The 41,660-nt window shown below is 58.1% G+C and carries 27 protein-coding genes and 1 pseudogene; 2 read left to right on the top strand and 26 right to left on the bottom strand.

Annotation, left to right across the window (positions count from 1 at the left end; translation table 11 throughout):
- Nucleotides 1-799 precede the first annotated feature (799 nt).
- The 6 genes from AC1D2P_RS21150 to AC1D2P_RS21125 all read right to left on the bottom strand — a co-directional run bounded on the left by AC1D2P_RS21150 (nucleotide 800) and on the right by AC1D2P_RS21125 (nucleotide 10,630).
- A complete protein-coding gene (locus tag AC1D2P_RS21150) occupies nucleotides 800-2,590 on the bottom strand; it encodes a hypothetical protein (protein WP_477758306.1) in 1,791 nt (596 codons plus the stop codon).
- A 149-nt stretch (nucleotides 2,591-2,739) separates the two neighbouring features.
- On the bottom strand, nucleotides 2,740-4,236 hold the full coding sequence (locus tag AC1D2P_RS21145) for a peptidoglycan-binding domain-containing protein (RefSeq protein ID WP_477758337.1): 1,497 nt from the start codon (nucleotides 4,234-4,236) through the stop codon (nucleotides 2,740-2,742).
- 73 nt (nucleotides 4,237-4,309) lie between these two features.
- Nucleotides 4,310-5,740, bottom strand: a complete 1,431-nt coding sequence (locus AC1D2P_RS21140) for an ATP-binding protein (protein WP_477758307.1) — start codon at nucleotides 5,738-5,740, stop codon at nucleotides 4,310-4,312.
- 3 nt (nucleotides 5,741-5,743) lie between these two features.
- Nucleotides 5,744-8,236 carry an Hsp70 family protein gene (locus tag AC1D2P_RS21135; RefSeq protein WP_477758308.1) on the bottom strand — a complete coding sequence of 831 codons (2,493 nt, stop codon included), beginning with the start codon at nucleotides 8,234-8,236 and terminating at the stop codon, nucleotides 5,744-5,746.
- Nucleotides 8,233-8,607 carry a hypothetical protein gene (locus tag AC1D2P_RS21130; protein ID WP_477758309.1) on the bottom strand — a complete coding sequence of 125 codons (375 nt, stop codon included), beginning with the start codon at nucleotides 8,605-8,607 and terminating at the stop codon, nucleotides 8,233-8,235. Before AC1D2P_RS21130 ends, AC1D2P_RS21135 begins: the two co-directional genes overlap by 4 nt.
- Nucleotides 8,608-9,487: 880 nt before the next feature.
- The gene (locus AC1D2P_RS21125; RefSeq protein WP_477758310.1) at nucleotides 9,488-10,630 is read right to left on the bottom strand and encodes a hypothetical protein; all 1,143 of its coding nucleotides are present in this window, start codon (nucleotides 10,628-10,630) and stop codon (nucleotides 9,488-9,490) included.
- 618 nt (nucleotides 10,631-11,248) lie between these two features.
- Here AC1D2P_RS21125 and AC1D2P_RS21120 point away from each other — a divergent pair.
- Nucleotides 11,249-12,331, top strand: coding sequence for a hypothetical protein (locus tag AC1D2P_RS21120; protein WP_477758311.1), 1,083 nt, complete (start codon nucleotides 11,249-11,251; stop codon nucleotides 12,329-12,331).
- A gap of 3 nt (nucleotides 12,332-12,334) precedes the next feature.
- Nucleotides 12,335-14,449: a hypothetical protein gene (locus AC1D2P_RS21115; RefSeq protein WP_477811576.1), complete on the top strand. Its 2,115-nt coding sequence runs from the start codon at nucleotides 12,335-12,337 to the stop codon at nucleotides 14,447-14,449.
- A 419-nt stretch (nucleotides 14,450-14,868) separates the two neighbouring features.
- On the opposite strand, the pseudogene AC1D2P_RS21110 reads toward AC1D2P_RS21115, so the two are convergent.
- The 20 genes and pseudogenes from AC1D2P_RS21110 to AC1D2P_RS21015 all read right to left on the bottom strand — a co-directional run.
- Nucleotides 14,869-14,955: pseudogene (locus tag AC1D2P_RS21110) on the bottom strand (IS5/IS1182 family transposase); the annotation flags it as partial.
- 285 nt (nucleotides 14,956-15,240) lie between these two features.
- Nucleotides 15,241-15,906: a dTMP kinase gene (locus AC1D2P_RS21105; RefSeq protein WP_077430168.1), complete on the bottom strand. Its 666-nt coding sequence runs from the start codon at nucleotides 15,904-15,906 to the stop codon at nucleotides 15,241-15,243.
- Nucleotides 15,907-16,235: 329 nt separating this feature from the next.
- The gene (locus AC1D2P_RS21100) at nucleotides 16,236-19,319 is read right to left on the bottom strand and encodes a DUF6519 domain-containing protein (protein ID WP_477811575.1); all 3,084 of its coding nucleotides are present in this window, start codon (nucleotides 19,317-19,319) and stop codon (nucleotides 16,236-16,238) included.
- A gap of 32 nt (nucleotides 19,320-19,351) precedes the next feature.
- Entirely contained in the window at nucleotides 19,352-21,493 is a 2,142-nt protein-coding gene (locus AC1D2P_RS21095) for a hypothetical protein (RefSeq protein ID WP_477758314.1), read from the bottom strand.
- Nucleotides 21,490-24,612, bottom strand: coding sequence for a putative baseplate assembly protein (locus AC1D2P_RS21090; protein ID WP_477811574.1), 3,123 nt, complete (start codon nucleotides 24,610-24,612; stop codon nucleotides 21,490-21,492). The genes AC1D2P_RS21095 and AC1D2P_RS21090 overlap by 4 nt, the downstream gene beginning before the upstream one ends.
- Nucleotides 24,609-27,026, bottom strand: a complete 2,418-nt coding sequence (locus AC1D2P_RS21085) for a baseplate J/gp47 family protein (protein WP_477758316.1) — start codon at nucleotides 27,024-27,026, stop codon at nucleotides 24,609-24,611. The genes AC1D2P_RS21090 and AC1D2P_RS21085 overlap by 4 nt, the downstream gene beginning before the upstream one ends.
- Nucleotides 27,023-27,385 carry a GPW/gp25 family protein gene (locus tag AC1D2P_RS21080; protein WP_046027217.1) on the bottom strand — a complete coding sequence of 121 codons (363 nt, stop codon included), beginning with the start codon at nucleotides 27,383-27,385 and terminating at the stop codon, nucleotides 27,023-27,025. Before AC1D2P_RS21080 ends, AC1D2P_RS21085 begins: the two co-directional genes overlap by 4 nt.
- Before the next feature lies 1 nt (nucleotide 27,386).
- A complete protein-coding gene (locus tag AC1D2P_RS21075; RefSeq protein ID WP_046027216.1) occupies nucleotides 27,387-27,710 on the bottom strand; it encodes a hypothetical protein in 324 nt (107 codons plus the stop codon).
- Nucleotides 27,711-27,767: 57 nt separating this feature from the next.
- Nucleotides 27,768-28,286, bottom strand: a complete 519-nt coding sequence (locus tag AC1D2P_RS21070; RefSeq protein ID WP_046027215.1) for a phage baseplate assembly protein V — start codon at nucleotides 28,284-28,286, stop codon at nucleotides 27,768-27,770.
- Nucleotides 28,283-29,407 (bottom strand): hypothetical protein, encoded by a 1,125-nt coding sequence (locus AC1D2P_RS21065; RefSeq protein ID WP_109787197.1) that lies wholly within the window; start codon nucleotides 29,405-29,407, stop codon nucleotides 28,283-28,285. Before AC1D2P_RS21065 ends, AC1D2P_RS21070 begins: the two co-directional genes overlap by 4 nt.
- Nucleotides 29,400-29,717, bottom strand: coding sequence for a hypothetical protein (locus AC1D2P_RS21060; RefSeq protein WP_046027213.1), 318 nt, complete (start codon nucleotides 29,715-29,717; stop codon nucleotides 29,400-29,402). Before AC1D2P_RS21060 ends, AC1D2P_RS21065 begins: the two co-directional genes overlap by 8 nt.
- A 36-nt stretch (nucleotides 29,718-29,753) precedes the next feature.
- The gene (locus AC1D2P_RS21055) at nucleotides 29,754-30,410 is read right to left on the bottom strand and encodes a hypothetical protein (RefSeq protein ID WP_046027212.1); all 657 of its coding nucleotides are present in this window, start codon (nucleotides 30,408-30,410) and stop codon (nucleotides 29,754-29,756) included.
- Nucleotides 30,407-33,721: an eCIS core domain-containing protein gene (locus AC1D2P_RS21050; protein ID WP_477758317.1), complete on the bottom strand. Its 3,315-nt coding sequence runs from the start codon at nucleotides 33,719-33,721 to the stop codon at nucleotides 30,407-30,409. Before AC1D2P_RS21050 ends, AC1D2P_RS21055 begins: the two co-directional genes overlap by 4 nt.
- Nucleotides 33,718-33,996, bottom strand: coding sequence for a hypothetical protein (locus tag AC1D2P_RS21045; RefSeq protein ID WP_109787195.1), 279 nt, complete (start codon nucleotides 33,994-33,996; stop codon nucleotides 33,718-33,720). Before AC1D2P_RS21045 ends, AC1D2P_RS21050 begins: the two co-directional genes overlap by 4 nt.
- A complete protein-coding gene (locus tag AC1D2P_RS21040) occupies nucleotides 33,993-35,906 on the bottom strand; it encodes an ATP-binding protein (protein WP_477758318.1) in 1,914 nt (637 codons plus the stop codon). Before AC1D2P_RS21040 ends, AC1D2P_RS21045 begins: the two co-directional genes overlap by 4 nt.
- Nucleotides 35,903-37,231 carry a Pvc16 family protein gene (locus tag AC1D2P_RS21035; RefSeq protein WP_477758319.1) on the bottom strand — a complete coding sequence of 443 codons (1,329 nt, stop codon included), beginning with the start codon at nucleotides 37,229-37,231 and terminating at the stop codon, nucleotides 35,903-35,905. The genes AC1D2P_RS21040 and AC1D2P_RS21035 overlap by 4 nt, the downstream gene beginning before the upstream one ends.
- Nucleotides 37,228-37,989: a hypothetical protein gene (locus AC1D2P_RS21030; protein ID WP_109787192.1), complete on the bottom strand. Its 762-nt coding sequence runs from the start codon at nucleotides 37,987-37,989 to the stop codon at nucleotides 37,228-37,230. The genes AC1D2P_RS21035 and AC1D2P_RS21030 overlap by 4 nt, the downstream gene beginning before the upstream one ends.
- A complete protein-coding gene (locus AC1D2P_RS21025) occupies nucleotides 37,986-38,717 on the bottom strand; it encodes a T4 family baseplate hub assembly chaperone (RefSeq protein ID WP_477758320.1) in 732 nt (243 codons plus the stop codon). Before AC1D2P_RS21025 ends, AC1D2P_RS21030 begins: the two co-directional genes overlap by 4 nt.
- 46 nt (nucleotides 38,718-38,763) lie before the next feature.
- The gene (locus tag AC1D2P_RS21020) at nucleotides 38,764-39,288 is read right to left on the bottom strand and encodes a phage tail protein (RefSeq protein WP_077430158.1); all 525 of its coding nucleotides are present in this window, start codon (nucleotides 39,286-39,288) and stop codon (nucleotides 38,764-38,766) included.
- Between the two features lie 59 nt (nucleotides 39,289-39,347).
- Nucleotides 39,348-41,660: phage tail sheath family protein (locus AC1D2P_RS21015; protein WP_477811573.1), on the bottom strand; the 2,313-nt coding region annotated here is incomplete at its 5' end.

Here is a 41,660-nt window from a genome sequence, read left to right as displayed (position 1 = left end):
GAAGGTGATTGGCTGGGATGTGATCTTCAAGGTTGAACGAGTAAAACAGTCGCTCCTGCCCACTCGATAACTGTCCCATCATGCTGTGTGATCCCCCGCCGGCCAATGCAGCAATTTTGCCGCAGCCCAGACATGGGAGCTACTTTTTCAACAGAATCGGCCAATTGCTGCCTTTCACGACCGTCCGCTTTGGGGATAGAGGGTGTCAAAGCCGATTAGCCGCTTCTACGCCGGAACGTTTTGGCCAGCACGCCTGGGGAGGTAACCGGTGAGCAAGGAATATTGACCTGGTCGACCAAGGGCAACTGCCTACCGTTTTCTGGAACAGGTTTTGGGCCGGGCGATTTTCGCCTGACCGCCACGTGCAGGTATGCTCAGGACGAGCTAGAGCAGGCATATAGCAATTGGCTGGGCCAGCTTGAACGGGCACTGTCTGATCCTCTCGGAGGGCTCATTGATGTGTACGGCAGGAAGCGCGTGGTCGGCTGGAGCAGGGCCCGTCACCCTATTGTCTGCTTCGCCGTTGTTGGCGTAGCGCTGAATCTCGAAAAGGCGATATCCGTCATTCAATGTCGGTGCTAACAGTAGCATCACGAGGCGCAGGCAATTTTCGGTTAGCAACAATAGCAACACCTCAAAAACGCTTTCGGCACACGTATTGAAGTAAAAGAAACTTTCGCACATAGGTATCTATGTGATTTTTACAGCTACTTCTAAATATTAACCAGCTGCAGCCTTCCTTGAAGCTACAGAAATTCTCACCTGTCGAGACCTGAAACTCTCAATGCTTAATAAGACCTCATTGAAGCACTTCGCTTAGTCGTTGCATACCTGGCTTCTTAAAAGCCATACGAATCGCCTGCTCTAGGATGTGAGTGTTCGTCGCACGGATGTACGAAAGGCCAATGTAGGACTTTTTGTCATCCTTCGCTCCAATGTAAAACGCACCATCAGCAGTCCAGATATGCACTTGCTGCCAGGAGCAACGAACCTGCTCGTTTGCTCCCAAAAATTTGTGTTTAATTAACGTAATACCATCATCCCGAAGAATCGCCTCACCGAAACGGACTTGGTTGCCCGCCTTCAATGTCTCAAGTAGCTCAGTCAGTAATCGAATGACGACTGCCCGCCACAGCTTCTCAAGAAAAGTGGAATATGTAGACTCTTTCTTTAGCTCAATAACGGCTTCTGAATGATCGTCTCCAAATGCAATGGTATAGGTGGTGCCCATCGGAATGCCGTTTACAGAGCGACGTACAGAGCCCCACCGCAAACGCGTAACGGCGTCTAGGGGAAAACGTTGATTTTTCCAGGCAAGGCCATCCGGCGATATACTTAATATGTCTTTGAACATCATTCCGACTTCAGCTTTATAAGTGATCTCGAGAGCCCACTCATTTTTCTGCGTTTCAGTCTTCGTTCGATTCTGAAAGATATCTGCAAGTACCTCCACGTCTTGCTCGACCCGCTCAGAGACCTCTGGTAATTTGCCAAAGAGTTCTTGTATCAGCCCGGTAAGCCTCTGCGAATGGATAAGCATGTCGTGCTCGTTAAACAGATCGATCGCAAGGCTCCGAATAGAGTATGCGAGCTCGTAGCTCGGTTCGTGATCTATACCCCTCGCCCTAGCATTCAACTGAATTGGTTGTGCGACCTTATTCCAATTGCGCGCAACCGCCTCGAGATTGTCCACTATCGGTTTTACAACACTCTCACCTGAGTTTGCTAGCTCTCGGGCCGCCTTAATGAGCTTTTGGGCGTTCTCTGCCTCTTTCTGTAGAAACCCCTGCGTTTCGACGGAATAGCTGTCCACAAGGTCGTCTATCAACTCTGGTGCATGAGTCTCTCCGCCGCACGTAGCGTCGTCGATGGCTGCCGTCATTGCCTCAACAAGTGAGAATGACGAAAGTCTATTCAGGGCATCCTTGATGGCATTACGGTAGTAACGCTTTCGTTCTGAAATTTCGGTCTCGACTTGATCGACGCCTTTGACTTCAGGAAAACCCGACACGGATCGGTCTTCGTTGATATCGCGTAACACCTCATCCGCCAACAGATCGTCAACTAGGTATGCCATCTCCGTGATGAATTCCGCGACATACATTGCAGAGTCATAGCCATCCACCGCCTCGAATACCGCAGCAATCAGATTTAGCTGCGCTAAGGTCGGCAGCCCCGAATCCTGGCGAATTGACATCGGATCCGTTTGCAAAGCTGACAAAAGCTGCGACGCCTTCCTAGGAGAAACGCCCGGCAGCCAAGCCATTTCGGCACTTAACCTTGTCCTCGGGCTGGTCAAGTCTGATCGCGCTTTTTGGCAGGCGTCATGGTCAAGCTCTAGCGACTTCTCCTCCGCAAGCTCAACGATGCGCCTTCGGTCATCCCTGATGGTAACCCCGAGTAGCGCAAATGGATTCTGCTGAAGTTGTGAGTTGTTAAGACTACGCTGACGCTGAGCACCTAGCATCGCCATAAGCTGCGGGTCCTTCAGCCCTTCTCGGGCTTGAGCGAGAACACTTTCAGGAACTGTCAACGTTAGACGGTTTCGAATTTCATGTCCGTAAATTACAATCTCTTCTTTGGAAGACAAGTGGTCACACAGTGCCAATGACAATATGAGATCGCTGTTAGTTTGTGGGACTGAATCACAGCCCTCGCAAGCCAAAAAAACACCGGCTTTATCGGACCCGCACTTGAAGCAAATCGATAACATCATGCATCCGATCTCATAATATTCGCTTACCTATACCCAGCTTCATTAAGCTCTCGACGCAAGCAACTGTAGTAGGCACCCGGACCGCTGTACTGACGGGAGCTGTTGCATTTTCGCTCAATCGCCGACTGCATCGATTCAGCTAAATTGGAAAAGGAAGGCCGCCCTCCCGATGAACGAAGAGTCACCATTTCTCGATTCAAACAGCTGTAATACCCACCCGGCCCACTGTACTGACGAGCACTATCACATGCACGCTCAATAGCAGCCTGCTCCTGCCGTGACGCACTCGATATATCAGGCCTTCCCCCAGTCGAAAGAAGGTTCGACAGCTCTCGACTTAAGCAATTGTAGTAAGCGCCAGGTCCACTGTACTGACGAGCGCTTTCACATGCGCGCTCAATAGCAATTCGCTCTGAAGATGTCGCCGAAGAAAGATCTGGACGTCCCCCAGACGACTGGAGACTTGCTAACTCTCGACTGAGACAGCTCTGATATGCACTCTGCCCACTGTATCGCCGAGTGCTATCGCAGGCCCTCTCAATGGAGGCCTTCTCCACCTGCGATATCCCAGAAATGCTCTGAGGCGCAGTAGAAGGTCGAGCGGGGCTTAAGGTAGGACCTGGCGTCAAGACCGGGGCAGTATTTTCCCTCCTTCCCTTTCGCCCAGGAACCTCTAGCTGACGGAGTAAAGCAGCATTCGCCACACCATCTACCGCAATACCGTTATCCCTTTGAAAGGCTTGTATTGCCGCTCGAGTTTTGTCCCCAAATAACCCATCAGCAGTTCCAGCATCATAACCGAGCTCATTCAACCGACGCTGAGTCGTTTGAAGCGCCAGATCGGGAGCGGCAGGAGTGAGCTGAGGGGATAGCTCTGACGGAGTTTTCGTTCCTATAGCTGAACGAGCGATGCTACTGCGTCCTTCAGCCTGTAGCTGAGCACGGTATGGCTCAACATCTTTTCGTGCGCTTTCGAGCGCACCTTGTTGGTAGCGGAACTCACCGCAACGGCTGTTGTAGTCAGCGACAAATCCGTTGAACCGATCAACGTCAGAGTTGATATGCTTGTCGATCACAATCTCTGCAGCATCAAGTCGGATTTTCTCTGCTAAACAGTAACGAATCTGTGTATTTGTAAGTACATTGTTACGGCCAACAAGAGGCTTTTCCTCTGCTTGCCGACTAGGCACTTTAGGCGGCGCGACCGGAAGGGCCCGAGCCGGCACAACTGACGTCGAGGAAGCCCCAGAGGAATACGTCGGAGCAGAGGATTTCTTGCTGTCCGGTTGGGATACTAACCAGATAGCTCCGATGACTATAGCGATAACGAACAACCACTTGATAGTTGAGGTGTCGCTCGATGGTTCAACGGGCGGTTGGTCAGTGTTTTGCGTGGGTAGGTTCGGCTTTTGGAGAGCGGCAAGACTTTCCTGCGCGGATTGTTGAGAGGATGATCTTGAAGGCCTCCTTTTCGCCTGCTGCGAGATACTGGCTAATGTGGCATCAACATCCGATATCATTCCAGAGATGCCAGCAAAGCCCTGTCCATCTCCCTGTTGTTTTCGTTCGTCTTCCGTTGCCACTTCCTTGCCCTCAAACAAAACCGATACGACGTTGCGAACCGCCTTCACGCTCCCTGGCGGGAACCGCACGCATTGCAGTAAGTAGACTGCCCTGATCTAACCTGTCTTTTCCTGAGCGCGCAGCAAGCCTCGCACCCTCCCGCACAATAAACGCCACATCTGATAAGGGCCGTCCGGCAAGCAACCGAGCGAAGAACACCGGCTCTACGTCTTCCTCCTTCGGCAAGGTATAGAGCAGACTCTCCAACAACGACAAAACTTCCACCTCGCTGGCAAAGTCTACTTTGACGATGTGATCAAAGCGGCCTCTGCGCAAAATGGCGGGATCAATCATGTCCACCCGGTTTGTCATCGCGACAATGAGTACTTCATTTTTTGATGCCTCAGGTATGCGCCGCAGAAATTCGGCAACCTCCTCAACACGATGGTGTCCAGATCCCATATCGCGATCCGTCAGAAATGCTTCCATCTCGTCGATCACGAGAATTGATGGCGCGTTCTGAATCGCTTTGTCGAAGACCTCCGCCACCTTCTTACTGGTTTCATGGATGTAGGGGCTCGCGATACTTGACGCATCAATCTGAAAGCTCGGCCAACCAAGAAAGTCGATCAGTCGATCAACTGCGAAGGTCTTGCCGCACCCTGGCGGTCCGTGCAAAACAAGGGAGGACGGGAATTGGATTCCAAGAGCTTTGTAGCGGTCGCGATTCTGGATGATGTCGACGATATGCTCATTGATGAAAGCAGCAAGATCGGGCCGTCCAGCCAGTTCAAAGACTGCGCAAGAAGGTGCCTCATTGGCCTGGGACCCCTTACGTTCCGCTGACTCAGTGTCTGGCAGAGAGTGCGAAACCTGAGGTACACCAACCGGGACAACCTCGTCAATTTCAAATCCTGCAGCTTGGATCACGTCCTTAAGGTGAGCTGCTCCAAGCCAACTCATTGTCTGACGAAGCCTGCGAAAAGATTTTGCAGAGATGCGGGCTCCACCTGTTAGCCAATAACCGAGTACAACATCATCATCGGTTCTGGAACTGATACTGTAGGTCGGTAGCAGGCGGCTGATTTTCTCGACGTACAAGGCGTCTTGCAATGGGGATTCTGAATCTATATCACGCGTTGCCTTTAGCGACCCTGCAAACGATAGCGCCTCTACTTTAGTACCTGGAGATACCCCCTCGGTGAGCGGGCAAAGAATATGGTTTGAGTCGCAAGAAATCGCCCAAATACGCTGATCCCCAAAGTTGAATACTCTGAAGAGACTTGACTCAATCAATCCCGCGTCAATCCAACGATGGACGAGTTCGTCATGGGCAATCAGAGCTCGCCCACTGTTCTGAGTCTCCAAAATCTGCCAGTTAGTGCTCTCAAAAAGTACAACACGCGCCTTGGCACCATCCGGCAATTTGTATCCAACAGGAAGCCAAGCATCAAGGGCCATAGATTAACTCCGCACAATATTAGCGCCAGCCAACATTTTATCTTCACCGGCTGAACAAATACGCACCGAGTCGAGATGAAAGACTATCGTACGCAGCTTATCGATATCATTCGCTTTTAGCGCTTCGGTGCCGACGTCGACTAACTGCGCATGCTCTCTCGCATCCGGGAACAGGTAGACGTCCTGTGCAAGCCATTTGAATCGATCTATTACAAACCAATCCTGACGCCAAAGAATACCGAAGTTTTTCCCGCGCAAATCGTCCAGATGAGACTCGAAATCACGATTATTATTTTCTATCGCTCGCAAGGCTGTCTTGGCAAGATTATCGAAGGTGTTAGCTTCAGTCGGACGAGCGTGCTCACGCACTACTTGGTCGAAAAACTCGACTGTTTTATCAAGTTCTAGCTGACGAATATCCTTCAAATTCTCCTTGCGCGCGCGCGCCATTAACCGCTTGGCCTCTTGGACGTTATCCATCGCCTGCTTCGCCGTTTCGGGGTCGGATTCACCGGCCTTCATAGACTCCGCTTGTTGTAGTTTCTCTCGTGCTTGATCCAGTCGCGGATCGTCAATTTTTGATGCCATCTCTTCGAGACGTTGGAGAGTTTGTACCGATTGCTCCTCGATTAGCTTTGATGCCTTTGAATAGTCAATTTCGCCGTCTTGCCGTGAGTAGAAATTACGACCGCTGTGAAACAACCCCCCAATTGARGGTACCGAAACCTCCATCATGATATTTCCGGAGTCGTGTACTTCGTAATCACAGATCATTTCAGCGCCAGCCGAGATGACGCCATCCTCAAAGTCAGATCCCTTAATCTCAAACATTCCGATAAATCGATTGTCGGTTACTGGGTCAGAGATCTCACCTTCCCATAACTTGAACTTGATTGACCCTGTACTTCCTGCCTTAAGTGACTCCTCGGTTCTGAAAATCTTCTTGCCCTTCTTTGGCAACTGATCTCCTTCGCGAACAAAAAAATCGAGGATAACTCGCCCGCCAAGCTTATCGCGCGCTTCAACGCCAATCGAATGCGATGCTGGAATCGCATCGATACTGGCTGCTGTTCGCGAGATAATGATCTTGTCATCTTGAAGTGTTACTGGACCGCCCTTCGAGTCAAATACGAAAACCTTGAACGTATTCTCTCCCGGTTTGGCAAGGTTAAGCTCGATAGCGAAGCCATCCTTAAGAGCCACCCGGCCAGAAGACCAGCCGGTGTCGAGGCTATCAATCTGGAACTCAACGCCCGCGGCGGTACTCCCTGCAACCTTAGCTACGACTTTTGCTTTCGAATCCGGTGTCCGTGCTATGTAGTTGAAAGAGAGGTCTAGCGCACCTCCCGTGGTGAGTGTTCCTCTTCCACTCTTCCGACCACGGCTTTGCGATCCCCAATCAATCGATTCCGCAAAAACAGCCGCACCCTCTGCCACCGCAGTCATGGGGTTTACGTCCGTGGATGCCGCTATACCCAGCTCAAACGCGACCCGGTCACGTAGGGGTTTGTATTGTGTAGGCCCACCAACAAACACGATTCGTTCAACATCGTGAGAACTCAGACCTGCCTTATCAAGTGTTTCGCGCGCGGACTGGATTGACTCATCCACCTTGCTCGAAATCAACTCATCAAGACGCAATCTAGTAAAAATAATGTCTACATATATTTCCGAACCGGATTCATCACTAATACCAAGGTCAGACTCTGTGAGACTGATTACCGAGTCTTCCTTCGCGGAAAGCTCAATTTTCGCTTTCTCAGAGGCCCAAAGACACATTCTCAGCAGTGATTTGTACTTTTGGTTAGCAGTAAAATCTTCGGGGAGGTGAAAGTTCGATATTAGCCACGGTTTGACTACATTATCGAGAATGGAACGATCGAAATCTGTGCCGCCACACATTGCAACACCACCGTGAGCCAACAGGCTGACCCGACCACTGATACTTTCTGCGATGGCAATATCCAACGTCCCACCACCGAGATCGAAGACCAGAAAAACGCCATCACCTCTTCGTTGCTTCATGACGCACATAACAGCCGCAACTGGCTCTTGCATCAACGCAACGCTGCCCAGGCCAGCCATTTCTGCTGCTGCCAACGTTGCGTCTTTTTGCATCTGATTGAACGCCGCAGGTACTGTAATAACCGTTCCCGTCGCTCCGCTGTTCCTGATGTCTTCTGGGAGATACCCGAAACACAGTTTAAGAACCTCAGCCGAACACTCCTCTGGAGTCATGATAACGTTCACGGCAGCAAGCTTTACTGGGGTGTTTGTCCCCATCATTCGCTTGAATTTCGTAGCTGCGTTATCAGGGTTCTTGGCAGCACTATCGTACGCACGCTTACCCAAATACTTGTTGCCGCGCCTATCGATGAAAATGGCAGATGGGGTGACATCGTTTTGATCGGGGCTTTTGTAAAGACGCACCGACTCGCCGTCGTAAGAGCAAATTGCACTGTTCGTTGTGCCCAAGTCGATTCCAACGTACTTCATGCATGCACCTTCCTTAGCATCACCGTGCCCTGTTTTCTTAAGCCTTCAGGCCCCATGATGATGGGTTCTACCATTTGATAAATTAGCAACAGGTCATCAGGACCGAAATCACCAATATTGATAGCGGAGACTGCCATTCCTGGGTCGAATGACTGGCCCTCGACGTTCACTAGCTTCAATCCGCTTGCATCTAGGCTCTCTTCGATTTTCTTTTGAAAGTAGCGGACCTGGTTTACATATCGACCAGCTTCTCCGGCATCCATTTTGTTTACGACGCGGGAAAATAGGCGGGAAAAACGCCAGCTTTCAACAGCCATTTCGATCAGGGACTGCTCTAGTTGGTCCGTGGTAAAGCTCTGCTCGCCAGTCATTTTTTCCCCTTATTGACAACATCAAAATTTAAAGTCTTGAGCTAAAGCTGCCGGTATGACCGATGGACGATCTCCGCTTATTTATGCATAGGTATACCCGCCCACGCATCAGATCCAGTCACGCCAAAGCTCGAAATCTTGCGGGCACTCTAGGCGAAGGAAGTATCAAACGCCATTTGCCATCAATCCAGAACGCCAGCATGCAAAGTAGGGTAGTCCATTTCGATGCGAGATTTTTTTTGCAAGGTCATCCTTTAAGGTGCCAGTCGTTATATCTTCGCGACAGATGCGGGAGAAATTCACCGAATCAGGCTGCGTAAGGTCTCGCAGGAGCAATGCGTTGCCGAAGCACAGTTAGCCGAGCGTGTCTGTCCCGTGAGCGCGAACGCCACCGGGTGGGTCAGACGTCTTCACTGGTCCTTGAAGGACTGAATGTCATGTGGCCGGGCATTGCGCCGTCGCGCTCAGACCGTAAGTAAAAGTTTATAGGATGGGGGGCTGTCAGCCTTTCATTTGGCGACAGCGCTTTATCATTTCATGACAATCCACGACCTTTGATCCGGGACAGTATATGGCGTTGCTTGAGTCTGTTTTTGAGTGGTAGGCATCCCCAATCCGGGCGTACCGATATGTCGTTATGTGTGAATGACGCGGCTAACAGCCAACAACATGGCTTGGAAGGCCAAGATAAAAAACAAACAGCTTTTGTTTGGATGAGTACTGAAGTGGCCCTAACCAGTAGTTCTACGAGCTCGGCTGGCCGTGCAAGGCGTCAGCGGACGCCCCTGCTCCTATTCTTGCCTTGGCGAACTGGATTTCGCTTTGAAGGTCGGGCAGCGGTCTCCATGTAAGGAATTATCTCCTGTACAACAGGGCCGCCTCACTCACATGCCTCCTGCAATTGCTGTGCAAAAAGGGGCGAGAAGAGCTCTGTCTCTGCTTTTTGCCACCAAACCGTATCATCTCCGTTGTCGGTAAGCGCAAGCAGGTCATGCGCCAAGAACACTTCAAAGCCCGCGCGCGCCACCTTGTCCTCGGCGTTGAGCTCGTACAAGCCCTCCTGAGCGAGCATCTTCTTCACGATCAAGGGCATTAGCCAGGTAGAGAAGATCAGGTGGTTGTGACGGGGCCACAGGCTTCCCTGTTGACCCTTCGCGGGGCCATGAGCCGCGGCGTTCCGAGCTGCGCTGAAATCGTGAACCCACGCGTCTAGAGGACGCTCAACATTGCTGTCCCAGTGCTTGCGCCACGTCGATTCGTCCTGACTGCCTTTGTGCCAGATGGGCGGATTTGGTAGCTCGGCAAAATGCTCGTTGATGGCCTTACGAAAGGCTGGCTTGTCATGCGAAGCCCCGAGCAGTGTGTCGATGGCCACCCTCATCAGGATCAGTTCAGATCTCTCATCCAGGGATGAAGCATCGGTGTTGGCTCTCAGGAAGGCTACGATCGCCTCATCAATGCGTTGCTTTAGCTCACCATCTGGTATTCGGATCAATGCTTCCATCAGAGGAAAGTCCAGCGAAACGCGAGCACTGTTGTCGACGTGATAAGGCCGTATGAACTTTAGCCCCCTATTCCCCGCCAACATGTTTTGTGTCCCGCCGTCACGTCGTCGGGTTGTGATGCACGAATGAGAGGGCGAGCCAACATCGAATCGCTGCGCCACGATTTGAAGCGTATCAGCATTGTAATACCCAAATGTGGAGCACAGTCTTCGGCCCGCTAATGCCGAGAATGCGAGGTAGGAGCCTTGAACCAAGCGGTGTTGGATCTGTGCATCGGATACATCGAGGCCTGGTGCGTCATCGTCCCAAATGATCAGTACCGCCTGGTGGATCGGACGAGGGGATTGAGCTCCATAACCACGATCCCCGTAATTCCCGAGAACGCCATCTAGAGCTTCCTGCGAGATGCCCAGCAGTTCACCGGGAAGTCGTCTCCTCTCGTACGGGATCAAGCGCATGCCTGCAATCCTCCGTTCCTCGCTCACCGACGTCCAAGGTAAGAAAAACAGAACCGCCATAATGCTCCCCCGTGTTGCTCAGACATTGAGCTCGAACCCTCAGTCACAAGCCAAAGCAGTCGTTAGATGCGGCCACGCCAACATCAGGATCTAACAAATGCTTCGCGCCGCAAGCTTTCAATATACGCCCAAGTAGACCAAGCGCTTCTCCTTCCCAAGCAACAAACACGAATGTGGAGCACTTGGAGTAGCAGGCGAACGCTTTTGCCTCATTGCCCCTGGGCCACCCCACGGCAGCCGGGGGGCACTACCCACCGGCAGGCCGGCCGCGAATGCTGGGTAGGCACACATCATTGTGCAATGGCTGTGCATCAAGGCCGCCTATCAGCCCTTCGGTAAATCCGTCGCTGTAATAAAACTTGAAACATTTCACAGTCTTGTATTGATCAGACCTGTTTGATTCCCGGCTAAGAGTGATCATTCAGCGCATGAAGCTTTCTAAAGAATCGCCGGATCACATGAAAAAGTAATGGAAATTAACAATGGTTAGCAAGGGCGAGTCTTGGAGAAGAATTTTATTACCTATAAATAATTAAAAATTATTCGCGCAAACATTAACTTTCATGCTCTTGCATGCTATACTAATTCAGTATTTTATGCTGATGAGGTCTTGGCATTATGAATGAAGTTATTATTTCTTCCGGGTGCTCCATAAGCTACTTAATCGATAGTATCAAGTTTACCGAAAAAACAAGTTTTGTATTTGAAAAAAACGCAAGTTTTTCCATAGGGGCTGAGGGCTATTTCATATCCTGCATTATCGGCCTGGCGAGAGCTGGGAATTTAGAGAAAGTCAAGATTCATCTGTCCAAGGCTGAACTGGAAGAGTACGGCATTAAGGAAGAGTCTTACCTCGTTTCCGCTTGCTTCATAAATATTTGTATTCAAGATTTGGTGATCGAGGATCGATTCGGACAGGACGTTACCCAGTACCTCGTCGAAAAAATTAGCAGTTCCGTAGATATGGATTATGGCGCATTTCAAGGTAGTCAATCATATTCGCTCTATGCACTGGATCCTTATTACGTACATCCACCGGCGCTCAACCTAGGCTCTGCGGAGCCTTCTGAGGAGGATTTTCGAACCCTTCTGAGCCCGAAAATCGAACAGTGCATGGTGGGAAGCACGGCAGAGTCTAAAGAGGCCCTTGAAAAAATAGTGAGCTCCATGAGCCTCTACGTTTTCTTGAAGGAAATTTGGGAAAACACCATTCACCACGCACGGCAGTCAACGACCTCTTTAAGATATATGAAGGTTTCAAGGGTTATCTACAATAGTCCGACAGAGATTAGAAATGCTGCCTTGCCGAAAGCTGTCACAGCTTACCTCAATGCGCGTTCTCAGAAGGAAGGCGCAAAAAAATACCTCATCATTGACATCGTTGACTCCGGTTATGGTATTTATCACACGTTGAAAGACGCGTTTCCAGGTCTGAGTAAAAAGGAAGTCGTTGAGACAGCGTTTCACCAATACAGTACTTCAAAAATCCAGCGCAACCCTATTCGGCGCGGACTGGGGTTATTCGCAGCTATGGAATGTGCCCTCAGGTTGAAAGGGCTGGTTGTGATTACCACCGCTGGCGTTCTGTGTACCAATTATGACCATCTAAAAGATCACTTTTTGGATGAAATCCAAGTGCTTCATTCAAATTTGAATTCCGACACGCTCTCAACATCAATGTCGCTAATCATGCCGGTTTGATCCATGAATCCAATAATCGTAAACTGCATTGACATAGCGGGCCCGGCGGATGTTGAACCGTTGCTAGCCATGGCGGCTCATTCATCGAGTGATCCTTTTGATAAATGCTACATTCTGGCAATGAGCCCTGATCTAGTTATAGAGATGGGTGAGGAAGACAATGCACCTATCCGAACCAAGCTCATCAATCGCTTAAATCTTGACTTCATTGGAATTGTTACATATTGCAATCAGTTTAAGCGTTATCAGGTCTACCAAGTGTCGACGGAGGCCGTGAATCTTTGCGAAGTGGATTTTGATMCAAAAGAAATTGCAGCTATTGATTTACAGCGTCTGCTGAACAAATATTCCAGCGAGAGTTTTCTGCGTGGCGGTAAGCTATATCACTTCGTAACGCCGTCGCACAATCACACAGACGCGTTTTTCCGGTTGGGTGATTCAATAAAGAACAAAGACGATTTGGACAGAGTGGCGTTCTGGTTACTGAAATCCATCGACCATTCGGATTACATATTTATTGATTCCTGGTCGATTGCGGCACTCCCCTTGCGTGCGATGCAGATGCTTTCCAAGACAACCGTTTTTGATGCTCTCCCTGCCCACCCAGCTAAGAAATATGTGGACTGCAGGTCTGTCATCTGTGCAACAACGCCGGCCTTGAAGGCGGCGACAAACCCACTGCTCATTGTTAGTGTAGACAGCAGTGGCAGTCTGATTAATGCATTCAAAGACATCTTCAGTAGTGTTTACCAGTCAAAAAAAATCTCTGTAGTGGCCGTATACTCTTTCAATGGCGGCGACCACAGCATGTGCAAAATTGACAGCAAGGTTCAACGCTTTAATTTTGATGCATGCAAGCTATGTGAAGAAGGAAGCAGAGCTGTTGAAATCCACCCGAGCGCTTACTATGTAAAGGATCTTACCGATTCTGGCGTCACGCTGTCTCAAAATATTGCCCAGATGGGAGAGGATTTCTTCAAGCGTTATAAAGATCATTTAAGCGATATGATCCTGTTCCACAAAGGTGATCACTTCAAAGGCAATACGCATTACGCTTACTATATCGATTACAACAAAATTTCTGAAACTAATATTTTTTCTCAGGAACTTATTGGGAAATTCACATCTATTCTTACACCCAACTCCCTTGTTCTGTCACTTTGCGATGATGTAAAGCTCAATGCGATCGTTGAATCTATAGGCGCGACGTATCATCATCTGCTTGCCGTCGAAAACGTACGCGATGGCGAAATTGTTAATGCTTTTGCAAAAGCTGACAAGGTCGTCATCTATGACTCAGTGGTAATCAGCGGAAAATCATTTGAGAGATTGAATAATCTCATACGGGAGACGCCCGCCATCAATAAAGAGGTGCGCGACATCACCTTTATCTGTGGTTTATATCGCCCGATATCTGAAAAATCAGAAAATAAGCTCAGAAACTGCGTAGCGTACAAAGAGCCGCCAGTAAATCGGAGCCTTCAATATGTTGAGAAGATAGTCATTCCAGACTATAACCAATTTGATTGCCCTTGGTGCCTTGAATTCAATTCGATAAACGGATCAATCAAGGCGGGCTTTAAGAATTCTGGGCGCTTTTATGACCGACTTTCCAAGCTTTCAAATGTAAAGGATGGGCTGTCCGGTAGTGATGCTTTGTTTCACATCGACTCCAGCACCGAAGGTCTTGTGCTAGGCGGGGGGTCGTACCTTGCACCGGCACAGACCAGTATCTCTGGAGTAGTGCTCGCTGTTGCTTCGTCGTTACAGCAGATGAGAACAGCGGAGGATGAGAAGCTCCGCCTTTCGCCAGGCTTCCCCTACACCCAGGTGTTGGGATCAAACAATTTTAGAAACTATTCAGAGGGGCTACTACGATCTGCCCTTATCAGGAATGCGTCCGCGATCGAGTTTGGAGTCCTGGAAAAGGAGCAAACACTCATGATTTTGCTGCCTGCGCTCGACGACCCTCAGCAAGGGAGCCTCTTGTCCGAATATCTTATTGCTGTTATATGCGGAAAACTACCACCCTTCACGTCACTGAGTGCTGCTATCAACGCTCGCCTTGATATACTTAGGGCTCAAAGCCCAAAGCTCATGGCGTTGACATTTGTCTAAATTCAGAATCGGAGGCTGTCGTTGCTTAAGATGGCATGTCTGATTCAAAAAAAACCATCAAAGCTGAAGAACAGAAGGGGCTGGCACGATGTGAGCCTTTTCTTTCAGGCCAACTCAATCTCTAGATCAGGTCGAGAAGTTTGATGAAGTCGATGCATGCATCCAGTCAATGAACTAACCGTACTTGAATCACAACTGGAGGTGGGAACGCAGATGCTAGGCGTACAAGTTCATACCTACGATGACGCCACGCCCTCGCCCCAAGCTGTCGCAACATGCCTGGACGATCAGCATCTGTGCCAGCCACCAGACGACCTAAATCCTCGGCTAGGAGGATTGCCCAGAGCCAAAGAAATTGCTAAATCGAATTAGGGACTTGCGCATGGAATTAGCGCGATTAACAGAGTCGCCTGAAAAAATGCGCGCACTGCGGTGGAGTCAATCATCCAGGTTTCCAAGTCCATCAGCCCTAGCTCGTTGAGCTTGATGTGCGTCCGCTTGAGCATCAGGGATTCCCTTAGAGGTAGGTCGGAGGCCCCCTCATGAACATAATTCTGTGAACATTCGGCACCAGCCCTCCCTCGAGAACCAACCAGCAATGTAGTACTCGATCGCTCATGAACATTAAACATCGCCCATAAGTTAAATCGTAGATTATGTCCGTATCCCTAGCGTCCGCTTTCCTCTTGGTATTCATCTCCAGCAATCGACGCTCGAACCGTCTGATCATGTATGACCCGCCTCGGGAAGCTTCGGCTCAGCGTTCGATGGCAGGCACCCAGTTCAAAGCATCAGCCGGCTACCGCTGCGGCGACAAGACCGGCGCAGCGAACTTCGCCTATGGGACATTGAAGGACTCTATAAATCTCAAAAACCACCTGCATCGTTGCGTCTTCGATCGTTCCTTCATTGCGGCATAAAACCCAGCCGTTATCTGCAATCGCTTGCTCGAACGCCTGGGTACAAGCGACATGTTCTTCCAGCTTATGGATCACCGTACTACTCAGTCCACGACGTCGTGCCGCTGCCCTTGCCCATGAAATTTCAGGGTTGGTGACAACCCCGACATGCAGATCTGGCACTTGCACGTTTCGATCAATGTTCAACTGTAGAATTTCTGCAAACGGGACTAGCCGGCGAAACGCGGCATCAGACGGGTACCAGCGATCGATCAAGATGATGCTGTCTTGTGGCTGTTTAGCCAGAACGTGCTGGGAAATCCAGGTACGGCTATCTGCAAAGCGCTCACAAACCTCCAACTCCAAATCTCGGGTGGGATTTCTGACGAGCTTGTTAACGAGGGTCATTGTTTCACGCCGATAGGGATCGCTTTTTTTCTCGCAAAGTCGGATCACCTTTTTGTTGTCCGCCCTCAGTACTTTCGTAACGGCCTCCAAAAGTGTGGTTTTTCCGGCTCCCTTGGGCCCATCTAGAGAAACAAACAGCGGACGATTCATTCTTCAAATATCGATTGATACACGGTTTTTTTTGCCCGGCTCTTGCGCTGGAACCGCTTGGCGCGGCTACCCGAATCGGGTGGAAGGCCCTATGAACAGGCATTGCTGAGCACTCTAACCCAGTTTCTGACCCAAGGGTCTCAAAACCAAGAGTCACAGTTGCTTATGAACACCGGTCATCGCCCATAAGTTAAATCATGTATCTGGTGGAGCTTCTCTCGCATCCATCCACTTCCCGGCACCCGGAAGCAATTCTTCGACGTTCACGGATCTGTCGTTGCAGTGTGCCAATTCAATCGACGCAAATCCCCTTCTGAATCTGCGCCCCGCTACATTTCGCTGAAAATCAGCCCGGCATTGGCAAACTGTTGGTTAGCGTTGTGACCCAGCACGAACAGGACGGATTCGAGGCTGAAGTTGCCGATGTACTTGCCTTGGGAAGCAATACACGCGGCGATGTGACCGAAGACACTCAGCTGGTTCTGGCTCAGGGACAGTTTCAACGCCAGCAACAGGTTTTCCGTGCCCACCAATGTATTGGAATCCGCCAGCAGACTGCGATAGCAACCTTCAACCTCGCCTCCGACGGCTGAGCCGGCGAGTTGCCGCAAGCGGTCGAGCATCGCATCGCCCAGGCGCAACGTTTGTAGCCGGTTATTGCGCAGGCGTAATTCGCCATAGCCGGGCTTGAGTCGGACTCGGCCGCGACTAAACGCAACACCCAGATTTTTCAGAAAATCGAGGTCCAGCGCTTCGTCGCTCTTGGCCTCGCCGTACAAGGACACGCGGCCGTTGATCTGGTTGTCCGCCAGCAAGGTATCCGCTTCAGCATCGCCAAGGGCCAGGGCGAAGCCGGTGTGGTTGAGCATCAGTTCCGTGCGCAAACGATCCAGCGAGAGCAGCAGTCGACGCTGGCTGGCACCCTGTTCGATATCGCTGCGCAGCGTTGACAATGCCAATATTTCATCGGTGTTGAGGACTACCTGACGGCGATCCACTTGTTGCCCGAAAGCCTTGCGCTGAGCGGCGCTGAACGCTGCAAAGGCATCGACCACCTTGCTTGGGATAGGCGCAAAAAGTTCGCCCTTGCCTGATTTCATCGCCGCCTCCAGGGGGGCGAGCAAGGGTATGGCATCAAACAGTTCCCGGGCGTGCTGTGTCCCGCTCGACGAGTAGGCGTTGATCAGGCAAGCGCTCAGGTCAATGCGCTGGGCGTCGTCGATTTGCACCAGGCTGATCCCGGGAACCGTCAGCCCCGACAGGCGCATTCGTTGCAAGCGCAAATGCTGATTGCCTTGAAAACGCAGGCACTGGTTCTCGCCCAGCATGACGATGTCGAAATCCAGAAACGTCAGGGAGGCAAAATCGAAACAGTTGAACTCTTGATTACGCAGCACCAGCCGGCTCGCGGGGCCGCTACCGTGGATGAACAGATGGGTGCCGTTCGGCGCGACCTGGTCGATGCTGTCGGCCAGGTGATGCTCGCCAGGTAGCAGGCACAAGCAGATGTCACGTTGACCCTGTTCGAGCAACGCTTTGAGCGCGATGTCGAGGTTCTCGAACTCGCCGCCGACACCGACACTGGTGCAGCAGCCACCGCCGTGGTTTTTTTGACAGAGCGCGTCGAGCGCATCCTGCACGGTATGAATGCCCTGGGCGRCCATGTCGGCGCACTTCGCCGGGTCATAGGCGACTTGTGTGGCCACGGACAGACTGGCGGAAAAATGCAGGACGTTGTACTTGCCGGCCGCTACCTGGCCGGCTTCGAGCAGTTGCGCCGTGCAGGTCTGGTTCAGCACGCCGGGCGCCAGGCTCCAGATCACGCTGGCGATACCGTCCGCGCCGGTGGCGATGATCTGGCTGGCGGTGCCGTTGGGCAGCGTGCCGTCACTGACGCTGAAGCTGACCTCGGCCCCGGCAACCGGGAACTTGCCATTGAACACCGCGACTTCCAGCGGGCTGGGCAACGGCAGGTTTTGTGGCGCCAAAGGGTTTGGCATAACCTCCTGGCCGTCGCCACCAACGTAATAGAGGTTGGTCAGTTCGGTCAGCGCCGGAAATAGCTGACGGCAATCGGACAGCGTGCTCCAGACCCCGGCCTGGCAGTTGAGCAAAGCCAACCGGGTGAAGGCGCGCAATACCCCTTGCGATGACTGGAAGGCAGGTTTATTGGCCACCAACGGCCACTCGATGTCAGCGGTAGCGGTGCGAGCGGGAATGGTCCAGAAATCCCCGACACGATACTTGCCGGGGATGAATTTGATCTCGACGCCCTCCTCCAGCTCCACCCAGCCACTGTTCAAATTGGCTGCCGCCGGGACCAGCTTCGCCCAACCGTCCCAGCGCCGCACACGCGGGTTGCTCAGGTACAGCGCCTTGTCCAGAGACCCGGTGGCGCTGGCCAGATCGAGGGTGACAATATTGCCTTCTGTCTTGAGCACCTGGACCAGAGTCCCCGGCCGGCCAAGCAGTTCGTAAGTATCGTCGAAGAATTCCAGCCAGCAGCCGGCGGTGATCGCAAGGTAGGCATCACGGCCAAGGCTGGCGACCTCGAACTCGTCCGCCGTCGGCTCGCCCAGCCAACGTACAACGCGGGTTTCAATGCTGCCGTTGTCACGCGACCATTTGTAGCGCTGGTCGGCTGAAACGCTGCCATCGTCGTGGATCTCGACGCGATACAACAGGTTTTCCAGGCGCCGGTAGCCTGCTTCCGGCGCCAGCAGGCAGGGATCTTTGGGCGGAGTGCTGGGTTCGGCGCGGGCCGCGAGCTTGCCATCGGCTGCAGTGGTCAGGGTGGTCCAGGCCGCCAGCGCGCTCAGGCAGTTCAGGTCGGCGCCGATATCACCGGCACGCAGCAACTTGACCTGCCACAGCAGTTGGTCGCGGGTCGCGCTGTCCGGCCCACCGAGGGCGACTTCGCGGATAAGCGGGTCTTCCAGCGCCGTGATGTGCCGCAGCCAGGCTTCGAGATAGCCAAGGTAGATCCCGTCCGGAGGGTCGATGGGTGCTCCGTTGTTGTCGTAGACCTTGATCTCGACCAACTGCGGCGCATTCGCCGGGGGTAATGGCAACAGACTGGCATTGGCCGGCAGCACCGGTGAGACGTTGCCCGGCAAGTGCGGCTGGCTGGTGGCCGGGACCTGGCTGGCGTTTTCGCAGAGCAAGCCTTCGACGTAGTAATGGCCGATGCCGATGCCGATGTTCTTGCCATTGCCGGTCAGCAGAAACCCGGGGTTGGCCAAGGGCCCGCCACTATGGCCAATGGTATCGACGGTTTCACTCTCGATCCGGCGATTGAGAATGTCTTGCTGCTCGTTCCAGTCCGCATCCAGCTGCACCCGCCCCTGTTGCATGCGTACGGCGCGATAGTGCTGGTCCGGCTTGTCGGTCGAGCGGGTGAGATCGGCTTTCATAGTGGTAGTCCTTGCCCGTTTTGCGCGTTCGTTCAGTTCACAAAGATCACCCCGGCCTCCAGGCCGAAGCGCAGGTATTCGTCCAAGGCCTGATGCAGGTTGGCCTCGCGTTGTGGTTGTTGCAGCACATTCCAGACGCCCATTTCGGCGCCGTCCTCGGCGCCGGTGCGCAGCTCTTGAGCACTTGAAAGGCGCAGCTGGGCATATGCCGGATGGCTGAAACTCACCGAGGTAAAGGCTGGCGTCACCCGCACCCGTTCGCTCTTTGCCTGGGCGGTCGGCAACCCCTGGGTCACCAGGTCCGGCAGGCAGCGGTAGCGACGTGGCGTCTGCGAGCCCGATGGCACATAGCAGAAACGCACGCAGCCTTCCTGGCGTCGGGCGATATTCAATTTGGCGCTGAACAGACTGTTGCTGGCTTCCAGCTCCCCGGCGGCGCTGGCGCCGAAGACGCTGCAGCGGTCGAGTTGCAGGCGCGTGTCCGGTAAATCGAAGGCCAAGTCATCGCCGTTATCGAACACGCTGTTGCGGCCCTCGACTCCGGCAATGGCCTTGCTCGTCCGCAACGGCCCGCATAGGCAATGGGTCAGCCGCAGCCAGAGTTGGCTGCCGGTGCCGGTGTGACGGATGCCACCCTTGCTCGGCGTCAGGCTGCAATGACGCAGATTCACTTCGCCCAGCGCGCCGTCCAAACGCAGTTGACCGTCCAGCAGCAGCCCGGACAGGCTGAGCCGGGTGTCGAGGTTGCCGCGTAAACGCAGGTCGCCGATCAGTACCGGCCGCCGCTGGTTGGCGGCTTCAATGGCCAGGTGGGTATCTGGCAGGTTGAGATCAGGGGTCAGCTCCTGGGTCCCGTCGTCCAGCAGATAGATCAGCGTACGGGTCCCGGCAATGACTGCCGCCAGCGCGTCGGCCAGCGTCGCGTGGTCGCCCGGGACCCGCAGCAGTACCTGGAAATCCGCCGGATCGAGCAGGCCCTGCAACGGCTCATCGTCGCGACGCAACGGGCGTCGATCGTAGGGCCCCGCGCCGACATCGCCGGGGAAGCCATAGCTGTAAGCGACTTCCACCCGGTTCGCGGTCTTGCCGGCGGGCAAGGCGATACGTCCCAGGACCGGGTCGAAACCCACCAGAAACAGGTTGGCAACGCCAGGAAAGGTTTTATCCGGCTGACCGGCCTTGCTCGATTTCACCGTGACGCTGGCCGGTGGACGCCGCCATTCTTGCGGCACTACGCCGGGCAAGGGCGAGAGATTGCACACCAGCAGATGCTCCGGCGGTACTTCCACATCGTCCAGCCAGATCCGCAGAACCGGGCCACCCTCCTCCTCTCGATCGAGGGGAAAGTACACAGGGTCAGGTGTCTCACCATCGGTCAGGGCCTGACGTAGCGCCGTCAGTTCGTCGTGCAGCAGTCGCCGGGAAAGAGGCTCCGGCACGTTTTCCGGTTGCGCCAGGTGAGTGATTTCCTGCTCGGTGCGCGGCCGGTTGAACAACATGCCCTCCCCCCGCAACAGCGGCTCGGCGACGTCGCGACCCAGGGCATCGAAACTGTAGAAGCCCGCCAGGCTGGTCATGGCTCGGGCGGTGGCGCGTTGGAGTGCGTAGGCCTGCAACCGCCAGAGATAGAGACCAACATTGGCAATGTTGTAGCGCCCGGCCGGGAGCGAACGCACCTCGACGGTATGGGCGGCGCGGTCGAAGGGGCCGTCGACCCGCTCCAATTGTGTGGCATCACGCAGGTTCGGCGTGCGCACATTTTGTGGGCGGCAGTGTTCGAGGTATTGGGTCGTGCCCAGTAGCTCGAAAAACTCCACCGCCCGCGCACGCCAGCCGGTGGTATCGAATGCCAGCTGTTCCAGCACCGGCAGCGTGCCCTTGCGCCGTCGCAAGCGCAGGCTGTTGGCCACATACGCGCGCAGGCCGAACGCCTGGGTGCCGCTGACCGGATACAGACCGCGCACGCCCAGCAGATCGCCGATATAGGGGACCAACCAGTCGTCACAGGTTTCGATAAACCAGTTGTCGTAGAGCCGGGTGATGTCCTCTTCCAGCACCGCGCCCTGCTCGGCGATAACTTCCAGCAATGCCCGCAGCGGCCCACCCATTTCGGCATCGCGCTCGCGGTAGAAGGCCGGCAGCCGCGCCATCAGGAATTCGGCGTCAATGCTCATAGGCTAAGCTCCGTCAAGGTAACGGCGGACGGGTCCAGCAACAGCAGTTGTGCCGCCAATATCTGCTGACTCTGCCACCGGGCACCGCGGGCGCGCAGTCGGCCATCCGGACCTGCCATGCTGCTGCTGGACAGGCCGTCGTAGAGCCGCAAGCTATCCAGATCCACCCGCTCCACTCCCGGCACCCGCTGCATCACCGCCAGTACTTCGCTGCCACTGACGGGTTGCCCGTAGTAACGCGCGGCAAACCCGAAGGCCTGCCCCAAGGCGCTGCGCACTGCACTGAGGACTGTTGCGCTTTGATAGTCCGGGTTAACCCGAACCTTGGCTTCCACACCAAAATGCAGCACCACCCCGGGTGCAAGCTTGAGCGGCTGATGAGCCGGGCGCACCGCGTCAATGGCTGCGGCCAGGTTGCGATAGAGCGCAGATCCGGGATCGATGCTGACACCCTCTACCCCGCTGACCGTGAGGTGGACCAACCGCTGCTCGCCATCCCACAACCACACCGCCTGGGCCTTGCCGACGCCGGCGAAGGCCGCGGCGAAGTCTTCGAAATCCCGTAGCGAGACGATGCGATCCAGGGTCCGTACGCTCAGCGGTGCGTTCTGCCGGGCACTGTCGCGGTCTTCCGGATCGACCCCACCCGCCGCGGGTACCGGGTTGATCACATCCTTGACCCCCAACGGACGGGACAGCAGCAGGCTGATCCGCCCACTGTTGAGGTTGCCGGCCGCACCGATGCCGACGCGATAGTACGCGTGCACATTCATCTGTCCCGTGGGCAGGCGACTGCCGTGCACGCCGTCACCGAACTGCACGGTGACCCGGCCATCATCGCCCCGGCGCAGCAGATAGGCACGGTCTTGCGCGCCGAGCTCACCCAAGTGTGGCGCCTCGGACCAGCGCACACCTTCGACGCGTACCTGCAGCGTGCTCTGGATGCCCGAAGGGGTGGGTGAGGAAATGTAGGTCAACGGTTTCTGCAGCAGCAGGAAGCGCTGGAAGGCCTGGCTGGCGTCGCCACTGCCAAGGATTTCCGGCTGTATCTGCATCTGCTTGCTGTCGCCGTGACTGGCCGGCGCCACATTGGCGTTGATCCGCACACTCAACGGCAGATAGGCATGTTGCAGATCGCTCTCAAGTTCCAGGCGCGAACGCGGCCCGCTGCTGTCATTGCGTTGCAGGCGCGCCACTTCGCTGGCGAAGCCAAGCACTACTTCATGGCGCGCGCCATCGGTGAAGGACAGGCTGGCGAGCCGGCCGTCCCTGGCGATTTCCACCGCCACCAACGGGTCATTGGCCAACAGTCGCTGACGCGCCGGCGCATTTTGCGTCACGTCCGGCAAGGTGTGGCCGCTGATCGACAGCCAGCGCCCCGCCTCCAGCTCCGGCTGCAGATCATCCAGCGTCAGCACATGACCGCTGAGCAACCCGGACCTGGGCCGGGTCGCCCACGGCAGCTCGATGGATTCGCCATAGGCCGTGGTCTCGCGCAGACGTTCGTTGAAAAGCTCGCGCAGTTGTTCGCCACGCAGGCTCAGGCGCGTGGTCTTGCTGCTCAGGGTGAAGGCGGCGCGGGCATCCTCGCGGCTGTCGAGGATTTGATACAGCTCCTGATAATCGGGCAGCGTCAGCACCAGCCAACTGCCCGTGACCAGTCGCGGATAGCTGGCATCCAGATGCACGCTGTGTACGTCTCGTGGGTATAGACGACTTTGTGGAATGATTTGTTTGGCGATGCCAGGGCCCTGCCAGCGCAATTGAATCAAGGCAGCGCCACCGTTCTCGTAGTACTCCAGGCGCAGGTCGAGTTTTTGTCCGGCCTGGAGCTCGAACAGGCTCTCGCCGTATTCGGTCGCGCCTTGGTCTTGCCATTGATTGACCAGTAACTGGCCGCCAATCCACAGCCGCACGCCATCGTCGGCTWTGACGAAGAAGCTGTAATTGCCGCTTTCGGGTATTTGCAGCCAGCCGCTCCAGCGCACCGAGAAGGTATCGGCGGTCAGCTGCGGATCGGGGCTGGCGCTGCCCCAGTCGAAATCAACGGTGGCGTCGGTACGGCTGAGCTTGCGCGTCTTGAAGTCGATGCCTTCGAAATACTCGCCATACAGGCCGCTGCCGGTGGCCTGGCGGGTCGGCGGATCGGAAACATCGGCCAGGGTGAAGCCCGGCCACTGGCCGTGCAGGCTGATCTTCGCCTGATTATCATCGTCCAGGCCCAGGTAGCTTGCCCGCAGGCTGCGCGGCATCGCCCGCCAGTCCGGCGCCGCCTGGCCGAACAGCGCAGCCTTGGTCCGCAGGGCAAAACAGCGTGGATTGGCCTTGGCCGGCTGGACGTGGGGCATCACCTCACCCAGCGGCCGGTCGAGCGTGACCACCGTGTAGCCGGCCAGTGGGTCGGCGCTCGGCTCCACCGGCGAAATCACTTGCAGGCGAACGACGCGGCGCAGGTCCCAGTTTTCGCTGCCGGGATTTTTCAGGCGTTCATCGCCGACGATCAACAGTGCGTCGCCGGCTTGCAAGTGCGTGTTCTGCCCTTTCAGATACAGAGTGCGAGCGCCCCAGTACGGCGGCACCTCTTCCTGGCTCTGCAGGGCCAAGGCATTCCAGGCAGCGCGCGCGTACAACGGCTCCAGCGTTTCGAAAACCTGGGCCTGTTCATCCTGCTCTGGAATGCTCTGGCTCTTGTTGCCGGCGTCGATCCGCGCGGTTAACGGCGCGCCCGGCGCGGTCTCCAGAGAAAATGCCAGAAACGTCGAGGCGGCCACGCCAGGGCGCAGCTCGTAGCCGATGGAACGCCCCAGCTCCAATATCGAACGCCGCTCCGTGGCGGTACGCAGGAAGCCCTCGTTGACAATGCGCTCTTGATAGAAACTCAGCACATCGAGGACACCAGCCCAGGCATCGAGCAATGCCAGCGCCGGATCATCGGCATCGCGAGTGCTCAGCCCGAGCAGCGCCGTCTGGCTGGAAAGGCGCGCCAGCTGACTCTCGCGAAAACGCCCATGGGTGCCGACCCGATAGTGCAACGTCGTCTGCCCTGGCGGGTTCAATTCGTCGACCGGCGTCAGCACCTTGATCCCGGCGCAGCAGCCGCAGTGTTCGCCATTACTCATAAGCCACCTTGCATGTTCAGCAGCAGTCGGCCGTTTTCGGGGAAATTGGGATCGTTATCCAGGCGCAACACTTCCAGTAACGCGGCACCGATCAAGCCCTGCGCTATTTCCTGATTAGGGGTTTTGCCCCAGCGCTGGAACACCTCGACCTGAAGCGAGGCCACGCCGGTTACCGAATGCGCCGCCTCCATCAGGGTGGAAAGCGCCAGGCCCTGGCCAAAACTGAAGTGATCGGGATGAAAGAAGCCGAGTTGTCCCAGCCCGTCTGCGCCACTGCTCAGGCGCTTGAGCAGGCCAAGCTTGACCGTCGCGGCAAAGTGGCCCGGCAATACGCAGACGTTCAGCTGAATATCCAGCGGGGCATAGATCGGATCACGCAGTTCCAGGTCATAACCGGCCAACCGGTAGCGTTCCAGGTGGCGCAGCATTTCTTCACGAAACGGCTTATCCAGTGGCTGGCCGCCCTTGCGGTCGAGGCTGACGAACATCGTGTACCAGCTGCCGGTCCAGCGAAGCCTCGCAGCGGCCCGTTGTACTTGCGGATGACGCTCGGCGGCCCGCGCGTAATCGGCCTCGGTGACCGCCCGTTCCTGGGTGCGGAAAGCCTGGGGTGCAAACAGCTTGATCGCGTCAGCGCTTTGCGGCTCTGCGCCGCCGCTTGCCGACAACGGATTGCGCAGCGTTTGGATGAAGTCCTTGATCAGAGGGTCTTCACAGACCATCTGGGTGATGCTCTCGGCGCCGACATTCCCGATGCTGCCACCGCCTTGGCGATAGCTGGCCAACAGCCGGCTGAGGGGTTGCGGTTGCATGCCGAAGCGGTTGTCGCCAAAGCGCAGGTGGGCGCTGCCATCGGCTTCGGTCTCCACCACGAATTCCTGTGCGAAGCGGTCACTGCCGAGCAGATCCCGGCGTGGCAACCAAGGGCTGGCACCGGGCTTGGGTTGGTCGCCAAACTGATCGGGGTCGTCTTCGCGCAGTTGCATGCCGGACGGACGGGCTTGCCGGGGATCCTGATACAAGGTGCTGCTGGCGGAGCGCGTCGGGTCATGTTCATAGGCCTGGGCATAGACGATGCCGGGCTCGCGCAGGCGCGGCCGGTATTGGCCGGCAGTCGGTACAACGTCCGGCAGCAGCGACTCATCGGCGCGAGTCAGCCCGTGGTCGGCTAATACCACATTGCCGCAGACCTGAGCGACCCTGACCGTCTTGCTGACACCGGACTGTTGGATACGCGCGCTGATGCACAACGGGAACGGTAGCGCGTCCTCGGCGTGCCAACTGATCAGCTGCAACGGCGTGTCGGTCAGCAGGTCGTGCCCCGGCTTGACCTCGGTCAAGCGTACTGCATGCCGGTGGGTGCGGTCGGCATCCGGTGCACGGCCGGTGCCGGGGCTCAGGACTTCTTCGAAGATCAGCAGCATGCCGGCCTGCAAGCTCAGCGACGGAACGTCGATCAGCGCGGCCTCTTGCGCGCCTTTGCCCAGACAGAAATCCGGCTCGCCCCAATGATGGATATCAATGCGGTTATGGGCGGACTGCAACGGCAACGCGTGCATCGTTTCGAAGACTTGGGTGCTGCCGTCAGGCAAGGTTTGCAGCGCGGATTCTTTCAAGACAGTCCCGGGCTCGCCGGTGCGGGTCAACAGCGGCGTACCGGCGGCCAACACTCGACCGTCAGCTTGGGGCGAGACGCTCAGACTGACGAAGACCCGACTGTTACAGCCGTCGTGTATTGGGTAATCCAGTAGCCGCGCATGCCGGCGCAGGGAGACGCGGCGTCGGGCAGTGCCCAGATACGCTTCGGTGGCGACTGCATCCTGGTAATAGCTGAGCTGATCGCCGATATGCGCCAGCATTTCCACCAGGGCCACGGAAAAATCCGCCGGGTTGCGCTCGTGAAAGCCAGGAATCAGCTGCCCCATGCGGTCCAGCATCAACCGGCGAAAGCTCCCGTAATCCTTGGCCAGGTAATCCAGCAGCGGCTCGGCCGGTACCTGCGGCGGGCAGGGTTGGTCGTCGGCACAATCGAACTCGGAACGGCACTGTGCCTTGAAACTGAATCGGATACTCGACAGGCAAGGGTCGAAGCCCGGCGGTGGGTCTTCGGGCGCCGTGGGGTTGATCAACACGAAACGGTACCAGGAGAAATCACCGGCCCGGTCCACCGTAATGTCGAGCTGATTGCCGTTGATATTCAGGCTCTCGATTTGTACACACGTGATGCGCACCCCGCCCTCGATCCGGCAATGGGCGGCGGTGATGCCAGCCAACGGATTGACGAACGCCACGCTGAGCTTGCGCTGATTCAGGGGCGCCACTTCCAGGTAGTCGATGCCGTTCAGGCTCGGTGGATCGAGGTCACGCAGCAATTGCAGACGATGGCGGTTGTCAGACAAAAACTGGCGTTTCATGGTGCAATCCCTCGGCTGAAGGTCGCCAGTTGCCTCTGGCGATCCCGGCGCATGACGTACTGCACCGTCACGTCGAGGCGCGCGTCGAGGTTCTCGACGGTCACCGCCTCGACCTCGATCAGTTCCCCCAACCACTGTTGCAGCGAACCTTGCACCGTCATCTGCACAGCGGCAGCGAGGGCATCGCTGTTGGGCGCGAACACCAATTGCAACAGGCCGCAGCCGAAATCCGGACGGTTCACCCGCTCGCCCGGCACGGTGAACAGCACCTGTTCGATCATGTCCCGCACCTGCAGATCGGCGAACACTTCGGCGCTGCGCCCGCGCGAGTCGATGCTGAAGGGAAAGTCCAAAGCCATATCAGACTCCTGAGACCCGTAGCTGAGTGACGGTAACCATCATCGGCGTGCCGGTGGGTACGCAGATCGAGGTGCTCGATTGCAGTAGCACCGGCAGCCCGCCGGCGAACACCCGGGTCGCGCCGACCAGCCATTGGCCGGTCACGCAGGGGCCATTGCCGGAGGGCGGTGGCGGCATGGCGCAGCCGGCAATCACATAGGGCGCGGCCAGGGTCGTCACGGGCTGGCCGGAGAGTGTCACCCGGGGAAAAGGCGCGGTCGGCGTCGCCTGGCCGCCGTGGCTGCACATCACCGTGGCGCCCAGATGCAGGAGAAAACCGGGCATCAGCGGTCCTCCCCTGTCATGGCCGGTTTCAGCTGCCGATTGCGTGAAATGTTCATTTCAAATCACCGTCAATGCGCCTTGATTGATATTCACCGCCGGCCCGTTGAGCATGATCGTCGCGCCTTGGCCGTTGCTGATGGTGATGCCGATTTCGTTGATCGAAATCATCGCCCCCGTCAGGGTCTTGAGCAGAATGCCGCCCGTGGGCCCCGGCAGGTCAGAGATCGTCAGGCCGTTCTGGTTGCCGGTTTGCAGCACAATGCTTGGCGATACCGGCAACCCCGCCAACGCCAAGGCGGGCACCTCTGCCGCACTGCCCCAGAAACCGCCGACCCAGATGGGGTAATCCTGGTTGCCCTGCTCGAATTCGACCCAGACCCCGGCGCCGATCTGCGGCACCACAAACATCCCGCTCTGCTTGCCGGCGAACGGCACGCAGGGCATGGCCCAGCTGGAGATGCCGAGCCCCAGCACATCAGGCACCTGGACCTGGATGCGGGCCATCTGCATCGGGTCGATATTGTTCAACACCACACCGCGGAACTTGCCGTAGAACTTGCCTTGCTCAGCGCTCATACCGGTACCCTCGGCAGCGTCGAGATCAAACCGTTGCGGGTCAGCGTGAAGCTCTGCTTGAACTCGCCGGGCTTGAAGTTGCTGGTCACGTTTTTCACGTAGTACAAACCGTCGAAGGCGCTGCCCGCACCGCGCACGCCGACCAGTTGGCGCGCCTTCAACACGGAGCCGTAACGCAGTACATCGACCGAGCCAGTGGCGGTCACCACATCCGCTGAGCCCGCCGCCTCCGCCAAGCCCTTGGACAAGGCCGCCATTGGCGAGAGCTTGGCGGTGTCCTTCAGCAGGTGGATCGACTTTGGAATGGGCGGCAACGCACCGAGCGGCGGGTTGAGCAGACTGATGTCGGGGATCGGCAACGGAATCGGGAACTTGGTCAGCGGGTTCTGGATAAACACGATCGGCAGGCTGGCCTTGGTGTTGTCCACGCTGAACGACAGCGCCTCGACGTTGCTGTGGGCATCCATCCCCAGGTTCAGTGCCGGTTGCGGTATCCCGAGCTTGATCTCCGGGCCCCAGTAGGCGGTATTCATCCCCGGCAACGGGCCGGGTTCGACGTAGAACACATAGCCGGCGTCCTTGGCCAACTTCTGCACGTAGGCCAGGTCAGTGCCGTCATGGGTGGGGATTTTTTCCACCGGGATCGGCACATCGCTGAAGATTTGCGGGATCACCAGCGGCACCATGCCAAAGATCGCGTACTTGGCGACAATCAGCGCCACCCGCGCCTCGGCCGGCATGGCCGGATAGGGAATGCCGTTGAATTCCTGCTGATCCATGGCCACCGACAGGTCCTCACCGGTGATGGTCAGGGTGCTCTGCCCCGGCTCGTTGGAGCCACTGACCTCCTGGCGGGTAATCAGGCCGTCCATCAACACCATCGGCAGGCTGTTGAGGGTGATCACGATCAGCACCCGCAGCCAGGGCACCCGCCCGCCGGTGAGCAACAACAGGGTGTGCAGCGGTGAATTGTTGTGCAGTGCGAAGCTGATCTGGAAGCCACTGCGGGCGCCCGCCGCCGACGTCACCTGGATGCTCTGCAAGGCATCGATCAGCGGCTTGGGCACCGGTAACGGTATCGCCGGGCCGACCAGCAGCGAGACATGCATGCCTTTAAGCATCGCTCGGCCCCTGCATGCCTTCGGGCAAGGTCAGGCGGATTTGCCGGCCCAGCTCTTCCAGCTCCAGTGGGTGGAGGCAACCATTGGCATCCGGCAGGCGCCAGAACTGTTCCGGGTCACCGAGCACCGCAGCGGCCATGCGATCGATCCGGTCGCCCTCGATCACGGTGTAGATCTGCAAGGTGACAAAGTTAGCCGGGTCCGGTACGAAGCGCCGCCGCAGGTAAACCACGCGTCGACCGTCGACCTGGACCAACTCGGCGGTGTCGGTCGGGTAGTAACGGCTGTTAGGTGGGAAGCGGTCGCTCATCGTGGCTGTCCTTTCGTTCATCAGCGTTCCGTTGTTTTAAAAAAGCGCGCTCAAACCCAGGCTGGCCAGGGTCGCGCTGCTGGCCTTGCGCGCCAGGCGTTCGCGGCTCTGGTGGTAAACCATGTAGAGGTGCCCGCCCTTGTCGCCGAAGCCCAAATCATTGATGTTGAGCACGCGCATGCCGAGGGTGATGCGTGCGCGGATCGGGTTGAGGTTGACGTCGAACGCCTCCTCGACGATCGAAAAATCGGTGATGCGCACGGGCACCACGCGCTCCTTGCTCCACACAAACAAGGGCAGTGGCGCCTGTACCGGAACGATTTCCAGGGTGCCGGCACTCGCCATCTGGTTGTTGCGGATCAAGGCGTTGCTGTCCGGGTAGACGATGGTTTCCAGTGCGGCGAGTTGCGGGTGGATGCCGACCTCGATCGCACCAGGGTGCTGATCGGAAAACTCCAATTGGTCGGTGGCGTCGATCTCGGCGTCGAGCTTGATCGTTTCCACCGGCGGTCCTTTGAGGCGCAATGGCTCGCTGATCGCTGCACTGCCGCCGGTGCTCTGCGGTTGCAGGCTGCGGGTCAGCAGATCGGGGTTGTACTGCAGCGCAATGACTCGCAGCACGGCACCGCTGGCCGGGTCGATCAGGATCAGGCCGCCCTTGAGCACTTTCGGCGAATTGGAAAAGCCGGTCATACCTCGTGCTCCTCTTTCGTAGCATTGCCGAACAGGTTGGACAGCATCTTCGAGGGGTCGAGATTGAGCTGCGCAGGTTCCGGTTTGATATCGGAGAGCTTGGGCATTCGAAAGCCATCAATGCTGTCGTAGTGCAGCGGCAGGCGTACGCCGAGGCTCAGCCCGGTGTCGAAGGTGCCACCGAGCAGTTTCCAGGTTTTTTCGGTCCGTACCTTGAACCGCCAGACCCCGGCTTCGGCGAAGACCCGGGCATTCAACGCGGCGGCCAGCACTACGCTGCCGCCGATATAGGCGCTGGCATCGACGCTGAATTTGTCCTTGCTGTAAGCGATCTCGCCGGCCAGCTCGGCCTTGCCTTCAAGCCCTGCCCTGGCCTCGACATTGAGGCCGCCACCGACCTCGGCGATGTACAGATCGATCACCACATCGGCGCCGACTTTGCCGCTGATCCCCCCGCCTGCCGGGATGCTGGCCTTGGCCTTGAGGTTGAAACTGAAGTCCGGGTCGGCTTCGAACGGGCTGAACTTGACCGTGGCCTTGATCCCGGTGAGTACCCCGGGGCCGACATAGTAGTAATACCCCAGGCTGCCCCAGAGTTTGACCTTGAGCCCGATCGGGCCGATGGAGGCGCCAGGAATCGGGATGCTTCCCGAGGCCGAGAAAATCGGCTGGTCTTCCTGTTTCTCCGGGAAGCGCTTGAACAGGGTGATGTCGGGAAAGCTCAGCTCGCCGTCAAAGGTGATCTTTTGCTGTTCGTCCACCGTGATGCCAGCCGTGGCGACCATGTCCTTCTTGATTTCGTAGGAGAGCTTGCCCTTGCCGATGATCTTTTCATTGGGCAGCAACTCGACAACGATATTGCCTTTGGCGCGCCCCTTGTCGATCTTGATATCGCCCTTGCCGTAGACCTTCTCCTTGCCGCCCTTGTTCTCGTAGGTGGCATCGATGATGCCGTCGAGCCCCGAGAAGGCGAATCCGGCCTGGCCCTTGGCGATAAACAGTTCGCCGTCGTACCAGAGGCTGGCCTGGATCGGTTTGAGGTAGGGGCTCTTGACCTTGATCTTTCCGCGTCCCTGGAACACCCACTTGTTGGCGGCGTAACTGATCTCCAGCGCAGCCTCGTTGCCGCCTGGCAGTTCCAGATTGACCTTGCCGCTGGCGTCGATCTTGCCGGCCTTGAGAAACACATCGACAGCGCCGCTTTTTACATAGGGAATCTTGCCGGCCATCTGCCCCGACTCGATGTGCGCCCCGCCACTCCACTCGCCGGCCTGATACTTGATCTCGCCCTTGGCTTCATCGACGCCGGGCAAATACACAAAGAGCACCCCGGTCAACACCAGGCCATTCTCGTCGGCACTGACCTCGACTTTGCTCGCGGCGATTTTCTTCGCGGTGCCGAACTCGAACGCGACAGTCCCGACCGGTTTCAGTTTCGGCGCCAGATCGATGGCCAGCGTTGCCTCGGTGATTTTCACCCCGCCGAACGGTGGCTTCAGTTTGTCCTTGTCCAGCGGCGCCTTGAGCCGGAAATACTCCGGCGAGAAGGCCACTTCGATTTTTTGCAACAAAGGCACTTTGGTGGGGGTGATGTAGCCCTCGCCCGCGACCCCGCCGGGCACCAGGTCCAGTTTGGTGAAGACGCCGGGGCTCAGGTAGTCATAAGTAAACGCGATACCGGCGTTCTTCTTCGCCGCCGAGAGGGTCAGGCCACCGTCCTCGGCGACATCCAGCACCACCCCGGTGCCCTTGGCCGGCAAGGTGATCGGCAGGCGGGTCCGGTCGCGGTTGTCGATCATCGCGTTGATGGTGTCCTTGCCCTTGCCGACCCGGCGCAAGGTCATCAACAACAACCCGGGAAGGATTTCGGCCCCTGCGACGTTTTCCGGGATACCGGACTCAAAGATCGGCGGCGTCTTGCTCTTTTCACTGACCCGCAGCACCCGCGTGCTACCGCCGGCCACCACCGGGTAGTCGATCAGGGTTTCAGTGGACTTGTCGGCGCGCCCGTCTTTGCCGGGCTTGCCGAGTTTCTTGCCGGTTTCGCAACAGGGTCCGCACTTGCCRGTGCCCTTCATTTTGGAATCGGCGAATACCATGCGGATCTGCGCCGGCGGCTCCTCGCCGCCCTCCTCGATCTTTTGCGCGATAGCTTGTGCCAGGCCAAAGACCTGTTGCTTGATCAGGCTGCCGCTCATGCCGTTATCAAGGCGATCGAGCACCTGGATATTTTCCTGAGTGTTATCGCCACCCACCTGCAATTCGATGATGTGATCCATCTCGCAGGTGCCACCGCCGACCTTGGGAAATTCGGCATCGCCACCGGCCTTTTGCCACGCGGCGTTCAACGCATCGCCCATCTTCCAGCCGCGCAGATTGACCCAGCGCGAACGCAACTCGTCGGAGCTGACACGCATTTGCCACAGGCCCGCTTCCTGGGCCTTGGCCCCCTGCAAGGTGATGATTGCACGCAGGGCCTTGGCCTTGGCCTTGCTTTGCCATTCCTTGAGCACCGGGCCCTTGACCTCATGCAACTCAAGGAAATCGACGTCGTACGAAGCCAGCTCCTTGTCCTTGCCCTTCACTTTGGCAGTGGTTTTTTTCTCCGGCGTGACCTTGTGCCCGGTGGACATTTCCAGGTCTTTGTAACGGCTCTCCACCTCATAGTCTTGCGACTTGCCCTTGCCATCCTTGCGCGACAGTCGCGGCCCGCCCTGACTGAGCACGCCGCTGGCCAGAGGCTGGCCGCGCATCACGCTGTCGGCGGCGAAGTCGGCCTCGCGTTCCAGCCGCTGGTAGTGCGGCCCCTGATCGGCGAGGTTGCTGATGCCGGAGCGATGCAGGCCTTGTTGCTGCACGGTGTGGGCCAGTTCGTGGGCCAACAGGTGTCGACCGCTGTCGCTGTGAGGCTGGTATTGACCGTCACCGAACACGATGTCCTGACCGACCGTGAAGGCATGCGCATCCACATCCCGGGCGCTGGCCCCGGCGGCGCTGTCGTCGTGTACGCGTACGGCAGCGAAGTCGCTACCGAAACGGCTTTCCATGAAATCGCGGGTGTCCGCATCCAGCGGTCTGCCGGGACGTGCCAGGGTCTCATTGACCGAGTCCGGTACACCCTGCCCGCCCGAGGCACCGTTGCTCTTGCGTTGCAGGTTCTGCTGGCGGCCGGCGGCGCAGCTTTCGCACTCGCCACTGCTGCCGGCACCCGCGCCACAGGCGCACTTGCGCTGTAAAAGCAGACCGCGCACGGCGGTTTTCGGGGGCGAGGCGTCGCGTTCGGCACTGGGGGCAAGGGCGTGTTCGGTCATTGTCCCGGCCCCTGCAGTTGTTCGGCAATCAACCGTGCCAAGCGCCGCCCGGTGCGCTCCGGGCGTTCTCCGGCGGGCGTGGCGAACCGGGGGATTTGCACCTGCTCAAGCGCAAAGCCCTGCCCTGGCAGCGGTCCCTGGATCAGCAAACGTCCCAACTCGCGTTCCAGGGCGCCGGCCAGTCGCTGGCCATTGCGCAACGAATAACCGGGCAGCGCCAGAGTCCCTATCGTAAGGCTGATGGTCGGGGCGGCGGGTGCCAGGGTACGGGTCATTCCCAGTCCCCCACTTCCGCCGCCGGCAGCGGTTTTTCCAGTTTGGCGAATTCCGCTTCGGCCGCCGCGCGCAGATGCTGCATGCCGATGGCCATGTCCTTGTCCGCCGCGAGGAAGGCCGCGTTCAAGGCCAGGTTGCGGATATGCCCGCCTGACAGCGATAGCCGCGCCAACTTGCCAATATCCAATGCGCTGCACGGTGCATCGGACGGAAACGCCCGCTGCCAGATGGCGCTGCGGGCGTCCACATCGGGGAAAGGGAATTGCACGATGAAACGGATGCGGCGCTGGAACGCCGGGTCGATGGCCTGCTTCAAGTTGGTGGTGAGAATCGCCAGGCCACGGTAAGTCTCGATCCGTTGCAGCAGGTAGCTGACCTCCAGGTTCGCGTAGCGGTCATGGCTGTCGCGCACTTCACTGCGTTTACCGAACAAGGCGTCGGCCTCGTCGAACAGCAGGATCGCGCCACTGCTTTCAGCCGCGGCGAATACCCGTGACAGGTTCTTCTCGGTCTCGCCGATGTACTTGCTGACCAGCGCCGCCAGATCGATGCGGTACAGGTCCAGTTGCAGTTCGTTGGCCAGCACTTCGGCGGCCAGGGTCTTGCCGGTGCCGCTACCGCCGGCGAACAAGGCGCTGATGCCCAGGCCTCGGTCGCTGCGTTCGGCAAAGCCCCAGTCGCGGTAGACCCGCGTGCGCTGGCGGACTTGCGCCGCCAACGTATGCAGACTGGTCAGGGCCGCGTCCGGCAGCACCAGGTCGTCCCAGCCGGCGCGGGCGTCCACCCGTTCGGCCAAGTGTTCCAGGCCGCGTCGAGCTTCTTCGCGACACACCTGCCAGAGGTGTTCGGCACCACCTTGGGGGCTGGCTTTGAAACCCTCGGCCAGACGCAGAATGGTACTGCTGCTGAGCTGGAACTGTTCCGCCAGCAGGCCGAGACGGCCGTTGAGGCCCGCGACTGACTCACCCAATTGTTGCTGCCAGAGCTTGAGCCGTGCCGATGCATCGCTGCCCTGAACGCTGACCCGACATTGACGGCGACGCAAGGCTGGCGCGCTGTCACCACTGAGCAGCAGCAAGCTCTGCAGGTGATCGAGGACGTCGCCCAGGCGTTGTGCCTGCTCCGGGTTCAGACTTTGCGGTTGCAACCAGAGCAGCACGCCGTGCAACAGCGCTTCACGTTCCCATAAGTGCGCCAATTGCCCGCGCTCGGCTTGCCCTGCAGGCAGGTCGAACTCGGTCATCCGGTAGAGCTTGAGCCCCAGCTCTGTCGCCAAGGCGTGGGCGTAGCCATCGCCGTCACCGTCCACCAGTCGCGCAATGGGCGCCAGGGCCAGGTTGGGCGCCACCTGCCACTGCGCGGCGATCTCGAGGATGCTGGCCCTGGCCTGATGCCCATCAACAGCGACCGACGCGGCGTCTGGCAGGTTTTCCCGGCGAAACCAGGGCTCCAGGCGCGGGTCTGGGAAGCTCAGGCCGGCGATCCGGTGCAGGATGATTTCATCCACCACCAGCCGCGCTTGCAGCACCCCGCCGCTGCCGCTCGGTTCGAGCAATTGCCAGCGCCGCAGAGGGCCGATAGGGGTGATCGAACTCCACTCAGGGTCCGGGAGCAGATTCAGGGCCAGCTCGAAACTCAACCAGGGTTGGTACGCGTCGCCTTGGGCTTGTGCCAGCAGGTCACGAAAGCGTGGGTCGAGGTCAGCGGCGGAGGCCAGCAGCAACAGATCCTGCTCGAAACGGCTCAGCCCCAACCGCTCGCTCAGCCGCGCCAGGGCTGGCGGGGTTCGCAGATAAGCGCCCAAGGGCGCAGGCTCGCCAGCCAGTCGCGCCGTCAGGTAAGCGGCAAAGGCATTCAACGCCTGGGTCAGCACGCGGCGGTTTTCGGCAAAATCATGGCGCTGGCTCATGGCAGCACCTGCGGCGTGCTGAATTGCCCGTCAGCGCCCATGACCAGCGCGCTGGTTCCGGCATCCACCTGCACCCTTGCCAGGTAAGCGCCTTGGGCGACGCCCTGGTACTCGACGGTGACTGTCGAGCTCTGCTCGGCCGGCGGGAGAATGCCATTGCCGTCAGTCGCGCTGAAACTATAGGCCCGTGTCGGCCGGTCGCTCGGCGGGTTCTTTTCGTTGAGTAGCACGCGCACCCGCTGCCCGGGGCCCACTGGCGGAGCGCATGTCACCTCGATGCTGCCGAAGCGGTAGGTGACGCCGTCGACCACCGTGCTGGTGGCACCGGGTAGCACGACRAAACCCGCCTGCGGGTTGAGGATGAACACGCCAAGGTTCGACTGCACCGCCCCATGGGCTACCGGCGGCGTACCCAACCATTGCCCATGGGCCACCTGCAACGTGCAGACCCCCGCCCGCAAGGATGAAGGCAGCGCCGGCGGATGAGGCAGATCCGGCAACAGGAAACCGAACTCCAGGGTCTCGTTATCGACAGTRCTCAGACCAGCGCTCAGGTCCAGTCCGTTGACCCACAGTTGTACGGTCTGGGCCTTGAAGTTGGCGCCGCTGACCCGCACGCTGCCATCCGGCAGAATCGGCATTGACGCGCCGGCCACCGACTCGACCCGGTCCACCCGTGGCATCCGCAACGGCACCACATAGAGGTTGCGTGCCAATACCGGCAGCGGCGTGCGTTGGCTCCTGGCCGTCGATTGCAGCAGTACGCTGATCAGGTACGCCGCGCTGGGCCGCGCCGGCACCTGGATCGCCGACCAGATGCGCGAGAGTTCGTCGGTGCTGAGATTGAGAGGCGTGATCCGCAGTTGCTCCAGTTGATCGGCCAGCCCGGCGCGTTCCAGCGCTTTGGGCACATTGGGTTTGTTCGGCGCCGGCTTGAGCGCCGCGCGGATGGCATCGCGGCCCATTCCCGGGGTGTCATGAAGGATCTGCATGGCAGCGCCGAGGAGGATTTCGGCGTGGAAGTCGGCAGCGCCATAGGCTGTGATGAGTATGTGCAAGTCCAGCGCCAGAGGCGGATTGCCAATGCGCTCACCCACACTGTCGCGGCTTGGCAGGCCAAGGTTGGCCCAGCCGGGGTTGCGCGTCTGGTTGTAGAGATAGAGGTTCAATTGGTCGCCACCGGCGGGATCTATGCGGTCCGGGCCGATACAGGTGACGCTCGGGGCACCGCCCAGCACATCGCTGACTTTCAATTCCGCCAGGCCGCTTTCCAGCAACTGTTGGAGCGTCACGAGCGCTGCGGCCAGCCCAAGTGGCGAACTCATGACCGCGGTCCTGCACCCGAGTTACGCTCGCTCAGGTAGTCATCCAGGGACTTGGCCGGCAAGCGCCGGGGTGGCTCTTCGCGACGCGACGCAGGCGCTGCCTCGGACGGGAGAATTTCGATGCGACCGATATTGATCTCGACCCGCGGTGCGGCAGCAGGCCCATCGGGCTGCGTCGGGTGCGGTTCCTGCCGGACATGCAGAGGCTGCGATGCCGAGGTGGCGTTGGGCGCTTGCTCGTGCAGGCGTTCGACACGGCGTTCGATCAGCTCCCGAGTCAGCTCGTGGCGCTCGATACGCTGTTCACTGTGGGAGCGTTCGATCAGCCGGGATTCCAGGCGCAGGGGTGGCTGTCCTTGCGCAGTCTCGACAACCGGCGGTAACGGTAGCGGAATTCGGGGTAGCCCGGCCTCCTTCGGTGATTCAAGCATTGACGAAACCACCGTCTGCGCAGGGCCTGGCATGGGTGGCGGGATGGTCGCCACCGGCGATGTTGGTTGCAGCAGCGAGGTCACCTGACGCAACACCTGCGTAACAGGCCGCGCCATCGGCGATGACGGCTCGGCCCTCGGTTGCACCGTTACCGGGATCGCGGCAGTCGCGGTGGACGGTTCTTGGGTGGGTGTCAGTTGCGACTGCGGTGCCTGCTCAAAATCCCGCGGCGCGATAGCGTCGTTTTCAAAGCGCGAGCCGATTCGCGGGCGAATTGTTGGCGGCTGTAAGGCGCGCCGGGCCAAGGCCAGCAGCCAGTCGCTCATGACTGCACGCGATGCAGATAGCGGGCGCGACGCTGCGGGCTCAAGGCGAGAATCTGCGCCTCGCTCCAGCCGTAGGCCGCGGCCAGCAAATGGACCTGATCGAGCGTCCGTTGCGCCCAATGGTCGAGGCTTTCCAGCAGGTAGCTGCCGATATCGAAGACCTCGCTCCAACGTTCCTTGCACGCCGGACAGCACATGTCTAACTCAATCAGCGCTTGTGGATCGGCCTGGCTCATGGCCTCGCTCAAGGCTTGCATCGCCCCCTGCGGCAAGTTCTCGAGCGATATTGGCTGCGCGCCCTGCGCAGCCTCCAGCACGCAGCGCCGGACCAATAGCTGCCGCGCCTGCTCGATGTCCGACAATTGGGCCACGGCCGCCAGATCGAGGCTGTCCGGCAAGCGAAAACACAGGCGGTAATCTTGCCACTGCAATTGCAACTCCGGCGTGTCGGCGGGCGGATCATCCAGACGCAGGTCGGCCGTACTCAGGTTCAGCTCCAGGCGTTCGGCGCAATGTTCGCAACAGGCCATGGCGGTCAATTGCGGCCCGAGCAGCGCGCCATACAGGTCCAGCAGATGGGCATCGCGGCGCCCCACTGGCAACCGCTCGGCACCCGTCAGGCCGTCGGCCAGCAAGGGCGCCAACAGCGCGCAGGATTGCAGTGCGGGGGGCAGCGTCTGGCTGTGGTCCCAGATCGCCAGCCAGTCAGCGGAATCAAGCTTGGACACGGTCAGGGATCTCCATCATGGAAATGCCAACAGGCACGATGCCTCGTCAGTTCGGCTCGTTGAAGCTTGGTTCGCTCGGTTCGACCACCTCGTAATCGCGCTCCCAGCCTTCGTTTTCCAACTTCAGACGGGCGATGGCGACGGCGTTGGCATTGGCGTCCAGGTCCGGCAGCGACTGAAACTCGCTGACCCAGCAGCGGAACACCTTGTACGCCAGGGCTAATTGGCCGGCCTCGTTGTATAGCTCGATGATGATGTCCTTGCGAAAATCCTTGAGCGACACCTCCGCGCCCAAGCCGGAAGCGAAGTTCCAGACCTTGTTCGCCCAACGCTCGAAATCGGCATCGTGGGTCACCCCACGTTCCAGGGTGATCGCCTCGAACTCGGTGCGCCCCGGCGATTTGCGGCTGCTGCTGGGGTCACCGCCCTCGCGGTGTTTGACCACTTCAGTGGTGCGCTTGAGTGCCGATACCTTGCTGATGCCGGCGACATAGCGACCGTCCCACTTGACGCGGAATTTGAAGTTTTTGTAAGGATCGAAACGCTGGGCGTTGACCGTGAACTGAGCCATGGCATATCTCCCTGATGCAGCGATTCAGCGGCCACCCACCCGGGTGGCCGCTGCCTGGATCACACCTGAATTTGCCCAGCCAGCTGCTGGATCCTGATCACCACGAACTCCGCCGGTTTCAGCGGAGCGAAAGCCACCAGGATATTCACCACGCCGCGATTGATGTCGTCCTGGGTGGTGGTTTCACGATCGCACTTGACCAGATAGGCCTCGCGCGGCGTTTTGCCCTGGAAGGCGCCCTGGCGGAACAGGCTGTTCATGAAGGCGCCGAGGTTGAGCCGGATCTGCGCCCAGAGAGGCTCATCATTGGGCTCGAACACCACCCATTGAGTGCCGCGATACAGGCTTTCTTCCAGGAACAGGGCCAGTCGGCGCACCGGCACGTATTTGTATTCGGAGGTCATCTGGTCAGCCCCGCGCAGGGTCCGGGCTCCCCAGGACACCGCGCCGTAAACCGGAAAACTGCGCAGGCAGTTGACCCCCAGCGGGTTGAGACTGCCATTCTCGCGGTCGTTCAATTGATAGTTCAGCGCCTGTACCCCGATCAGGCTGGCTTCAGTGCCGGCCGGCGCCTTCCAGACACCACGGTCACCATCGGTGCGGGCGTAAAGCCCGGCCACGGTTCCGCAGGGTGCGCTCAGGCGCAACTTGCCGTTTTTCAGGGGATCGGCGATGTAGACCCAGGGGTAGTAGACGGCGGCGTGATCGGATTTTGGCAACGCAGTGCCGGAAACCGTCGCCACCATCTGCTGCGGATCGACAGCGGTTGGTGGCGAGTCGATCACGAAGAATGCCCGGCGTTCCTCACAGTAAGCCGCTGCATCCATCAGCACGCCGGTGTCGGTGATACCCGGCAGACAGAGGATGTTGAACAGGTCCACTTCTTCCAGGGCATACAACCCTTTGCGTGTGTCACGGTCCGCAATGAAGGCGGAATAGATATCCGCGGCGGCATAGGCTGTTTCACTGCCGCCTTGCAGGGTGACGTTCACCGGCTGGGTGGTCAGCGAGCCCGCCAGCAAATGCAGTTGGCTGGCGATGCTGTTCAGCGGCGAATCCGAGACCGCGATACTTGAGGCCGCGCCTTGGGTGCCGGTGGCCAGGACCAGGGTGCTGCCGGCCACTGCACAGGTAAAGTTGCGGTAGGCGGGATCTCCCGGTTTACGCGCACGCACCGCAGCCTGAATCCGCGCGGCGACGTCCGTCAGTTTGGCGGCCAGATTGGCGCCAGCCGCCCCCGCGTCACCAATATCGATCACATCGGAATTGCCATCGAGGCTGATGCGAAGGCCCGTGTGGGTCGCATCTGGCAGAGCATCCAGGTCGTTGGCAGCGAAGGTATCGCTGGTCAGGGTCGCAGGATCAGGCACCGGCACCGGACGGATTGCCCCGACCGCATCGACCTCCACTCCACCTGCTTCACTGCCAAGTTTGAGCGCAGCACTGGCATTGCTTTTCTGCCCGGGCAGCACCCGCACACTGGAGAACTCACCGCCGACACCGGACGTCATCAGGATCGTTTGCGTAGCGGCCGGCCGCCCACAGGTGAAGTTCTGGTAGGCCAGTTGGCTGTTCGCTTGGGCCCGGACTTTGGCCTGGATTGCACCACACAGTGAATCCAGACGCTGGGTCGGCGTACCACCGGCGATATCCGCCGGCAGCGCGATCAGCACCTTGACCGGCGGCAGATTGTTCACGCTGACCCGAAACTCGTTGTGATTGGCGTCCAGCAGGGTCGTCACATCGGCCAGACTGGCACCACGCGAAGTGCCGGCTGCCAACCCGTCCAGTGCTGCCTGACCGACCACCCGACTCACGTTGACCAACTGAGAAACCGCATTGACCTGATCCAGCACGTAGCGGGCGTCCATCGAGTTCATTGACAGATTTTCAAAGCGTTCGGCGCGTCCATCCGAGGCGCGGATGAACGTGATGTTGAATGAGCTACCAGGGTTGATGGTGAGGTGATCCACCCGTACTTCGATACCGTTACCCGCAGCGCCTTCGTCCAGCGCTTCGACCTTCAGTACATCGATCGGGTTTGTGTTCTGCAAGGTTTTGCTGGCTGTACTGGCGTCCTTGACGATACGCACCACGTAGGCCTCGGTACCGCCGTTCTGGAAGAACTGCCGGACCGCGTAACCCATCTCGGAATCCACTGCCAAGCCGCCGAAGCGCCGCTCGTAATCGGCGAAACTGAACAGGTGCTGGGCTTTGTTGATCGGCCCGCGTGGCGCCGAACCGGCAAAGGCAGCCACCGAGGTCGCGACGCCGGTAATGGTCCGCACGCCGCTGGGAAGTTCTTCGATATAGACGCCTGGATAGCTGAGTTGGGGAAGTTCTTCGATATAGACGCCTGGATAGCTGAGTTG

It is taken from the genome of Pseudomonas sp. P1_F1_2 (assembly GCF_056405815.1).
The sequence above is the reverse complement of the archived record's forward strand: the minus strand, read 5'-3'. Positions and strand labels throughout refer to the sequence as shown.

Excerpts from the sequence above, each read along its gene's own strand:
- AC1D2P_RS21065 (WP_109787197.1), bottom strand. The coding sequence starts at position 29,407 with ATGCTTAAAGGCATGCATGTCTCGCTGCTGGTCGGCCCGGCGATACCG.
- AC1D2P_RS21120 (WP_477758311.1), top strand. The coding sequence starts at position 11,249 with ATGAATGAAGTTATTATTTCTTCCGGGTGCTCCATAAGCTACTTAATC.
- AC1D2P_RS21085 (WP_477758316.1), bottom strand. The coding sequence starts at position 27,026 with ATGAAACGCCAGTTTTTGTCTGACAACCGCCATCGTCTGCAATTGCTG.
- AC1D2P_RS21055 (WP_046027212.1), bottom strand. The coding sequence starts at position 30,410 with ATGACCGGCTTTTCCAATTCGCCGAAAGTGCTCAAGGGCGGCCTGATC.
- AC1D2P_RS21040 (WP_477758318.1), bottom strand. The coding sequence starts at position 35,906 with ATGAGCCAGCGCCATGATTTTGCCGAAAACCGCCGCGTGCTGACCCAG.
- AC1D2P_RS21080 (WP_046027217.1), bottom strand. The coding sequence starts at position 27,385 with ATGGCTTTGGACTTTCCCTTCAGCATCGACTCGCGCGGGCGCAGCGCC.
- AC1D2P_RS21060 (WP_046027213.1), bottom strand. The coding sequence starts at position 29,717 with ATGAGCGACCGCTTCCCACCTAACAGCCGTTACTACCCGACCGACACC.
- AC1D2P_RS21125 (WP_477758310.1), bottom strand. The coding sequence starts at position 10,630 with ATGGCGGTTCTGTTTTTCTTACCTTGGACGTCGGTGAGCGAGGAACGG.
- AC1D2P_RS21030 (WP_109787192.1), bottom strand. The coding sequence starts at position 37,989 with ATGAGCGACTGGCTGCTGGCCTTGGCCCGGCGCGCCTTACAGCCGCCA.
- AC1D2P_RS21145 (WP_477758337.1), bottom strand. The coding sequence starts at position 4,236 with ATGATATCGGATGTTGATGCCACATTAGCCAGTATCTCGCAGCAGGCG.
- AC1D2P_RS21075 (WP_046027216.1), bottom strand. The coding sequence starts at position 27,710 with ATGCCCGGTTTTCTCCTGCATCTGGGCGCCACGGTGATGTGCAGCCAC.
- AC1D2P_RS21140 (WP_477758307.1), bottom strand. The coding sequence starts at position 5,740 with ATGGCCCTTGATGCTTGGCTTCCTGTTGGATACAAATTGCCGGATGGT.
- AC1D2P_RS21095 (WP_477758314.1), bottom strand. The coding sequence starts at position 21,493 with ATGAGCATTGACGCCGAATTCCTGATGGCGCGGCTGCCGGCCTTCTAC.
- AC1D2P_RS21045 (WP_109787195.1), bottom strand. The coding sequence starts at position 33,996 with ATGACCCGTACCCTGGCACCCGCCGCCCCGACCATCAGCCTTACGATA.
- AC1D2P_RS21020 (WP_077430158.1), bottom strand. The coding sequence starts at position 39,288 with ATGGCTCAGTTCACGGTCAACGCCCAGCGTTTCGATCCTTACAAAAAC.
- AC1D2P_RS21130 (WP_477758309.1), bottom strand. The coding sequence starts at position 8,607 with ATGACTGGCGAGCAGAGCTTTACCACGGACCAACTAGAGCAGTCCCTG.
- AC1D2P_RS21070 (WP_046027215.1), bottom strand. The coding sequence starts at position 28,286 with ATGAGCGCTGAGCAAGGCAAGTTCTACGGCAAGTTCCGCGGTGTGGTG.
- AC1D2P_RS21105 (WP_077430168.1), bottom strand. The coding sequence starts at position 15,906 with ATGAATCGTCCGCTGTTTGTTTCTCTAGATGGGCCCAAGGGAGCCGGA.